Here is a 57,130-nt window from a genome sequence, read left to right on the forward strand (position 1 = left end):
AGTTAAATTAACTTTTATCAATTGATTCCCAAATGGTTGAATGCCATATAATTCTCCCCAGGTAATATCGCCAGCATCTAGATCATTGCGAATACCACCAGGATTCATGAGGGCAATTTGAGTATTCATGGTCGAGCGCTGAACATCAGCAATTAAATTTCCAAGAGTAGATTCACCCGCGGCATTTTGTTTACGATCCATTGGAGCGGTAGATTTTCCAACAACCTGATTTACAAGAGGAGCAATTTTTTCTTTATACTGATCCATTTTCTTTTTCACTTGTTGGTCAGGTTTTATTCCTTCATGGTAGGTTGTAACAACTTCTGCTTTTTTCTCAATGATATCTTTTGTTTTACGATCAATTTTTACATCGACATCAGCGAAAGCCATTCCATAAGAATTTGCTTGTACGACAAGTTTGTTATTAACGGTTCCATTTACATAAGTGTGACTATGACCGCCGAAAATGACATCGACTTCTGGATCAGTCTCATTTGCTAAGCGAACGATATCGCCATTTGTTACGCCGTTATCATCCGTTGTACCTCCATTATGTGCAAGAACAACGATCGATTTAACACCTAGTTTTTTCAGTTGTTTTACGGATGTGTTAATTGCTTCAACTTCATCTGTAATTTGTACATTTTTTAGCATAGTAGGCATAACAACGTTAGGAACATCCGTTGTTACAACCCCGATAAAGCCGACAGGAACTCCTTGTACCATTTTTACAGTAAATGGTGGTAGAAATAAGCGTCCAGTTGATTTATTGTAGAAATTTGCAGCAACATAAGGGAAGTTTGCTCCTTTAAAATTCCCTGTTTTTTCGTGATACCCACCGTAAATAAGGCGATTCATTTCGTTAATACCTTCGTCAAATTCATGATTTCCAATAGTTCCAACATCAAAACCTAGATCATTTAAAAATTCGATTGTAGGTTCATCTTGCAATAATGCAGAAACTGGAGGACTTGCTCCGACAATATCGCCAGCATGAACCATAAGTGTATTTGGGTTTTGTTTTTCACGATCACGTAAATAAGCAGCTAAGTACTCAGCTCCCCCTGCTTCTTTGTTGTTAATTTTCTTTACAGTGTCTAGTTGACCGTGAAGGTCGTTAATACCAAGCATTTGTACGTCTATGTAGCGATTTTGTTCTGCTGGTACTTGAGATGGAGGTGCAGCAAATACACTTGAAAAAGTAATTGTACTTAATACTAAAGCTGCAGGAATGACTTTTTTCCACATGAGTTTTCTCTCCCTTTTTTATAATCTGACATCATACGACATAATTTTAATAGATTAAGAGAGTTATTGCTATAAAAATTCTTTTTATTATAAAAATTAATGAAATTTTATTTTTCTCTTTACATCTTTACAAAATAAAAATAATAGGGAAATCGAAAGTGAATGGTCTTTTTTATTGTCGAGAGTAAGGTATTTCCCCTATAATGGAGAAAAAAGTAAAAGGTGAGCAGTATGAAGAAAAAGAAACAGAGACAAATGCAAAGACAAACGCAAATGAATCAGCCAGAGAAAGATTCCATTACAATTGGTGATCAATTGAATAAATCGTTAATGAATCAATTGAAAAGTAAGAAGAAAGAATTACAAGTAAGAGTGGAGCAAAAAGAAATAGAAGAACAAGAAAGAAAGCGTAAAGAGCAAAAGGAACGTGAAAAGAATAAATCGTTTGAAGAATTATTAAGTGAAAGTAATCTCACTTGGAAAGACTTTAAATAATGTAAAAAATCATCAGTACAATTGTCCTGATGATTTTTTAGCGATTTGATAAGAAAAGGGGAATTGGGATGAGAAAGATTGTAGTCGTTCCTTATGAAAACCATTGGGGTGAGAAATTTCAAATAGAATCACAGAGGTTAAAAGCAGCGATGCCAGAACATGTGAAAGTACATCACATTGGTAGCACATCAGTACCGGGACTCGCAGCAAAGCCAATTGTTGATATGATTATGGAAGTAGAGAACATTGAGAGCGTAGATCATTGGAATGAATGTTTTCAACAACTTGGCTACATTGTAAAAGGTGAGAATGGTATCCCGGGTCGCCGCTTTTTTATTCATGGAACAGAAGAAAAACGATCGTATCATTTACATGTTTTCGGAACAGGAAATCCGGAAATTACACGTCATTTAGCATTTCGCGATTATATGATGGCACACTGTGAAGAGGCAGAGGTATATGCGGCATTGAAAAAAGATTTAGCAGAAAAATTCACATATGATGGAGATCAATATACAGAAGGAAAGAATGACTTCGTGCGTAACATTGATGAGAAAGCACTTGAGTGGAGAAAAAATAACGGAAGCGAGTAAGCTTGCGTTATTTTTTGCAAGGGGAGAGAAGAGATGAGAAAGATTATGATTATTGGTTCTGGGGGAGCTGGAAAATCAACTTTTTCACGGCGATTAGGGGAGATACTACAACTTCCAGTATTTCATCTTGATGCACTCTATTGGAAAAAAGATTGGGTGCTAGCAAGTCGCGAAGAACAAATACAGGTACAAAAAGAATTAGTAACGCAGGAAGCTTGGATTATCGATGGAAACTATGGATTTACAATGAATATACGATTAGAGGCAGCGGATACCATTATCTTTATTGATTTGCCAAGAATACAATGTTTATATCGCGTAATAAAAAGAAGGATACAATATCATAATAAAACGCGTCCTGATATGGGAGAAGGGTGTGAAGAACAATTAGATTTTGAGTTCTTGAAGTGGGTATGGACGTATCCAAAAGTGAAACGACCTGCTATTTTTGGGAAAATACAAGCTGTATCTGCTGAGAAAAATATTGTTATTTTCAAATCTTCAGCTGAAATAGAGGAGTTTTTACAAAAGCTATAAGATGAAACAGTCTTATCTTATTTAATAAAATTATTATGTTAACTGTATATATTTTTTGACTTTTTTCAAGAATCTTGTTCAAATAAAGTGACGGTTATAAAATTTAGCGGCACCCTGTCTATAGAATTCGCAGGAGAGAAGAAGGAGGAACGGCCTATCATGTATATTCCAACAACTACACTTCATAATGGCGTGAAAATGCCGATGCTTGGTTTAGGTGTATATAAAGCAAAAGAGGGAGAAGAAGTAAAGCAAGCGGTAAAAACAGCTTTAGAAGTTGGATATCGCTCTATTGATACAGCGACTGTATATGAAAATGAAAGCGGTGTCGGAGAAGCAATTCGTGAATCAGGAATCGCACGTGAAGAATTGTTTATTACGACAAAAGTATGGAATGACGATCAAGGCTATGAAGCAACACTTCAAGCATTTGACAAAAGTTTGAAGGAATTACAAATGGATTATGTAGATTTATATTTGATTCACTGGCCAATAAGGGGGAAATACATAGATACATATCGTGCCCTTGAGAAATTATATGAAGAAGGAAAAGTACGTGCAATTGGTGTTTCAAATTTTCATCAGCACCATTTAGAACAGTTGTTGCCAAATTGTAATGTGAAGCCGATGGTGAACCAAGTAGAGCTTCATCCGATGCTTGCACAGTTTGAATTACGTGATTTTTGTCAAAATGAACAAATTCAAATGGAAGCATGGAGCCCGTTAATGAGAGGCGGCGAAGTATTTCAGCATCCGATTATTCAAGAAATTGCTAAAAAGTATGAAAAAACGCCTGCTCAAATTATTTTACGCTGGGATATTCAAAGTGGCATTGTAACAATCCCTAAATCTGTTACACCATCGCGTATTCAAGAGAACTTTACTATTTTTGATTTTTCATTAACAGAAGAAGAAATCAAACAAATTGATACGCTTGATCGCAATTTACATGTTGGAACAAATCCTGATAAATACGATACGATGTAAAAAAACGCTACCGATTACGGTAGCATTTTTTATCGGTGTAATGTGTATGTATCGCATTTAACAGCTGCTTGAATTTGTTTATATTCTTCAGTTGTTAATGGAGATTGATTGTTAGCTTGTACATTTTCTTGTAGTTGCTGGATGGAGCTAGCGCCAGGAATAACAGCTGCCACAATCGGGTCATGTAAACAATATTGAAGAGCTGTTTCAGTTAACGAACGTTCCTTTGTAATTTCTTTTACAGTAGTTAATGTTTTTATTAACTCATCATAAGAATAAGAAAGATAATCTTTTTCTTTCACTTTTTCTATCTTTCTTTCATTGTTATCAGTTAACAATCCTTTCGCAAGTGGTCCTCGTGCAATGATGCTAATTTGATGCTCCTGAAGTAGTGGAAACCATTCTTCAGGCTGGCGATTTAAAAGACTATATTCCATCAATACACTAACGATATTAGAACGTTTTGCATATTCACGAATGACGTTTGGACGGATAGAAGAAATTCCGTAATGACGAATCACACCTTCTTGTTTTAATTCTTCAAATGCTTCGATTGTTTCATCGATAGGATCTTCGATTGTACCGCCGTGAAGTTGATATAAATCAATATAATCCGTTTGCAGGCGGCGTAAACTTTCTTTTACCTCTGCTTTTATATAAGTTTTAGAAGGGTCCCAAGACCAGCCGTTTTTCTCCTCAATCCAGCGGTTTCCTACTTTCGTTGTAAGAACAATTTGATCGCGTTTTCCCTTAAGAGCTTTTCCGACAAATTCTTCATTTAATCCATAATTGTATAAGTCTGCTGTATCAAAAAAATTAATTCCTAAATCCATTGCTTCATGGATGATGTGGATCGCTTCATGTTCATTGGTGCCAAGGGACATACAACCGAGTCCCATTTCAGTAACATATAAATCTGAGTTTCCTAATTGACGTTTTTTCATAGGCCAACCTCCTTACTTGTATTGTACGAAAGCAGAAGAAGGTTGACAAATGTTTACTTTTCGTTTGCTGTAATCCATTCTTTTACAGTTTTATACTCTTTTCCGTATTGCTTTAGCTGATGCCGAATTTGCCAAGCCTTTCCGACCAACGTGATACGATTTGGTAAAATATATACTTTCATTTTTATCACGCTCCTTTCAGTGTGGTAAAATGTATGAAGAACAAGTAGGAAATAGAATAGGGAGATGAAATATTGTGAGTAATCTTGCAGAGAGAACGATTGCAACCGAACCGATTTTTGATGGGAAAGTTATTAAAGTTCGTGTTGATGATGTAGTATTGCCAAATGGAGAAGTGAGTAAACGTGAGATTGTCAATCATCCTGGTGCGGTTGCTATAATTGCTGTGACAGATGAAAAGAAAATCGTGCTTGTTGAGCAGTACCGTAAAGCATTAGAAAAAGAGATTGTAGAAATTCCTGCTGGAAAATTAGAGCCTGGAGAAAAGCCAGAGGTAACAGCGGCTCGTGAATTAGAAGAAGAGACAGGGTATGTATGTGACAAAATGGAATTTGTTACATCTTTCTATACATCACCTGGTTTTGCGGATGAAATTCTATATGTATACAAAGCAACTGGATTGAAGAAAAAGGAAAATAAAGCAGCTTTAGATGAAGATGAGTTTGTGGAATTAATGGAAGTTTCATTAGAAGAAGCAGTTGAACTTATGAAAAATCAACGTATCCATGATGCAAAGACTATGTTCGCTGTGCAATACTTGCAATTACAAAAATAAACACTCGCCCAAGGCGAGTGTTTTAATTAATTTTGGCGTATACGCGTGTGTCACGTAAGCTACCGTCTGGAGCAAGAAAGTCGTTTTCTAGTGTACCTTCTAAAATAAATTCAAGACGTTCTGCTAAGGCACATGCATTTACATTTGTAGCATCACAGCGAATTTCAAGTCGTCTCGCACCAAGTTTATCAAAAGCAAACTGGACAGCGCCTTTTACTGCTTCTGTCATATAACCTTGTTTTGTATAAGTGCTATGTAACCAGAAACGAAGTGAAAATTTTGGAATATCCCAGTTTTCTGGATGAAGGGTAAGAGCTCCAATAAACGTACCAGATACTTTATCATATAAGTGAAAAGCTAATGTTTCACGAAGTAAAAATTGTCCATGAGCTTCCCGAACTATTTCCTCAGCACTTTCTTCTGTTTCAGATGTAATGGACATCCAAGGTTGTAAGTCTTCTACAGAAGCTTGAATTGCTTCATACACCTCTGTTCCATCACCTGGAAATGGTTTGCGTACTTGTAGGCGCTCAGTTTGAAATAATGTAGGAAAATCTAATAATAATGGTTTCAAGCAAAATCCCTCCTATTCTCTACTTTTAAGTTTAGCAAAGTAGAGCGGAATTTCAATGTTAATTCGTCATACTTTTTTCTTTCTTTCATACATTTTAGTAAGAGTGTGAACGGAGGGAAGAAAAATGTTACGAAAAACTTGGCAAAATCGTGTAATTTCTCATATCCAAGAGAATTCTTCGCTTTACATATTTGTTTCCGTTTTATTATTGATGGGAGTAGTATTTGGGGCAATTCTTGTAAATAGTTTGCAGGTGAATCAAAAGCAAGATTTATCTTTTTATTTGAACCGATTTTTTGGACAAGTTTCCAAAGGTGAATTTGCAATTGCGAGTGAAATGTTTCGAGAAAGTTACTTTTCACAATTAAAATATATTGGATTTATTTGGCTGTTAGGTATTTCAATTATTGGATTACCACTGATCTTTATTTTATTATTTTTAAAAGGGGTAGTTGTTGGGTTTACAGTAGGTTTTTTAGTGAGTCAGCACGGTTGGAATGGATTGTTATTAGCATTTGTATCCGTGTTGCCACAAAATTTAATTATCATTCCAGCGTTTCTTGTAATGACGACAGTTGCTGCAAGTTTTTCTTTACGTATGATTAGGCATCAATTTATTCGAAAAATCAACGAGCCGCTATTGCCGATGTTAATACGTTACACTTGCTTTTTTCTAATCATTGGAGTGATATTAGCAATTGCCTCTAGTATTGAAGTGTATGCTTCACCAGTTTTAATGAAAGAAGTCGTGGAGTCTATTAATAAAAAATAAATACTACTTGAGAATAATTATCAAGTTATTTTGATTGTTTTTTCTTTTGACAGAAGCCCTTCTTCTGATATAATGGTGTAAGAGTGGCGAGGAGGGAGTAGTACCGAATGGAAGAGAGAATTGAACGAATTAAGAAGCAATTGCATGCAGCGAGCTATAAGTTAACACCACAACGTGAAGCAACGGTTCGTGTGCTGCTAGAAAATGAAGAAGATCATTTAAGCGCAGAAGATGTTTACCTCCTTGTAAAAGAAAAGTCGCCAGAGATCGGACTAGCAACCGTCTATCGAACTTTAGAGTTATTATCTGAGTTAAAAGTTGTTGATAAAATTAACTTCGGAGACGGTGTTTCACGCTATGACTTACGTCAAGAAGGTGCACAGCGTTTCCATCATCATTTAATTTGTACACAATGCGGTGCTGTACAAGAAATTCAAGAGGATTTACTTGGTGAAGTGGAGAAAAAAGTAGAACGAGACTGGAGCTTTAAGGTAAAAGACCATCGTTTAACTTTCCATGGGATTTGTAAAAATTGTCAAGAAAATGAAACGGATGAAAAATAACCTTTTCCTATTTAGCTAGGAAAAGGTTTTTTTATTTGAATTTAGGTATAAATCGCAGAAAGCTTGGCATATGTTGTAATAACATATATTTTGGAGGAGTTTACAATGCGCCGAGCTTTAAAATTAACTTTTGATGGGATGAAAGTATTTTTATTATTTACAGGTTGTACGATTTTGTTTTATTTCGCTATACTATGGATAAATGAAGAATATGAAAGTTATCATCGTTATGAAAAACCAAAAGAAGAGACAATAGAAAAAGTATCAGGGAATGAGGAACCAGCAAAAGATGTTTTCGTAAATAGAATGATTTTTTTCTATGAAAATGGGGAGTAGTGCAGATTGGAAGATCAATTAAAAGATTTTATTCATTATATGATTGTTGAAAAAGGGTTAGCTAAAAATACAGTTGTATCCTATGAGCGTGATTTGAAAAGTTATGTGAAGTATTTACAACATGTCGAGCAAATCAAAACATTTCACGAAGTGACAAGGATACACATTGTGAATTTTTTGCAGTATTTAAAAGAGAACGGAAAATCATCAAAAACGTTGGCACGCCACATTGCCTCTATTCGTTCGTTTCATCAGTTTTTACTTCGTGAACGAGTGGTAGAACATGATCCATCTGTACATATTGAAACACCTCAAGGTGAGCGGAAATTACCGAAAGTATTGTCAGTGAGTGAGGTAGAGGCATTGCTTCAAACGCCAAAAGAGACAAGTGCATTCGGTATTCGCGATAAGGCTATGCTAGAGTTATTGTATGCAACAGGACTACGTGTTTCCGAATTAATTGCACTAAATTTAGAGGATGTTCATTTGACAATGGGATTTGTTCGCTGCGTCGGAAAAGGGAATAAAGAAAGAATCATTCCGCTTGGAAGCTTAGCAACGGAAGCAATTCAGCGCTATATTGAAAAGGGAAGAAAAGAATTGATGGGCAAAAAAACAGTAGATGCACTTTTTTTGAACCATCATGGCAACCGCTTATCACGCCAAGGTTTTTGGAAAATTTTAAAACGACTAGCAAAAGAGGCGAATATAGAAAAAGAGCTTACGCCGCATACTTTGCGTCATTCGTTTGCGACACACTTATTGGAAAATGGAGCGGATTTGCGTGCTGTACAAGAAATGCTGGGACATGCAGATATTTCAACAACACAAATTTATACGCATGTTTCAAAAGCTAGATTAAAAGATGTATATAAACAGTTTCACCCGAGAGCATAATGATTATGCTCTTTTTTTATGGTAATGTAAGGCGGGAGTGTAAGAGTTAGGTAGTTTTGACGATTCGCATTCTAGTAATTATAGAATGCATTTTGAAAATGGAAAATAAGTAGAAAAAAGCACTTCACAAAAACTTCACAAACATTTCTTATATTGTTTTCAGCAGGAGGCTAGAATACGACTAGTCTTTTCCTCTATACTAAGTAGAGTATGAAGGAGGAAATGATAATGAAAAAACTGATAATTACGTTATTTATTGCGATGCTAGCATTAGCTGGTTGTAATACAAAGAAAGAAGAAGCGCCGAAAAAAGAGAAACTTGAAGAAGTTAAAGTAGCAGTTCAAACAAACCCGAAAGAAATTAAGCCAAATGAAAAAACAGAAGTACAGGCACTTGTTACGCAAGGAAAAGAAAAAGTAACGGATGCTGACGATGTGAAGTTTGAAATTTGGAAAGATGGCGAAGAAAAACATGAAATGTTAAACGGTAAGCATAAAGGGAAAGGTGTTTATGCGGTAGAGAAGACATTCCCATCTGACGGCGTGTATCATGTTATTGCACATACAAATGCACGTGAAATGCATGTTATGCCAGAAGAAAAAATTGCTGTAGGAAATGCAAAAGTTGAGGATACGAAGAAAGAAAATGGTGGTCATGAGGCAGGACATGGCAATCATAAGAGTGATACGATGATTCACCTTATGGCTGGCGATGTAAAAGCAAATGCTGAATCAACAATGAAAGTTCATTTGAAACAAAAGGAAGAAGCATTAACTGGAGCTGAAGTACAACTTGAAATTTGGAAAGACGGCGTGGAAAAACATGAGTTTATTCCAGCAAAAGAAGGTAATAAAGGCGAGTATGAAAGCAAACATACGTTTAAAGACGCAGGTGCTTATAAAGTGAAGGTTCATGTGAGAAAAGGTGAACTTCACGAACATAAGGAAGAAACAGTAGAGGTAAAATAAGGAGCGGCTCTTTAGAGCTGCTTTTTTCTTTAGGTTAATGAAATATATCATAATTTCATTAGCACTTCTGTGCAGAATGGATTACAATAGAAAGTGTGACAAAAATAAGAATTTCTACGAAAATGTATTAAAAAGAAAGCGTAAACATGTTATGATATCAGTATGAGATGTCTGACATCTGACTTAGAAAAAACAGGAAAGTTTTTTGCTTCGTTTGAAAATAGAGCGAAGCGGGTTGGAGAATGGCTTGAACAAGTGTTTTAGTTAGTGGGGAAACGAGAGAATTCTTACTGATAACAGTTTCACTTTACAACGTTTTGAACATACTACAAGAAGTAGAACTGAACATATAGGAGGTTGCAGTTATGAATAAATATAAACGTATTTTCCTAGTCGTAATGGACTCTGTAGGAATCGGAGAAGCTCCAGATGCTGAAAAGTTTGGTGATGTAGGTTCTGATACAATCGGTCATATTGCTGAACATATGAATGGATTACAAATGCCAAACATGGTGAAATTAGGCCTTGGTAATATTCGTGAAATGAAAGGGATTTCTAAAGTAGAGAAGCCACTTGGTTACTATACAAAAATGCAAGAAAAATCTACTGGTAAAGATACAATGACAGGCCACTGGGAAATCATGGGTCTTTACATCGATAAACCATTCCAAGTGTTCCCGGAAGGATTCCCAAAAGAGTTACTTGATGAGTTAGAAGCAAAAACAGGGCGCAAAATCATCGGTAATAAACCTGCTTCTGGAACAGAGATTCTTGATGAACTTGGTCAAGAGCAAATGGAGACAGGTTCTTTGATCGTGTATACTTCTGCTGATAGCGTATTACAAATCGCAGCTCATGAAGAAGTAGTACCACTTGAAGAGCTATATAACATTTGTAAAATTGCACGTGAGTTAACACTGGACGAAAAATATATGGTGGGCCGCGTTATTGCTCGTCCATTCGTTGGAGAACCAGGAAACTTCACACGTACACCAAACCGTCATGACTATGCATTAAAACCATTTGGTCGTACAGTAATGAACGAACTAAAAGATAGCAATTATGACGTAATTGCAATTGGTAAAATTTCTGATATTTACGATGGGGAAGGCGTAACTGAATCTCTTCGTACAAAATCTAATATGGATGGAATGGATAAGCTTGTAGATACATTGAATATGGACTTTACAGGTCTTAGCTTCTTGAATTTAGTTGATTTTGATGCGATGTTCGGTCATCGTCGTGATCCTCAAGGATACGGAGAAGCATTGCAAGAATATGATGCACGTCTTCCAGAAGTATTTGAAAAACTAAAAGAAGATGATTTATTAATCATTACAGCAGATCATGGTAATGATCCAATTCATCATGGTACTGACCATACACGTGAATACGTACCATTACTAGCATATAGCCCAAGCATGAAAGACGGCGGACAAGAATTAACACTTCGCCAAACATTTGCTGATATTGGTGCGACTGTAGCAGAAAACTTCGGTGTGAAAATGCCAGAATACGGAACAAGTTTCTTAAACAACTTAAAGAAATAAGGGGGACAACATAATGAATCGTGAACTTATTACAAAATCAGCTTCATACTTAAAAGAGAAATTCCAAGAAACACCACAAGTAGGACTTATCCTTGGATCTGGACTAGGTGTCTTAGCAGATGAAATCGAAAATGCTGTAACAGTACCATACAGCGAAATTCCTGAATTTCCAGTATCAACTGTAGAAGGTCATGCAGGGCAGCTTGTATTTGGTACACTTCAAGGTGTTACTGTAGTTGCGATGCAAGGACGTTTCCATTTCTACGAAGGATATGACATGCAAAAAGTAACATTCCCAGTTCGTGTTATGAAGGAACTAGGTGTAGAAACAGTTGTTGTAACAAACGCAGCTGGTGGTGTAAATACATCATTTGAACCAGGCGATCTTATGTTAATTTCAGACCATATTAACTTCATGGGTACGAATCCATTAATCGGACCAAATGATGCTGAAATGGGCGTACGTTTCCCTGATATGTCTACATCGTATACGGAAGAGCTTCGCGAAATGGCAAAACAAGTTGCGGCAGACTTAAATATTAAAGTGCAAGAAGGTGTATACGTTGGAATGACAGGTCCTGTATACGAAACACCTGCTGAAATTCGTATGCTTCGTACACTTGGCGGAGATGCAGTTGGTATGTCTACTGTACCGGAAGTTATTGTAGCGCGCCATGCTGGTATGAAAGTACTTGGAATTTCTTGTATTTCAAACATGGCAGCTGGTATTTTAGATCAGCCACTTCATCATGATGAAGTAATTGAAACGACAGAACGTGTGAAATCTAATTTCTTAGCATTAGTAAAAGCAATTGTAAAACAAATGAAGGGGTGAGTTTACAATGAGAATGGTGGACCTAATTGCCAAAAAACGTGATGGACATGCATTAACAACAGAAGAAGTGAAATTTATTGTAGAAGGCTATACAAATGGTGACATTCCAGATTATCAAATGAGCTCATTCGCAATGGCAATTTTCTTCCAAGATATGAATGATCAAGAGCGTGCTGATTTAACGATGGCAATGGTGAATAGCGGCGATACAATTGACTTATCAGCGATTGAAGGAGTAAAAGTAGATAAGCATTCAACGGGCGGTGTTGGTGATACAACTACGCTTGTATTAGGTCCATTAGTGGCTGCTTTAGATGTACCAGTTGCTAAAATGTCTGGTCGAGGATTAGGGCATACAGGCGGTACAATCGATAAATTAGAAGCAGTACCAGGATTCCATGTGGAAATTGAAAATGATGAATTTATTCGTCTTGTAAATGAAAATAAAATTGCAGTTATCGGACAAAGTGGAAACTTAACACCTGCTGATAAAAAGTTATATGCACTTCGTGATGTAACAGCGACAGTAAACTCGATCCCTCTTATTGCGAGCTCTATTATGAGTAAAAAAATTGCTGCTGGTGCAGATGCAATTGTACTTGATGTAAAAACAGGTGCAGGTGCATTTATGAAAACGGATGAAGATGCAAAACGTTTAGCAGAAGCAATGGTACGTATTGGTAATAATGTTGGTCGTAAAACGATGGCAGTTATTTCTGATATGAGCCAACCGCTTGGTGAGGCAATTGGTAATGCATTAGAAGTACAAGAGGCAATTGATACATTACAAGGTAAAGGACCAAAAGACTTAGAAGAGTTATGTTTAACACTTGGAAGTCAAATGGTATACCTTGCTGGAAAAGCTTCTTCTTTAGAAGATGCGCGTGAAAAACTAATCGAAGTAATGAACAATGGAAAAGCGTTAGAAGCGTTTAAAACGTTCCTGGCAGCGCAAGGCGGGGATGCTTCTGTTGTTGATGATCCTTCTAAACTGCCACAAGCACAATTTAAAATTGAAGTAGAGGCAAAAGAAGATGGATACGTATCTGAAATTGTTGCAGATGAAATTGGAACAGCAGCAATGCTTTTAGGGGCAGGCCGTGCAACGAAAGAATCTGAGATTGATTTAGCTGTTGGACTTATGCTTCGCAAAAAAGTGGGCGATAGCGTGAAAAAAGGTGACTCACTTGTTACGATTTACGCGAATCGCGAAAATGTAGAAGATGTAAAAGCGAAAATTTATGAGAACATGAAAATTGCGAAAGACCATGTTGATGCACCGAAACTCGTGCATGGCATTGTAACGAAATAAGCTAAAAAGCTAAGGAGCCTTCTCCTTGGCTTTTTTTACTGTTTTTTGTTTATAATAATAATGGGTGAAATTATGATTAAAATTTGTGCAGTAACGAAAGAAGATGAAGTATTATACGATGTTTCGTTAGAAGAAACAGGACGAGAAGATATCGCATGGTATTGGCTTGATTTATATAAGCCAACAAAAGAAGAGTATACATACATTTTACAAAAACATTTTAAGTTCCATCCCCTTGCGATTGAAGATTGTGTAGAATATGTACAGAGACCAAAAGTGGATTTCTATGATGGATATAACTTTTTAGTTCTCCATGCATTTGGAGAAGATGGATTAGAGCCACATGAGATCGATCTATTTGTTAGTGATCGTTATATTGTCTCTTTCCATTTTTCACATAATAATGCGATTGAAAGAGTGTGGACAACACTTGGCGAGAGGAAACGTATCAAGAAGAGTCCCCTCCATGTAGCACATACAATCATTGACCAAATTGTGGATGACTACTTTGCACCTGTTTATTATATTGAAGATCATTTAAATGCGATTGATGATAATTTAACAGGGGATACAGCAGGGCGTGTACTAGAAGAAGTATTCGATATTCGTACGGACTTATCTAAGCTTAGACGTACAATTATACCGATGCGTGACCTCTTGTATCGTATTTTAAATTCAACTCGGTTTTACGGTGTAAGTGATCATGAAATTTACTTTAAGGATATACATGATCATTTACTAAAGCTTTCTGAAATGATTGAAGCAAGCCGAGAATTAACAGCTGATATTAGAGATAGCTATTTTTCATTGAATTCGCATCATATGAACAATATTATGAAAACATTAACGGTTTTCTCGACCATCTTCATGCCATTAACATTTATTGCAGGGGTGTATGGGATGAACTTCGCGCATATGCCAGAGTTAGCAGGGAAATATAGCTATTTTATTTGTTTAGTTATTATGGCGTTAATTGGTGGAGGAATGATGGCCTGGTTCTATAAAAAAGGATGGTTTAAGTAAAAAAACGCCGAGGGGATTCCCCGGCGTTTTTTCTAGCCAATAGCATGTAACACAAACATGGCTAAGAATAGGCATGTAATGATATACATAGACGGTGCGACTTCTTTATGCTTTCCAAGAGCAATCTTCAAAATAGGATAAGCAATAAATCCGAACGCAATGCCATCAGCGATACTATATGTGAGCGGAATCATAACGATAATTAAGAACGCTGGAAATCCTTCTGAAAAGTCGTTTAGAGGGATTTCCTGAATGTTTGTAATCATTAGACCGCCAATAATAATTAAGATTGGTGCAATGGCACTATCAGGAATTAATTTTACAAACGGAAGAGCAAACAGTGATGCAAAGAATAACATCCCTGTAACGATAGACGTCAGACCTGTTTTACCGCCTGCTGTAATACCTGCGGCACTTTCTACTGTTGAAACGGTAGGACTTGTGCCAAATAGACCACATGTCATTGCTGAAATTGCATTTGCTTGATAAGCACGTGGAAATTTACGGTCATCTTCTAATAATCCGTGTAAAAGTCCCATGTTCTCAAAAATAAGCACCATGCTTAAGGAAAATGTTGCAATCCAAAACGGTAAGGAAGAAAGTTTCCCAAATGACATAGCACCAAACACATCCCCGTAGTTAGCGAATGAAAATGAGCTATTTCCTACTTGGCTTGTATCAACAAGACCAAATAGCCATGCAATACCGGTTCCAATTGCAATCGTCCATAAAAAGTTCCCACGTACGTTACGAATAAATAACACAAGTGCCACAATAAGAGTAAGCAGTGTTGCCAAAACAACAGGACTACTTAATTTTCCTAATGCAACAGCAGTGTTCGGATGCGAAACGACAAGACCGCCTTTTTGCAAACCAATGAAAGCTAAGAATAAACCGATGCCGACAGTAATCGCTTCTTTTAATGACTTTGGAATTGATAATGAAAGCGTACGAGCAATCGGTGTAAACGCGGCGATTGCAAAAATAATACCGGCGATAAAGACAGCTGCTAATGCTTCTTGCCAACTTAATCCAAGCGTATGCACAGCTGTGTACGTGAAGAATGCATTTACACCCATACCTGGTACAAGAATAGCAGGTGCATTTGCCCAAAATGCCATCATTAGACATCCGACAAATGAACTAAAAACAGTTGCCAAAATTCCTGCTTCAAGTGGAATGCCGGCATCTGATAAAATGGAAGCATTGACAATCATAATATAAACAATTGTGAAAAATGATGTTGCTCCAGCTAATATTTCTTGCTTTGGTGATGTATGGTGTAGGTCTAATTTAAATGTTCTTTCAAGTATTCCTTTCATGTTAAACCTTCTTTTTCATATCCCTCTCCCACCCGTGATATCTCTTTTGTAAAGAGCTCACCGTCCTTTATTATATCAGAACATAATCTTTTTACAATAAATAAAATGAGAACGTTTACTTAAAAGGTAACTGGTGCTATAAATATGTGAAAATGGCACGGACATTAGAGATGATTTCTAGTTCTCCAGATTGAATTGGAGGAGCAGCTTGTGCGTGTAAAGTAGCTTGAGACATAAATTCACGCGGTGTTTGTGCTGATTCTTCAACGAGTGAAAGTGGGACGGGATTAATATTTAAATTATACGAACTCGCAATTGTACGAGCTTTTTCTTGAGCGTGCTGGACTGCTTGTAATAGTGCTTGTTGATAGTAAGCGTTTGGATGGGAAATGCGGAAGCGTAATCCTCTTGCTACATTTGCTCCATTTGTAACGGCTATATCATATACTTCCCCAGCTTTTTGTACATTTAAAACGGTAATTTCATACAAATGCTCTACTCGGTACCCTTGTAACAATGCTTTGTCGTTTACGTATTCATATTGAGGAGTAATTGTATAGGAAATGGTTTCTATATCCTTATCAGCGATACCGATTTGTTTAAGTGCAGCAAGTAATTGTTTAGATTGGATTGCATTTTCCTCCTGTGCTTGTTTCACATCTTTATTATCTGTTCTAATACCAATTGTTAATACAACGACATTTGGTTTCGCTTTTATAACTCCTTCTCCTTGTACAGTAATAGTTGCTTGTTTTCCATTGCGGATATCGGGTGAATAGGGATTCATGCCAACTTGCATTTTTGCTCACCATCCTTTCTATATGTATATGAACAAAAGAGAGAGAAAATTGTATGTAAAAAGTTACATAATTGAGAATCAAAAGGAAAGAAAGCATATACAATGTAGGTATTTATAGATTATAATATGTGTAAATATGATAAAAAAGGGTCGAGGCTAGTGAGCGAAAAAAGAGAAGCACTGATTTTAGATTTATCTACATCATTTCGAAAGATGATACGTTTATTACAAAATGATATTAATACACGTTTTTCAGAGCATATGCCATATAATGAATTTTCTGTATTGCGTGCATTATTTTTGAAAAGCCCACAAATGGCTTCGCAAATAGCTAGTGAAGTGAACGTAACATCCAGTCATATTACAGCAGTAACAGATCGTTTAGTTAGAAAAGGTTTTGTAACAAGAAAACGTTCTGATTCAGACCGTCGTATTGTGTATTTGGAGATTACAGAACATGGAAAAGAAGTTACACAAGAACTTGAAGCTGTACGTAAAGAATACTATAAAGAAAAATTTAAAGGGTGGAGCGATCAAGAGATTGAGATGGTATTAGAACTATTTGGTCGCGTACTATAATTACAATAAATGAGGGTAGGGGGGCAAAGTGCTTTCCTATCCTTTTTCTTTTGAATAAAAATATTTTGAAACTCCAATACTTTAAGTAAAAAGTATCGGAGGGAAAATAATGAAATACATCGTTTCATTCGTAATTATTATTGGAAGTTTTATATGCTCTAGCACATTAATTTATGCAAAAACACCAATCCAAGTTGTTCAAAAAGAACTGCACTATATTGCGAGTGATCAGCCCGTTTTATATTCGAAATTATGGGTTCGTTCTATGCAGAATACTATTCTTTTTCACCATAGTAATAATATTCGTGAGCAAGATACACTGCGCAATGTCACAAATTCTTCTCTCGTAAAAGTAAAACAACTTTCACTTGAAAAGGCTTCGCATTACATCCCGAGGTTATCTCAATACGTCTCTAAATTTGAAAATAAAAATGTTCAAGTGTATTACGTTGCTGTTCGTTATGAAGTGAAAAAAGAAAATCCATATCAATTAAATGGAATGAATTATTTTCTTCAAGTGTTTGTGCAGGAACAAGGAGATTGGAAAGTTGCTGAAAGTATTATAGCACCGACAGATCAAATGATAGAGAATGGCGATGGATTTGGAATGAAAGAAGAGAAGGGATATGGGAAAAGAAGAGAGAATGTGAAATAACCTCCTCGGGTGAGGAGGTTATTTTGCATATAAAGAGAGCTTCTGTTTTAACAGTCGGTACAAGGTAACATATGTTAGTAGGCCAGAGCCTATAAAGTAGATATAGTAAAGAGGCAAAGAATTACTGCCATCAGTAAAAACAACGCCGCCAAGAAGTGCGAAGCAAATAGAAGTACAGATTAAGAAATACTTATGAAGTTTTGGGTATAACAATATTTTTCCGTTATGCTCATTAGGCGCACGCGTATATAAATAAGATCCTAACGGAAGACAAATTAGTATATAGATAGCGGGACTTAACAATGTCCAAACAGATGGGATGTGATGATAAGTTGGTCCCGTCTGTAGGTCTCCAAATTCATCTTTAAAAGGTCCATTTTGTGGGTCATAGTTATAATGAATATGAAAATAATTAAGAGGAGCTACAACACTTACATTTTCGGTATAATGGGCATATTTATTGTAATTATAATTGTACTCTTCTTGTGATAAATCTACATGTAATGCGAAAAAAGGGAACGTAAGCCTAAAGATGTATAAAGGTAAAATGATCATAATATAACTTAAAGCGCCTTGTGAGATTACGTTCCCTGTAATTGTTCCAATAAAGAGTGTGAACGTATAGACTGCAATAAGCGTAATGATTGTATATACAAAGTACAAATGAAAAGGTGAAAAGGATTGATACTGAGCATGTATCGTATTCCTATAGATGATATACATAAAAAGCCAACTGAGGCTCAGTGCGCCCACAATATGAACGATACCTAGTAACCATTTCGACAAAAATAGATGTGAACGTTTAAATGGCATAGACCATAAGAAGTCAATGCTTTGATTATTGCGTTCCCGTCCTATTAATAGAATAGCTAATCCCATTAATAGAAGAGCTGGGAATAGTATGCCAGCTCCTTGTAAAAAATACCCGTAATAAGTATCTGTTGTTTTGCGTAAATATTCAGCCATATGCTGAGCGTCCGTGTAATATTTATATGGTAAGACGTATAAAGTGCTTAGCCAAAAGAGCCAAATTACATATTTTCCTTGTTTATAATTCTGTATCCATAAAGCTTTATGAAACATATATTTACCTCAATTCATACTTATTTTCCTCCAAAAGAAAACTTCAATTTTAATAGACGTGTAAACACAAAGTAACTAATGATAGCAGCTAGGAAAAATCCAATATAATAAGAAAGGAGTGCATCTCGTCCTCCAAATATTCTACCGCCAAGCAGTCCGAAGCATAGAACAGTGCAAAGCATGAACCACTTTTGTAACTTAGGGAACAATAGTATTTTTCCGTTTTGTTCGTTAGGTGTACGTGTGTACAGAAAAGTTGCGATCGGTAACAAGGTAATAATGTAAGTAAATGGTGTTAATAGTGTCCAAGGAGAAGGGATAGAAGTATGTTCCATTGGATCGTCCTGTGGGACACTAGAAAGTTTATTTCCTTGGTCATCAAATGTTTCTATCGGGTGGTAATCAAAAGTAATTGAAAAAGATTCTAATGGTGAAATGATGCCTACATGTTGTAAGTACTCATGAGTATGTCGCTCTATTTCTCCCATTGCCTCTAAAGACCATTGTGTATGGGTATAAATGAATCCAGAAATTAATAATACGGAACCGTATGGTAAAAATAATAAAATTGCCGTTAAGCTACTTTGCGAGAAAATATGTCCAGTAATGGTTCCGATAAATAAGGTGAATGTATAAATAGCAATGAGTACAACCGTAGCATATAAAAAGTAACTATGGAACGGAGTAAAGATTTGATACTCATTGTGAAACGACATGTTTTTTATTCCGTACATGCTAATCCAGCAAACAATTTGCACTGTAATAATATTCAAAACGCCAAGCAACCATTTTGTTAAAAAAATATCTTTTCGTTTAAAAGGCATCGAGAATAGAAAATCGGTTGATTGATTGTTACGTTCCCACCCAATTAAAAGACAAGCAAGTGCAATAAGAGCAGCTCCTTGAAAGAGGACGGCACCATCAGATGTCTGAAAATAGTAGGAGTAGTAATACGTATAGTCATCAAGCTTCATTTTTGATTGGTTTATCTCCATTTGTGCTGCTTGATAATATTTATAAGGTAGCTGATACAAACTAATTAACCAAAACAATAAAACAATATATTTCCCCTGTTTCCATTGTCGTATCCATAAAGCTTTATGAAACATGCGAATCCTCCTCAAATGTTGTGACAAATATATCTTCGAGTGACATTTGTAATTCTTCTAGTAACAGAGGTTGCTCTTTATGGAATTTTTCTAACGTAATTGCTACATTGCTTTCAATTAAAATGGTATATACTTTTCCTGTTTGATTTAATATTTTTATATTATTTAAATTTTCTAGTTTTTGCGGCAATGAACGTTCGTAGGCAACTTGTATTTTTGCGTAGCGAGATTTTGTATCTTCTAACGCTGTAATCGAAGCAATCGTATGATTTTTTAAAATAATAACCGTGTCTGCAATTTTTTCCACTTCATCTAAATGATGAGTAGAAATGAGAATGGTAATCTCCCGTTCTGCCACTTCTTCAATTAAAAATTGCAAAAATTGTCTTTTTACAATTGGATCAAGTCCATTGGTTGGTTCATCTAAAATAATGTATTCTACACCTGTACAAAAAGCTAAAATAATAGCAAGAAGTGCTTTCATACCGCGTGAGTAGCTACGAATGCGTTTTTCAGGTAGATTGAAGCGCCCTAGCAGCTGATAAAAATATTCTTCATTAAAGTTTGTATAAACAGTCTTATAAAACTTCGCAATTTCTTTTACTGTATATCCACTTAATATATTAGTAGAATCCGGTACATAAGCTACCTTCTGCTTAATTTCTGGATGTTTATGAACATCCATATCATCATATGTAACAGTTCCGTCATCCGGATCTAAAATCCCAACAAGCGTCCGAAGTAAAGTGGTTTTCCCCGCACCGTTCCTTCCGAGTAATCCAACAATACTTCCTTTTTGTAATGTGAAAGAAATATTGTCTAAAATGACTTGGTTATCAATTGTTTTTTTGATGTTCGTCACTTTTAGCATCTGTATTCCCTCCCAGTTCTTTATAGTATGAGTCTATCCAGTCGTGAATTTTTTCTTTCGTAATTCCAAGATAAGAAGCTTCTAGTAATAGTTGGTGAAATTGTTTTTGGACCATAGCAATTTTCCTTTCATCCCATGTCGGTGTAATCGATTGAGAGACAAATGTACCTTTTCCTCGCAGTGTTTCAATAATTCCTTGTCGTTCTAATTCTTGGTACGCTTTGCTTACTGTATTCGGATTAATGACAAGAAGTGAAGCAAGTTCACGTACAGATGGTAGTTTATCGTTTGGTGCTAACATGCTTTTTAGTACGAGTTCTTTTATACTTTGAACAATTTGTTCCCATATCGGAGTGCTGCTTCTTGGATCAAGTTGAATGTGCAAGAGCAATGTCTCCTTCCTGATGAAATTTAAGTGTACTACTAGATGTAATACACTTAATACAATATATATGATAGATTTGTTTGTCAACACAAATTTATAGAAAAATATGGTATAAAAACATATTGTTTGGAAAAAATAGGTTTGATATAGAATGGAGGGTTAGTCATGAAGCGAGTTTTTGGAATACTTGTTTGTTTCATGTTGCTATTTTCTAGTGTTTCAGTTGGCTTTGCACAATCTGAGAAAGCGCAGTCTGAGAAAACAGAAGTAGAAAAGACACCGAAGTTAGCGGAGGAAGCATCGTCAGCAATTGTTATTGAGCAAGATACAGGTAAAGTCTTATTTGAGAAAAGTCCAAATGAAAAACTGCCGCCTGCTAGTATGACAAAGATTATGACAATGTTGCTTATCATGGAACAAGTTGAAAAGGGAAAACTAAAACTAGAGGATAAAGTCAGAGCAAGTGAACATGCAGCTTCAATGGGTGGTTCACAAATCTTTCTTGAGCCGGGTGAAGAGATGACAGTGAATGAAATGCTAAAAGGGATTGCAATTGCATCGGGAAATGATGCATCTGTTGCGGTTGCTGAGCATATCGCTGGTTCAGAAGAAGGCTTTGTAAACATGATGAATAAAAAAGCAAAGGATTTAGGATTGAAAAATACACATTTTCAAAATCCAACGGGTCTTCCAGCGAAAGACCATTATTCAACAGCATATGATATGTCAATTATGGCGAAAGAGTTGATGAAATATCCACTCATTCGAAAATATACAGGAAAGTATGAAGATTACTTACGTGAAAATACAGAGAAAAAGTTTTGGCTTGTGAATACGAATAAATTAGTTCGTTTTTATCCTGGGGTGGATGGGGTGAAAACAGGTTTTACAACAGAAGCAAAATATTGTTTAACAGCATCAGCTGAAAAAAATGGCATGCGTGTCATTTCTGTTGTCATGGGAGCGCCAACATCAAAAGAACGTAACAACCAGGTAACAAAGCTCCTTGATTATGCATTTGGACAATATACAACGAAAAAATTGTATAAACGTGGTGAAAAAATTCAAACAGTAAAAGTAGGAAAAGGGAAGAAAGAAAAGGTAGATTTAGTTTCATCGGATAACGTATCTCTTCTGATGAAAAAAGGCGAGAATATGGACAAGGTAAAACAGGAAGTTATCGCTGAAAAGAAAGTAAAAGCACCAATTAAAAAAGGTGATGCACTCGGTACACTTGTTATAAAAAAAGATAAAGATGTTTTACTAAAGCAAACGATTGTAGCGAAAGAAGATGTTGCTGCAGCGAGCTGGTGGGAACTATTTAAAAGAAGTTTAGGGATGTTTTCAACATCGAAATAGAAGCAAAGGTATTACTACTTTCTTACCCTCATGCATGAAAAAGGTAGAATAATTGCTGAAAGATTCACATTATGACGAAATAGTACTTCTTTTGTCAGTAGGAAGGATTCTTATTTTATGTTCACGAAAACCTTATGTAAATGAGTCAAGTTTAAGCATAAGGAGGAAATCGTGTGAGTCTTTCCATGTATTTAGAAGTAAAGCGTGATGTCTTATGTGTTCGGCTAGCGGGTGAATTAGATCATCATACTGCTGAAGAGTTGCGAGCAAAAGTAACGGATATGATTGAGACGCATCGCGTTCATCATATTGTACTAAGTTTAGAAAAACTAACATTTATGGACAGTTCTGGTCTTGGTGTTATATTAGGCAGATATAAGCATGTTAAAGGTTTAGGAGGGGAGATGGTCGTTTGTGCAATCTCACCTCCTGTAAAGCGTTTATTTGAAATGTCAGGTCTGTTTAAAATCATTCGCTTAGAAGAAAGTGAAGCGCATGCGCTCGCGACATTGGGGGTGGCATAAATGAGAAATGAAATGAACCTTCAATTTTCAGCATTAAGTCAAAATGAATCGTTCGCTCGCGTCACAGTTGCTGCTTTTATTGCACAATTGGATCCAACGATGGAGGAATTGACAGAGATAAAAACAGTTGTGTCTGAAGCAGTCACAAATGCAATTATTCATGGGTATGAAGGGAATGCAGAAGGTGTTGTTTACATTTCAGTGATTTTGGAAGAAGCAATGGTGAAACTCACGATTCGAGATGAAGGGGTTGGCATTTTTAATTTAGATGAGGCAAGGCAACCTCTTTTTACAACTAAACCTGAATTAGAGCGTTCCGGAATGGGATTTACTATCATGGAAAATTTTATGGATGAAGTAGAAGTTATTTCAAATGAATCTTTCGGGACAACAATCCATTTGACAAAATACTTATCAAATAGTAACGCTCTATGCAATTAAGGAGAATTGCCTATGGACATTGAGGTCAGAAATGAGAAGAAGAAACCTCAGTTAAAGGACCACGAGTTAAAAGCGTTAATTCAAAAAAGTCAAGATGGAGACCAACAAGCAAGAGATACAATAGTCCAAAGTAATATGCGTCTTGTATGGTCAGTTGTGCAACGTTTCCTCAATCGAGGATATGAACCAGATGATTTATTTCAAATTGGCTGTATTGGACTCTTGAAATCGGTAGACAAATTTGATTTGTCTTTCGACGTGAAATTCTCAACCTATGCAGTTCCAATGATTATTGGAGAAATACAGCGATTTTTGCGTGATGATGGATCCGTGAAAGTAAGTCGTTCTTTAAAGGAGACTGGAAATAAGATTCGAAAGATGAAAGATGAGCTTTCTAAAGAATATGGAAGAGCTCCAACGATTAATGAGGTAGCAGAAGCGCTTGAGTTGACACCAGAAGAAGTTGTTCTTGCGCAAGAAGCGAGTCGCACACCATCATCCATACATGAAACAGTTTATGAAAATGATGGAGATCCTATTACGATACTAGATCAAATCGCGGATCAAACAGAAACGAAATGGTTTGATAAAATCGCTTTAAAAGAGGCAATTAGAGAACTGGATGAGCGTGAACGCTTAATTGTATATTTGCGCTATTATAAAGATCAAACTCAATCAGAAGTAGCAGAGCGAATTGGAATTTCACAAGTCCAAGTATCAAGGCTTGAAAAGAAAATATTAAAACAGATGAAAGATCGAATAGATGAATAGCCATCTATTCGATTTTTTTGCTTTGAACTAGAAACCAGTGATAGTTTAAATAAGATTGAGAAGAAGAAAAAATCGCATCTTATGTTACTGTTGTTATCCTTTCCAAAATCAAAAAATTTCATTCACCCAGAAGTATTTATGTAATTTATTGATAATTATGTAAATTGGGGATGTAATTCAAGTATAAATTTGTCATAGAGGGGAAAGGAAACCTTAATAAACCTCACTTGAAAGTTCAAAATATGAAAATAACGCTTCTAAAAAAATACAGTTACTTTATTCACCGAGTGATTATTCATTAAAAATCCAACGTGCAAAGTTCCATTTTATAAAAAAAGTTGTATTAGAAAATTTTCCAGAAACCATACTACAACTACGAGGAATAGTAAAGAGGTGAACGGAGTGGAGCGAACAATCTATCTCAAAATGCGAAATCGTCTGCAAGTATCCCCTTCATATGAGGTGAAGATTGAAGATATTGCACAAGTAGTTGGAGATTCTGGCTTAGTAGAAAAAATAAAAAAGCAACATGTCTATAAAATCACAAAACGTGATAAAACACATGTTGTAATTGATGCGATGAAAATCATTCAAGTGATTCAACAAACTACGCAGCATATACAAATTAATTTATTTGGTCCTGGACAAACACTTGTAGAAATCGTCTATGAAAAAAAGAAAGTACACCCCATTTTCTTTGGATTGGTTTGGATGTTACTTTTTGTCGGTGCGGCTCTTGCGATTATTTATTTTCATGAAGATGTAAGTATGCAGCAAGTACACTGGCGCTTATATTACATGATTACGGGAGAAATCAATTATAAACCGCTCCTGTTTCAAATTCCGTATTCTTTAGGACTGGGATTAGGGATGGTCTTATTTTTTAATCATGTGTTTCAAAAACGAATTAATGAAGAACCAAGTCCGTTAGAAGTGGAAATGTTCCAGTATCAACAGTCACTCGATCAATATGTCATGATCAATGAAAATAAAGAGAGTGCAAAACAAATCGCAGATGATTGAGTATGGAGTAGTGATAGTAATTGGGCTTGCTGGTGGGATCGCAGTTGGAGGGGGATATGTGGCATTTTTAGCTGTGCTTGGTGTAATCCCACGTTTAGCCCAGTTAACAAGGAGTGGCCATCGGGTTCAATTTTTTGAGTGGGCCGTAATTGGTGGTTCTTTGGCCGGAGCATGGTGCAGTTTAAGAGATATAACCTTTCAAACATCTCAGTATTGGCTCGTTTTACTTGGCTTATTTTGTGGAACATTTATTGGTATGCTTGCTGCGGCTTTGACAGAGGTATTGAATGTTTTACCTATATTAGCAAAACGGGTAGGCGTAGATGGGAAAATTGTCATTCTACTCGTTGCACTTGTACTTGGAAAGGTAATGGGCTCTTTATTTCATTGGATTTATTTTGCAAGATAGGAGGTATCAAGATGGCCCAAAATAAATTAAAAGATGATTACATAAATAAAGTGAAAAATTATCATCCAAAGCCAAATTATGTGATGAATTGTGTAAAAGCTTTTGTTGTAGGTGGACTGATTTGTACAGTAGGTGAATGCTTGATGAAATTTTATATGTATTATTTTCACTTTAATGAGCAAAATGCGGGAAATCCTACGATAGCAACACTTGTATTATTATCAGCCATATTAACTGGATTTGGTGTATATGATAAAATCGGTCAATTCGGAGGGGCTGGTTCAGCAGTTCCTGTTACTGGATTTGCAAATTCAATGGCAAGTGCGGCAATGGAGCACCGTAGTGAGGGAATTGTACTCGGAGTTGCTACAAATATGTTTAAGCTTGCTGGAAGTGTAATTGTATTTGGAGTTGTTGGAGCATACATTGTTGGTCTAATTCGATATACGTTTAAACTTTGGTTGTCTTAAAGGAGACTAGATATGAGATTGACAGGGAAGCAAACATGGGTATTTCAAAATAATATATTTGTGAATGCAACAGGTACTGCTGTCGGTCCAAAAGAAGCGGAAGGTCCTCTTGGAAAGTGTTTTGATATTTCATATGATGATTTGCATTGTGAGGAAGAAAATTGGGAGCTTGCTGAAAGAAGATTGATGAATGATTCAATTCAGCAGGTCATACAAAAGGGGGATATAAAGCCTTCGCAAATTGATTTTTTTTTAGCGGGAGATTTATTAAACCAAACCGTTACAGCAAATTATGTGGCGAGGGAGCTTGGGATTCCTTTTTTAGGAATGTTCAGCGCTTGTGCAACATCAATGGAGACACTAGCGATTGGATCGGCCTTTATTGATGGAGGCTTTGCTAATCGTGTGATAGCTACGGTTAGTAGTCATAATGCAACTGCAGAACGGCAGTTTCGTTATCCGACAGAATACGGGGGGCAAAGACCTGGTTCAGCAACTTCAACTGTTACAGGGGCAGGGACGGCTTTAATTAGTAAAGAACAGAGCAATATTAAAATAACGGCTGCAACCATTGGAAAAGTGCAAGATTTAGGAATTACAGATCCTTTTGATATGGGATCAGCAATGGCACCTGCTGCTGCCCATACGATTCAACAGCACTTTGAAGATTTAGGGAGAAGTGCAGCTGATTATGATCTTATCGTTACAGGGGATTTATCAGGTGTTGGGGCACCAATTACGAAGCAACTTTTACTTGAGGAAGGGTATGACTTAGGAAATGTATATAATGACTGCGGATTAATGATTTATAACAAAGATCAAGAAGAGGTTTTTGCAGGTGGAAGCGGTTGTGCCTGTTCGGCAGTTGTAACATACGGTCATTTACTACAAGAAATGAAAAAAGGAAACTTACAGCGTATTTTTGTAGTTGCAACAGGAGCATTGTTAAGCCCGATTATGATACAACAAAAAGAAACGATTCCGACAATTGCACACGGCGTTGTATTTGAAAGGATAAAAGGGGTGTGAATTGTGGATTTTGTATACGCGTTCATCGTTGGGGGAGCTATCTGTGTAGTAGGACAGCTTTTATTGGATTTTGCTAAATTAACTCCTGCACATTTGATGGCAACTTTTGTAGTAATTGGAGCGGTTTTAGATAGCTTTGGACTATATGATAAGCTCATAAAATTTGCAGGTGCTGGAGCAACTGTTCCGATAACGAGCTTTGGACATTCCCTTTTGCATGGAGCACTAGAGGCGGCTGAAAAACATGGTTACTTAGGAATTGGAATGGGTATGTTTAGTTTGACTTCTTCAGGTATTTCAGCATCGATATTATTTGCATTTTTTGTAGCACTTATATGTAAACCGAAAGGATAAATCAAATGAGACGAAGGGTTATTTTGGTGACAGATGGAGATGAATATGCAAAGCGAGCAATTGAGCTGTTAACAAAGGAGTTTGGCGGAAGGTGTATTTCAGCATCGCAAAGTAATCCGACGAAATTGACAGGGAAAAAGATTGTGGAGCTAATTATGCAAACGCCATATGACCCTGTATTTGTCATGTTTGATGATAGTGGATTTATAGGAGAAGGTTCAGGTGAAAAAGCGTTAAAATATGTGGCAATGCATAAACAAATTGATGTTCTTGGCATTTTAGCTGTTGCATCTAATACACATCATTGGGAGTGGGCGCGTGTAGATGTCAGCGTAGATCGAGAAGGCAGATTAACAGAATACGGTGTTGATAAATTTGGACTTCCTGATGGTGAAATTGGGAGAATTAATGGGGATACGATTTATTGTTTAGATGCATTAAATGTGCCTGTAATTGTTGGAATTGGTGATATAGGGAAAATGTGTGGAAATGATGAGTGGGAGCGAGGATCACCAATTACCAAAAAAGCAATTCAATTAATTTTAGAAAGAAGTGGGTTTTATGACGAAACAGAAGAAAGTTAATATTCCGATTTCTTGCTTCTTGAGTGATAATGAAAATTATTTAAAACAAACAGTTGGGCTTGGCGTCACATTTGATGTCGGGATTCGTAAGTTTCAAATTCTTGATAAAGAAATCGGTGTATTATTTGTAAATGGATTGTGTGATACAAATTACCTCATTCACATTTTGGAAGAAGCAGTAGATACAAATGAAATAAGAGATGTTGAAGAAGATACAGTTAAGCTTTTAGAAAATCGCCTTATCCATCAACAAGTAAGTAAAGTAAAAACGATGGATGAGGTAATGCTACAAGTATTATCGGGACTTGTTATTATCTTTGTGGAAGGTGAAACAGAGGCCTTTGCAATCGATGTTCGTAGTTATCCAGGACGAACACCAACAGAACCAGATACAGAAAAAGTAGTGCGCGGGGCAAGAGATGGTTTTGTAGAAAATATCATTGTAAATACAGGGCTAATAAGAAGGCGTATTCGCGATCCGCGCCTTCGAAACGAAATTATCCGGGTTGGGGATCGGTCACAAACGGATATTTGTATTACCTATGTTCAGGACGTTGCGAATCCAGATTTGGTAAAAATCATTAAGCAAGAACTAGAAAGTATTGAAGTAGATGGAATTACAATGGCTGACAAAACGATTGAAGAATTTTTAGTGAAGCAGGGTTATAATCCTTTCCCGCTTATTCGTTATACAGAAAGACCAGATGTAGCGGCAAATCATTTATTAGAAGGGCATGTATTAGTTATTGTTGATACATCTCCAAGTGTAATGATTACACCAACAACTTATTTTCATCATGTGCAGCACGCAGAAGAGTTTAGACAAAACCCGGCAGTTGGTACATTTTTACGATGGGTTCGTTTTGTAGGTATTATATTTTCTGTGTTTTTATTGCCGTTTTGGCTCGTTTTTGTGTTCGATCCAACGTTGTTACCAGAGAAGCTTGCTTTCATTGGACCAAATAAAATGACCCATCTCCCTATTATATTACAAATAATTATGGCCGATATTGGACTTGAGTTTTTGCGAATGGCATCGATTCATACACCAACTCCTTTATCATCAGCTACCGGCTTAATTTCAGCGATTTTAATTGGGCAAATTGCAATTGACGTTGGGTTATTTGTTCCAGAAGTTATTTTATATACAGCGGTTTCAATGATTGGAATATATGCAACACCAAGTTATGAATTAGGACTTGGAAACAAACTTGGAAAATTATTTGTCATTATTTTAACTGGTTTGTTCCATGAGATAGGATTTATAATTGGCATGACGATGTTAATTTTATTTTTAACGTCTATCAAAAGTTTACAAACACCATATTTATGGCCGTTTTTGCCATTTGACTGGGGGGCATTAAAAACAATATTATTACGCCCAGCCATGTCTAGTTTAAAAGTACGCCCAAGCATTGTACATCCACAAAATATACGTAGACAAAAATAAGCAGGAATCAATCTTCCTGCTTATTTTTTATTAGAAATTTATCGTATTTTAACAAAATCACAACATTTTTTTCGTACACTTAGAGTAGACATTGTGTATGAAAGGGGAAGAGGGCATGATTAAATTATTTGTAAGTGATTTAGATGATACACTTTTTTATAATGTAAGCAATATTCATAAGGAAGATGAAAAAGCACTTTGTTGGTTAGCGGAAAAAGGGACAAATATTTGCTTTGCTTCTGGTCGTTTTACGCATCGAATTCATGATGCAGTTAGGCAATTCTCATTTCCATATTACACGACAGGATTAAATGGTGCTACGATGCTATTACCAAACGGACAAATATTCCATGAATCGAAATTCAATGATGGAGTTGCCCAGGAAATATATCGATATATACATGAAAAAAGGCTAGCTGATATTGTGTGTGCAAAAGAGCAGAGATATACGAAAAAGAAAAATGAACATCATTATGTTTTTGAAGAATATATGGGTGTGCATATTGCTGAAATAGAAACATTAGAGGAGGAATTTGGTAAAACAATCCATCCTGCAAAGTTGTTTGTGTATGGAGAAGCAGAAAAGATTGTGACATTGGATCAAGAGCTAAGAGACACTTTTCATGAGCACGCTGAAATTTTTATTTCTGGAAAAGGATATGTAGATATTATGCCAATGGGGGTTAGTAAAGGAAGTGCTTTAAAACGTTTGATGGAGCATTTGAAAATTGAAGCGCATGAAGTAGCATGTATTGGTGATTCTTTTAATGACATTTCTATGTTTGAAGTAACACCGCATTCTTTTACTCTTCATCATGCACATCCATATGTGAAGGAAAAGGCATGTCATGTTGTTCGTTCTGTAGAGGAAGCGATTATGAAATTACCGTTGCTTATATAATAGATAAATCCATTTTGATTTTTCACATATAAGTTGCTATGAAAAACAAAAGGTGACCTGCACTCGTTTTCTCTCTTTGTTTTCACTTGGTATGGGGCAGGAAGAGGATCTGACCGCTTCTATGCACGGCCAGATGCTCTCTTCCACCTAAAAAGAAAGATTTTATGTCGGTTTTTTAATTTGGATTTATATAATAAAAAGCTCGTCAATGACGAGCTTTTTATTACTTAAATAATGATTTAATAAAATCAATGATACTAGAGAAGAAATCTTTTACTTTATCTAGGAAGCCTTGTCCTTCTTCAGATCCTAAAAATGCTGAAACATGTTCTTTCGCTTTATTTAATTGGCTACCAACTTGGTTCCAGTCAATATTTAAATTTTTCATTTTATCAAATAATGAAACTAAGCTATCTAATTGCTCATCTGTTAGTGTAATACCAAGTTGATCAGCAATTTTTTTAATTAGCGCACGTAAATCTTCTGTTGTTTTTGGCTGTTCTTTAGCAATTTCTTCTTTTACTTTCGCAACAAGTTGAACAGCTTTTTCGTCACCAATTTTGTCACCAAGTTTCGCTGTTTGTACCATTTCTTCGTTGGCTACTTTTTTTACTTCTTCAGGAATTTCTTTTTTCGATGTTGTTTCGTAAGCCTTCATTAATCCTGTTAAAGCAGCTGTTCCTGATACTTTAAATGGTGCTGTGATTTGGATCTCTGCATCTTTAACACCTGCTGTGATGAGTGCGTTTGTATACATTGCATCTGTTACCCAATTAATGTTTTTCGCTCGCACAATAAGACCTGATCCTGGTTTTGTATACGTAATTATAGAAGAGGAAATAGCTCTCGTACCAATTTGTGCTTTTGGAACAATACCCTCTAAAAATTTATGTTCTTCCGCATTAGATACAGTAATAATTTGCGCATCTTTTGGCGCTTTCATTTCTTTTAAAAGATCTTGTTTTTGTTGTTCAGATAAATTTTCTCCTAATGTAACGATTGATTCTCCCTCAATCACGTCTGCAAATGAAGCTGTTGGGATCATAAACACCGTAACAGCTAGTAGCAAAGCTAATAGTTTCGTTTTCACGAAAAATCGCTCCCTTTCTCTTTCTGAAATTTGCGGGCAACACAGTAATTATAGTATATTTTTAAAATTTGTCATCCGTCTTCTTGCTGATTTTAAAAAAGAAGTATACAGATTGTCGGATTCTTTTTGTTTCTGAGCACGAATATGGTAATATAGTGCTGAGATAGTTGAAAGGAGACATATACGTATGAAAACTTTAGGATACATATTAATGGAGAATGGTGAAAAAATTGAATTAGAATTTTTCCCAGAAGAAGCACCGAAAACAGTTGAAAATTTCAAAAAATTAGCAGATCAAGGGTTCTATAATGGTGTTACATTCCACCGCGTTATTCCTGGTTTCGTAAGCCAAGGTGGAGACCCAACAGGAACAGGTGCAGGCGGTCCTGGTTACTCTATTCCATGTGAAACTGAAGGGAATCCGCATAGACATGTAGTTGGATCACTTTCTATGGCACATGCTGGCCGTAATACAGGTGGTAGCCAATTCTTCATCGTTCATGAGCCACAACCACATTTAGATGGTGTACATACTGTATTTGGTAAAGCGACAAGCGGTATTGAAACAGTATTAAACATGCGTCAAGGCGATGTAATGAAAGAAGTTAAAGTTTGGGAAGAATAAATTGAAGAGAGCAAAGTGCTCTCTTTTTATTTTTTTACTGTTAAATAATCATCATTCAAAAGCTTTATATGATATTAAGAGAAGATTGAAAACATGTAAGTATAAAATTTTGCTTTGTTCCATATTTGTAGTGGCAATCGGAGAAAAAATTTAAATTAAGAAAAGTTGTAGTCTATAAACAGGAATTTGTGGGCAATATGCAGTAAATGATAAGAGAGAGTAAATGATAAAGTTATTATAGCTAACTAAATTGTTAGCGATAGAACTATTTTTGTAAAAATACATAGGATACAGTAAAGTTTTATTTCGTTATTCGTGGTTTATAAGTTTTGTAGTTCAATGCGTTATGCGAGAAGCTAAAAAGTTAGATGGAGTTTATTCATTAGCTTGAGAAAAGTAAATTCTCAATGAGAGAATTTCTTTTATTACTATACATTTGACTTTCCTACATTCTCTTTGTATGATTATCAAGTTGTTTTGGCAGCCCTTCTCACTATAGTGAAAATATTGTAAAATGGAGATGATATAGCAATAGTGGTAGAGGGGATACATGGTTTGTAACTTTTGTAAGAAGGGATAAGGTTTATGTTAATTCGTTTTAAAAAAAGTTATGAAAAGATTGCAATGGGGCTTCTTTCGTTTATGCCGACTGAAAAAGATGTTAAAATTTTACAATTGACAATGAAAGAATATGATAAAAATGATAGTTGGCAACTATATTTGTGGAAACAAAATGATGATTTTGTTGGGATAGTTGGAGTTATCAACGAAGAAAATGTATTACAGATTCAACATCTTAGTGTGAATCCATCTCATCGTCACATGGGGATTGGTACAAAGATGGTACAAGAATTAAAAAATAAGTTTCAAGGTATTACAATTTGTGGAAACGAACAAACAGCTAGTTTTTTTGAAAAGTGTAAGGGAATTGAACAAAATATACATTCATAAAAGCAGAGATGGAATTTGTGTCATCTCTGCTTTCTTTTTTTTAGTTGCTCGTTTCGTTCGGCAATTACATCATTTCTGTCACGCAATTTGTGTTTATGGATAATGTATTCAGTAGGTAGTGAATGAGCATCTTTCCAAGGAATCATTTTTTCTGTACATAATTGTAAGCATGTGTTTTCTAAAGAGGAATCTGAAAAAGGAAAAAATATAGGTGCAAAAGGTTCTTTTGATTGAATGGACTGTAATTGTTTTTGTAATATAGTTAAAAGTTTTGGGTAATCAAGACCTAATCTGTGTACTTGTATACTTTCCTTTTTTAAAATAGCAATGGCGCTTTTCATCATTCGCATTGAACCATTCCAATTTGAGCGTCTGTGATGGTATAAAGCAACTGCTATTTGAATAAAACCAACCCAGTAGTTTTCTCGCTCTCCTCGTGGTTTCAATTTCCAATATTCTTCTAGTACTTCGTGACATTCAAAGTAATCATAATCTCCATGAAAATGAATTAAAAATTGTATGTATGCTGTAGGATACATCCTTTTCGCTCCTGTCTAAACGGTCTTACGTACAGTTTATCATAAAGTGAAACTATGATGTGATCAATGGAGTTTTCTTTATCTACACTGATTATCAGCCCTCACCAATCGGGCTTTTACGGGCAACCCGCCCCATACCTTACTTCTTTACTTTTGCTGAATTTTAAGGTGAGATCTTACTGCACGCGAATAGCGGGATAAATAATAAACGACTAGAGAATCTCTAGCCGTTTATTATATTCTGCATTAGCAGAAGCAAGCCGCGCCTACAATGATTAATAAGATAAAGAGCACAACAAGTAAAGCGAAACCGCCGTTAAAACCACAATCAATATGGCCCATAGTTTTTTACCTCCTACATTGAACTTACTACACTTTTATCATATGAAGAGGTGGGCATTGTTGCATGGGCAGGTGTCTATTTTCAACTAAATTTCTGAAAAAGGTTGGATAGAACATAAGTATGCTCTATACTTATGTTGTTATAGAAAAAATGTGGTGGGATGCTTTGTGCAATATAATTTTAAAGTAGAGGCTTTTGAAGGGCCTTTAGATCTATTGTTACATTTAATTCATCGCTATGAAATTGATATATATAATATTCCTGTAGCGGAAATTACAGAGCAGTATTTATCTTATATTCATACGATGAAAGACTTGCAACTGGATGTTGCAAGTGAGTATTTGGTGATGGCTGCAACGCTATTGCAAATTAAAAGTAAAATGCTGTTACCGAAACAAGAGGAAGATGTACCTGATAATGGTGAAGACTTTATAGATGATCCCCGTCAAGAGTTGATGGAGCGGTTAATTGAATATAAAAAATATAAGCAAGTTGCTGCTGAATTAAAAGAGAGAGAACAAGAAAGAGCACAACTTTATACACGTTCACCAATCGATTTTACATCATTTCAGCAAGAAGAGGAGACAAGTTTACCTCTCGATATAACACTGTATGATATGTTAGCAGCATTTCAAAAACTTATGCGTCGTAAAAAATCAAAACGTCCAGTAACAACGCGAATTGCTCGTCAAGAAATACCGATTGAACAACGTATGAGTGATATTTTACAGCAATTAGAAACAGCGGAAGGACGCCAAAGTTTTTATGATTTATTCGTTGATGAAGAGCGCGAAGTAATGGTTGTAACGTTTTTAGCCATACTCGAACTTATGAAAAACCAACAAATTATTATTGAGCAAGAACACAATTTTGATGAAATCTTTTTGACTCGCTCTAAAGTTTAGTAAAACTCCCATTTCAAAATTGTGAGGAAAACTAGCAGTAAGTATTTGATTAGTCAAAACGAATGATCAGTGGAAATAATCCCCGCTGATCATGGTTTCGCATAATTTTGTTTGGAACGATAAAAGGAATGTTGGACCGGTCGCAATATACTGTGATTCGGTTTTTATTGTGGATATTTTTGTATGGAAAGATATGAGAAAGGAGATTGTATGTTGGATAGAAAAGAACAGATGGCAATTGTTGAGGGGCTTTTATTTGTTGCGGGTGATGAAGGAGTCTATCCGGAACAAATTGCAAAAGTACTTGAAATTGAAGTGAAAGATGTAATTCAGATTATCGAGGAAATGCAAAGGGAATGTGAAGGTGTACAGCGAGGGTTGCAAATTGTACAATTTGCAAAAGTATATCGCTTTGCCACAAAAAAAGAACATGCGCCTTATTATCAAAAATTAATGGATACACCAACAGCAGCGTCTCTTTCCCAGGCTGCTCTTGAAACATTGGCGATTGTTGCTTATCGCCAGCCAATTACAAGAACGGAAATGGAAGAAATTCGTGGTGTGAAAACAGATCGAGCACTGCAAACATTGGTATCGCACTTACTTATAAAAGAAACGGGCCGGGCAGAAGGACCAGGGCGCCCTATTTTATATGGTACTACGAAAGAGTTCTTAGATACGTTTGGACTTCAAACATTAGATGATTTACCAACCCTTTCTGAAGAAAATGAACAAATGAATGAAGCTGACTTATTCTTTGGATCCTTGCAGGAATTGTCAAAATCGTAGCTTAGCGCATTGCTAAGCTTTTTTGTATATGAAATACGACTCGTGCCATACTAAATGAAAAAAGGAGACGAATTATGAAAGTTGTACGGATTATTCTATTGCTAGTTTCTGTTTTAATATGTTTTTCATTAAACAGCACATCTGTCAAAAGATATATGACGTCTGTTCATACTGTGTCCTCTTTTTCCAAGCAACGTCCACATTTAGGAAGAATGAAAGTGAGTTTTTTTAAGGTAGGACAAGGTGATGCCACACTTATTATTTTACCTAATGGTCAAACAATGTTAATCGATGGAGGACCTTATGAGGCTGGAGAGGTAATTATTCAGAAATTAATTGAAAAAGGAATTAACCATTTAGATGTTGTGGTAGGGACGCATCCAGATATGGATCATATAGGAGGGCTTATACCGATTATAGAACAAATGCCAGTTTCACTTGTATTAGATAGCGGCAAAACCTATAGTTCTTTTACATATCATACGTATAGGAACGATATTAAAAAGAGGGGAATTCCATTTGTTCGTGTAAAACAAGGACAGCATATACCGTTAGATCCCCAAGTTTCAATTCAAGTATTAAATAATGGGAAGTCAAAGGATGAAAATAATGAATCATCAATTGTTTTAAAAGTTCGATATGGTAAAGCTGATTTTTTGCTAATGGGAGATGCGGATATACAAACTGAAAAGAAAATAATAAAGCAATATGATGTACATGCTGATGTTTTAAAGGTAGGTCACCACGGTTCATATACGTCAACTAGTGAACAATTTTTAGAGGAGGCAAACCCTCAATTTGCTATTCTTTCTTATGATAAAAAAAATCCATATGGGCATCCACATCAAAGTGTAGTAAACAGGTTAAAGAGATATGGTGTCATGACATATACAACGGATAAACGAACGGTAGAAATTGAAACGGATGGAGACCATATTGCTATATGGTCAAATACGCCGCTTCCATTGTTAAAGTAAAGAAGTAGTTAAAACTGTATAATAGAATGCTAAGTAGGAAAATGGAAACAAGGAATTGGTATTTGTTTTCATAAAAGATGCATTGTCTCCTTTTGGAAAAAAAGAATAATATATATTATAATTAAAGAAGATAAATTTCCTTTTTTACTAAGAGAAGAGGAAATTTCATTTGAATGTATAGACAACTACTCGTGTATATATTAAGATGGGGTTAGGCAAATAGGTAATAATAACAAGTAGGTATTTCATGGGAAAGGATCGATGAAAATGAAAACGCAAGTTGTCATCAATGCCAAAATTTATACAGGTCACGAAGTAATGGGAAGTGGATTTATTCGTTACGCAGAAAAAATTGAAGAAATTGGTTTGATGGCTCAATATGTATCACAAGAAAATGAAACGGTTTTTGACGCAGAAGGAAAAATTGTGATTCCAGGTATGATCGATGTTCATATTCATGGTGGATACGATATTGATGCGATGGATGCGAATAGCGATGGGTTAGTAACTCTTGGTAAAGAAATGTTAAAAGAAGGGGTTACAACTTATTTCCCAACAACAATGACGCAAGCTCCAGAAGCAATTGAAGCGGCTTTAAGTGCTGCAAAAGAAGCGAAAGAAAAAGGAGCGCATTTTGAATATATTCATTTAGAAGGACCATATGTTTCAAAAAAACGTGCAGGGGCGCAACCTCTTGAACATATCGTTCCGGCGAATATTGAACAATTTAAACAATGGCAAGAAGCAAGTGGCAATCTAATTAAATTAGTAACGTATGCACCAGAAGAAGAAGGCGCAGTAGAATTTGAAAATTATCTTGCTGAAACGAGTGTTGTTGGTACAATGGGCCATACAGATGCAGTTGATGCACAATTGAAAAGTAGAAACATTACACATGCTACACACTTATACAATCAAATGCGCGGTTTACATCACCGTGAACCAGGTGTTGTCGGTCACGTGTTATTGAACCCAAATGTAATGGTTGAAGTGATTACAGATGGTATTCACATTCACCCAGATATGGTGAAATTAGCATATAAATTAAAAGGTCCTAAAAAAGTAAGTGTCATTACTGATGCGATGCGTGCAAAAGGTTTAGAAGATGGATTGTATGAGCTTGGTGGACAGCCTGTACATGTGAAAAATGGCAGCGCTCGTTTAGAAGACGGAACGTTAGCGGGTAGTATCTTGAAAATGGACCAAGCATTCCGAAATGTAATTGAATTTACAGGATGCTCGATTGAGGACGCTGTACTTATGACATCAGTTAACCAAGCAGAAGAGTTTGGATTAACGAATAAAGGGGCATTAACAGTAGGAAAAGATGCGGACTTTGTTGTCATGACGGAAGATCTACATGTATATGATACGGTTCGATTAGGAATTCATATGAAGGAAGGGAAGTAAATAGATGAATATTCTTGTTGTAAAAACGCCAGAAGAATTAGCAGAAGCAGGTTGTAAATTAATTGAAGAAGTTGTAAAATCAAAGGAAAATCCAACGTTAGGAATGGCTACAGGAAGCTCTCCACTTGGTATTTATGCAGAAATGCGAAAAAATAAACTTGATACAAGCCGTGTAACCACTGTAAACTTAGATGAGTACGTAAATTTACCACACGAAGATAAAAACAGCTATCATTATTTTATGCAAGAACAGTTGTTTAATCATCTTCCCTTTAAAGAAACTTATGTACCAAACGGGATGGCAAGTGATTTAGAAGAAGAGTGCAAGCGTTATGAAGGCATTCTAGCAGCTAACCCAGTTGATCTACAGATTCTTGGAATCGGTGAAAATGGTCACATCGGATTTAACGAACCAGGAACATCTTTTGATTCTCCAACTAACATTGTTGAATTAACAGAGTCTACACGCCAAGCAAACCTTCGTTTCTTTGAAAAAGAAGAAGATGTACCAACTCATGCAATTACAATGGGGATTGGAAGCATCATGAAAGCGAAACAAATTCTACTTGTTGCTATGGGACCGAAAAAAGCAGAAGCAATCAGAGAATTATTGCAAGGTGAGTATAGCGAAGCGTGTCCTGCTACAGTGCTGCAACGTCATCCGAATGTAACCGTAATCGCAGATCCAGAAGCTCTATCTTTATGCAGTGAGGCGATTGCTGATGAACATCGACAAGTATTCACCATTTCCGATCTATTATCAGATTCAAGAGTGGGTGAAACAGCTAATTGAGGACGGTGAATGGACGCCGGGAGATAAAATTCCATCTGAGAATGAACTTTGTGATAAGTTCGAAGTAAGTCGCATGACGATCAGACAGGCAATTAATAATTTAGTGGAACAAGGGTATTTATATCGAAAGCGTGGAATTGGAACGTTTGTTCAGCTTCCAAAAGTGGAGCAAAAACTGCAAGGGATGACGGGATTTACAGAGGATATGCTTTCCCGTGGTATGAAACCGAGCAGTCAGTTATTAAGCTTCCGCCTAGTTTCAGCTACTGCTAAAATAGCAGACCGGCTTAGAATTCAAGAGGGGGAATCGGTGTATGAAGTGAGGCGTATCCGCTTAGCCGATGACGAACCGATTGCTTTTGAGACGACATATTTGTCGCCAACTCTTGTAAAAGATATTAACGAAGAAATTTTGCAACAATCCTTATACGAACATTTAGAGAAAAAGTTAGGCTTTAAACTTGTTCGTGCTACCCAAGCAATTGAAGCTTCAATTGCAACGGATGATGAAGCGGAACATCTGCATATACCTAAAAAAGCACCTGTGCTTGTAATGAGACAATGGTCATATGCAGAAGGTGAATTACCGTTAGAATATGTGAAATGTATTTATCGTGGTGATCGTTATAAGTTCATTACGAGTATTTCACGAAACAAGTAGTGTATTTTATTTTGTGAAATACATTAAACTTTCAATTCATTGGGTATGTAGAGAAACAAAAATACGACTCATCCTTACAGGGAATGAGTCGTATTTTCGTTTTGTTTTGAGTTGTAAGTTACCACGTGTTCTACAGCGTCTTTTACAGAGTCTACGACATAATGTGCATGTTCTTTCACTGCATCGTCAGCTTGTGACATGGCAAAGCTATGAGATGTTAAATTGAACATAGGAATATCATTGTAAGAATCACCGATACAAGCAATTTCTTCAGGTTCTATTTGGAACTCTTGTAATAAAATAGAGATTGCTGATCCTTTGCTAATATTTGGTGGCATGACATCTAAGCATTGTTCAGCGGAGATAAAGGTACTGACTTTGCCGCTAAATTTCTCATTGATTTTTTTCTGAAGTACTTGTAAGTCTTTTTTTGTGCCTCCAACAGAAATTTTATTAGGAAAAATTGTATCATCAATTTTTTGTAATAAGTTTGGTTCTTCAACAGAAGTCATTGTAACTTGTTTCTCAAGTTCATGAATAAATGGTGTTTTTTCCTCAATGTAATAATTATATTCATCACTTACATAACGAAAATACGGTTCTTCTTTCGTCATCGCTAACAAATCTGGCAAAATGCTCGAATCAAATGTTGCAGACAATAATTGTTTATTCTCATGGGTATATACGAATACACCATTTACGCTAATGCGATGGAAGTTGGTACCAACCTCTTTCATTAAACCAGCGATTTCATTATCAAGCCTACCGGAGGCGAAACAAAGAATCACATTTTGTTCTGCAAGATTGCGAAGAGCTGTAACATCTTGCTCATCAATCATGCCGCCATGTTGCATCATTGTGCCGTCAATATCGCTTACAAACATTTTAATCATGTTGCATTCTCCTTTCTATGTACATTTGCTCTTACATTATACGCATCTCGTGCAATCATGTCTAAAAAATGAATTTTTCTAAAATGGTAGATGTTTTGCATTGACGAAAAAGAAGGATGTTCTGTAACATAAAAGTAGGCTATTTAAGTACGAGGGTGGTGTTATATGAATAGTTATCTAGAAATTAAAAAAGTTTTAAATAATAATGTAATCATTGCGAGTCATCAGGAACACGAGGAAGTAGTAGTGATTGGCAAGGGAATTGGATTTGGAAAGAAAACGAAAGATGTATTAAAGGCGGAGCAAATTGAAAAAATGTTTGTTTTAAAAAATGAACGTGACCGTGAACAATATAAGCTTTTAGTGCCACATGTGAGCGAAAGGTTAATTGAACTGATGAACGATATTATGATGTATATTCAAGAAAAGGCGCAGTCACCATTAAACGAGCATATTCATATTGCCTTAACCGATCATATTTCTTTTGCAATTAAAAGACTGAAACAGGGCTTTAAAATAGATAATCCTTTTTTAGTTGAAACAAAAATGCTGTATCCAGAAGAGTACAAAATTGCTGAAGGAGTTGTACAACTTTTAAATTCCCGTTTGCAAATTACATTGCCAGAAGGGGAAATTGGCTTTATTGCACTTCATATTTATAGTTCACTCACAAATTCTGATGTATCTGCTGTTAATCAAAACTCCCGTCTTATTGCAAAGCTTGTTTCATTAATTGAAACAAATCTACACCTTACATTAGATCCAGAAAGTATTCATTATTTACGCCTTATTCGTCATTTACAATATGCAATTGAACGAGTGAAAAAGGGAGAGAAGGTAGAAGAAGCACAAGGGTTTGCTGAGTTATTAAAAGCAGAGTATCCAGTTTGTTATAATCTAGCTTGGAAGCTTGTGAAGGTGATGCAGAAAGAATTACAGCTCCCTGTATATGAAGCGGAGAGTATTTATTTAACGATGCATTTGCAAAGATTAGTAAAAGCAGAACATGTGTAAAAGACATATATTTTTGTCTAAAATGAAAACGTTAAAAAAAATGATTGAATCGCTTACAATTGTTTTGTATAATAAGTCATGCAAAGTTATACAAAATTCGACAAACAAGTTAAGGCAAACAACGAAAACGTTTGCTCTAAAGTAGTGAACTTATACGTAAACCTATTTTTGACACGTGTTACTGATTCGATCAGGCATGAGTGGAGAAAAGTCAGGAATGTAAGCTAGAGAAAGGGACATACTACCCTTTGTATAGCTATCGTTCTATCTTTTTTTCCTCATGCCTTTTTGGCGTTTGTCGAAAAGCACAATATAGATAAGAGAGGAAGGGTTTTCATGTTTAAGAATATCTTTGGTGTTCTTCAAAAAGTCGGAAAAGCGCTTATGCTTCCAGTAGCAATTTTACCGGCTGCAGGTATTTTACTTGGATTTGGTAATGCATTTCAAAATCCACAGTTAACAAATCTAGTTCCTGCTTTAAAGGCAGATTGGTTTGTTCTAGTTGCAAAAATTATGGAACAATCTGGTGATATTATTTTCGCAAACCTTGCATTATTATTCGCAGTAGGGGTTGCCATCGGATTAGCAGGTGGAGACGGAGTAGCTGGGTTAGCAGCCTTCGTTGGATACTTAATTATGAACAAAACGATGAGCGTATTCTTAGGAGTAGAAAAATTTGTTACAATTGTAAGTGACAAAGTTCCAGTTAAAACTGGTTTTACAGATCAAGCGTATGCAAATGTATTAGGTATTCCGACACTTCAAACGGGAGTGTTTGGGGGTATTCTTGTCGGGATATTAGCAGCATATTGCTATAATAAATACTTCAATATTGAATTACCATCATACTTAGGATTCTTTGCAGGTAAGCGTTTCGTACCGATCGCAACAGCAACATTTTCTTTACTTTTAGGGATTGTAATGTGCTTTATTTGGCCGACAATTCAAGGTGGTTTGAATGCATTCTCACATCAAATGATCGATGCGAATAAAACGTTAGCGGCATTTGTGTTTGGTTTAATTGAGCGTTCTTTAATTCCATTTGGATTACATCATATTTTCTATGCACCATTCTGGTTTGAGTTTGGTCAATATACAAGTGCGGCGGGTGACATTATCCACGGTGACCAAAAGATCTTTATGGCACAATTAAAAGATGGTGTTGAGTTAACAGCTGGTACATTTACAACAGGTAAATATCCGTTCATGATGTTCGGTCTTCCAGCAGCAGCTTTAGCAATGTATCATGAAGCACGTCCAGAAAATAAAAAATTAGCAGCTGGTATTTTAGGATCTGCTGCGTTAACATCTTTCCTAACAGGTATTACAGAACCACTTGAATTTTCATTCTTATTCGTAGCACCAGTATTGTTCGGAATACATGCTATATTTGCTGGTTTATCGTTTATGACAATGCACATTTTAGGTGTTAAAATTGGGATGACATTCTCTGGTGGTTTAATTGACTTTATGCTATTTGGTGTCTTACCAGGCCGTACAGCATGGTGGTGGGTAATTGTTGTTGGTCTTGCACTTGCAGTAATTTACTACTTCGGATTCCGCTTTGCAATCCGCAAATGGGATCTAAAAACACCTGGTCGTGAAGTAACAACAGATACTGATGGCGCAGGGAAAACAGAAGCAGGTGAACTTCCACGTGAAGTATTAGTAGCGCTTGGTGGTAAAGAGAATATTGCTTCTTTAGATGCTTGTATTACACGTTTACGTGTTCAAGTTAACGAACAAAAAAATGTAAACAAAGATCGTTTGAAAGAACTTGGGGCAGCGGGAGTGCTTGAAGTAGGAAATAACATTCAAGCTATTTTTGGACCAAAATCTGACACATTAAAATCACAAATTCATGATATTATGTCGGGTCGTACACCTCATGTTGAAAAAGAAAAACCTGTAAAAGTAGAAGAAACTGTACAAAAAGCGGATACAAATGAAACAATTGTATCTCCGATTGAAGGTAAAATTCTACCGATTACAGAAGTTCCTGATCAAGTATTTTCAGGGAAAATGATGGGGGATGGATTCGCAATTGAGCCAGCAGAAGGAACAGTCGTTTCTCCAGTTGACGGTGAGATTGTCAATGTCTTCCCAACAAAACATGCAATTGGTATTCAATCTGAAGGTGGAAAAGAAATTTTAATTCACTTCGGTATTGATACTGTAAAATTAAATGGTGAAGGTTTTGAAGCACTTGTCACGCAAGGTGATAAAGTGAAACAAGGACAACCATTATTGAAAGTAGATATCGCATTTGTAAAAGAAAATGCACCATCTATTATTACACCAATTATTTTTACGAATTTAGGGCAAGGACAACAAGTTGAATTGAAAAAAGAAGGCAATGTCAAGAAAGGCGAAGCCGATATTATTGACATTCAGTAAGAAATTGACGCAAAATGTCTATAATTATAATGGGCGATGTGGTTGACCGAACATCGCCTATTATATACAATAGATGATGTAGTACTCACGTCTATACAACCGAAAAAATACTGTATTTAAAGGAGATAGATTATTATGGAAAAAATCTTTAAAGTAACTAGCGACTCAGGGATTCATGCTCGTCCAGCAACTCTACTTGTAAACACTGCAAGCAAATTCGGTGCTGATATTAACTTAGAGTATAACGGTAAAAACGTTAACTTAAAATCAATCATGGGTGTTATGTCTTTAGGTATTCAACAAGGCGCAGAAATTAAAATCACTGCAAATGGTGATGATGCAGCTCAAGCACTAGCAGCTATCGAAGAAACTATGAAAAACGAAGGATTAGGAGAATAATGACTCTTAACATTCAAGGGATCGCTGCATCAAGTGGGATTGCTATTGCGAAGGCTTTCAGACTTGAGAATCCTGAATTTAACATTGAAAAGAAAACGATTATGAACGAAGCTGCAGAAATTGTACGCTTAGACGCTGCGCTTGAGAAAGCAAAATCTGAACTAGAAGCAATTAAAGACCATGCTTTTGCTGAGCTTGGTGCTGATAAAGCTGCTATCTTTGAAGCACATTTACTAGTATTGAATGATCCAGAACTAGTAAATCCAGTAAAAGATAAAGTAAATAATGAAAAAGTAAATGCTGAATTTGCAATGGACGAAGTTGCAACAATGTTCATTACTATGTTTGAAAACATGGATAATGAATATATGAAAGAGCGTGCAGCGGATATTCGCGACGTAACAAAACGCGTTCTTGCACATTTACTAGGAATTAACTTCTCAAATCCAAGTACGATTTCTGAAGAAGTAATTATTATTGCTGAAGATTTAACACCATCTGATACAGCACAATTAAACCGTAACTATGCAAAAGGTTTCACGACTGATATTGGTGGACGTACATCTCACTCTGCAATTATGGCTCGTTCTATGGAAATTCCAGCTGTTGTTGGTACGAAAGTTGTTATGGAGAAAATCCAAAACGGCGATATCGTAATTATCGACGGTCTAGATGGAGAAGTAATTGTAAACCCATCTGAAGAAACGCTTCGTACTTTCGAAGAAAAGAAAGCAAAATTCGAAGAACAAAAAGTTGAATGGGCGAAATTAAAAGATCAAGCAACTGTAACAAGTGATGGGCATCATGTTGAGCTTGTTGCAAACATCGGAACACCAAATGATGTACAAGGTATCATCGACAATGGTGGAGAAGGCGTTGGTTTATACCGTACAGAATTCTTATATATGGGTCGTGACAATCTTCCAACAGAAGAAGAGCAGTTCGAAGCATATAAAGCAGTTCTTGAAGGTGTAAAAGCAGATCAACCAGTTGTTGTTCGTACACTTGACATCGGCGGAGATAAAGAGCTTCCATACTTACATTTACCAAAAGAAATGAACCCATTCTTAGGTTACCGTGCGATTCGCTTATGCCTTGAAGAACAAGATGTGTTCCGTACACAACTTCGTGCATTACTTCGTGCAAGCGTATATGGTAATTTAAAAATTATGTTCCCAATGATTGCAACTCTTGATGAATTCCGTCAAGCAAAAGCAATTTTATTAGAAGAGAAAGAAAGACTTGTTCAAGCTGGTACAACTGTTTCTGATGCTATTGAAGTAGGTATGATGGTAGAAATCCCCGCTTCTGCAGTATTAGCAGATCAGTTTGCAAAAGAAGTTGATTTCTTCTCTATCGGAACAAACGACCTAATCCAATACACAATGGCTGCAGACCGTATGAATGAACGTGTATCTTACTTATACCAACCGTATAATCCATCTATTTTACGCCTTGTAAAAATGGTTATCGATGCTGCTCATAAAGAAGGAAAATGGGCTGGTATGTGTGGTGAGATGGCAGGAGATTCACTTGCAATCCCGTTACTACTTGGATTAGGATTAGATGAATTCAGTATGAGTGCAACATCTATCCTTCCTGCAAGAACACAACTAAGCAAGTTGTCAAAAGCACAAATGGAAGAGTTAGCACAAAAAGCATTAACAATGTCAACTGCTGAAGAAGTTGTTGAATTAGTTAAAAGCATCTAATAATAAAAGAAAACCTGAGCCGATTGAAATCGGTCTCAGGTTTTTTTATATACTAAATTTAGATTTGATTTTTATGATTTTGAGGATACGAAGCAGAATTAGATAGCGATTGCTATGATATCCTCTGGGCAAACACGTAAAAGACCTGTAAATTTAGTTGCGTTCATGTTATTTTGATTATCTTTATTATCTTTATTATCTCCCATATTTAAAGCGGAGAAAAGAGCAACGCCGTTAGAAAACCCTTCAAAAATAACATTTCTGAAAGTAACGTTACCTTTAATAGTTAAAAGAGAAATTTCTGTTCCGATTGCAATGTGTCTAAGGACATTACATACATGGTGTCTTTCTTTTTCTTTTTCTCTTTCTCTTTCTCTTTCTCTTTCTCTTTCTCTTTCTCTTTCACGATCACGATCACAGCAATGACCACGATGACATTCTCTAAAATCTTCACGACATCCAAAAGATCCAAACATAATTCTCATCACCCCCTTCACACTTATAATGTATGTAAGTTGTATATGTGGTGATTGGACCGAACGTGGAATTTTTACTGGGATATTTTCTTATTTTAAATAACTAGATGGTATTTGTTACTTAATGGTATTTGGATAAGGATAAATGACAGGGGGAGGGAGGTCGAAACTTTTATTATTGTTTTTTTTCTTTATTCAAGGATCTGAAATTCACGGGTAGTTTTTCCTTATTTATCCCGCTATTTGAGGGCAGTAAGACCCCCACTGGTTATGATCATCTTTGAATCAATAAAAATCTTTAGGTGAGTCTTACTATCCACGCATAACTGGATACATAGAAAAGGATACCTTTATTTATAACGAGGTATCCTTTACACTTTTTTACTTTTATATAAAACGATTGCATATACGGGAAGAGCCAACAGTAATGGTACGATAGACTGTGAGATATGTAATCCTTCTTCTAGCTGGAGTGCTTTTTCTTTTGGGAATTGTAGCATTGTAATATTTGTGGCATCTCCAATAAAGTATAGAAGCAGTACAGTTACGGCATAGCTTAAAAATGCAATAAAGCTTCCATATGAATTCAATGAAAATCCCTCTCTTGTTATCTATTTGTTACTATTGTATCATAATTGTAACAAAAATACATCCTTTATATTTCATTGTATAACAAAATTCGACAAAATACTGTGATTTTAAAGGGGATAGAGAAATAAACTACTGTTCATATATGTTGGAATATTACAAAGAAATAACATAAAAAAACGAAGGGAGATACCCTTCGCTTTTTTATGTTATTGTGGGGCTGTTTACTTTGCCCATTCCGTTACTTGTTCGACATTCATACGTGGTGCTGGATGTCCTTTTAATGTAGATTCACCAATTGTAATTAGCATGATAGGTACATAACGAGAAGAAACATTAAATTCTTCCATTAGTGCTTCTGGGTTAAATCCACCGATTGCACAAGTGTCCCAGCCAGTTGCCTTAGCTGCAAGCATAAGTTGCATTGCGGCTAAGGATGCATTAGAGAAGGCTGCATCTCGTGGATATTGTTCACGCTTATATGCAGATTCAATATTTTGTGCCAAACGTTCTTTAGCTTCTTCTTTCATAAATCCTTGCTCTACGATAGGTCCATATACAGAATCGATGTTTTTATTTGCTTCTAGATCACCTAAAATAGCGACTACTGCAGAAGCATCAAGAATTTGTTGTTGATTATAAGCGATTGGATGTAAACGGCTTTGTACATCTTTACCTTGGAAAACAAGAAACTTCCAATGTTGTAAGTTCCAAGCTGATGGTGCTTGACCAGCTGCTTTCAAAATTTCTTGTAATTCCTCTTTTGAAATTTCTTTTTCAGAATTGAATGCACGATTAGATGTTCGTTCATATAGAACAGTAAAGAAATCTTGCTGTGTCATAATATGCCTCCTAAGTTTCATGTGGATTTATAAAAAAATACCATATGTAACAATTTTGTACTTACATTTTGTAAGTTATCACTGTAAAAGAATATAATATCTTTATTTTAATTGTCAAGTTGTTGAGAATAGAAGAAAAAGGGGACATTCGTACAATCGCTGTCATTCATGTAGTCATACAATAAAAAGATGATTCGCAGATCAAGAAGAAATATGTAAAGTGAAGCTCCTGTCAGTGGGAGAGTTCTTTGTTCCTGCTGATGCTCAGCCCTCACCAATCGAGTTCTTTTGATAACGGCCCCTTATAGAAAAGGAAAGTGAAGAATTCAGTAGAACAGGATATATGAAGTGAGTGAAGACCAGTGGTGAACATACTACATTTTTTATTAGAGAATACGGTTTTTCAAAATGTATTACAGGATCTCCATGTAAATGTACTTTATATAGAAGAAGGATGTAATCACCAGTATACGATTGATGACATACATCCAAAATGTATGTTTATAGCAAATAGTTTTGAAGAAGGGGAAATGTTATTTGAAAAAGTGCGACCACAAATTGTGATCATTTATGTGTCGAATGGTGCACAAGTAGAGTGTATAAAACACATATATAATTCGATGAGTTCTTTTATTGTTATCTGGGATCAGCCGGTGACTTCAAAATTTGTAGAGTTGCTTACAATAGGAGTACGAAATATTGTTATAGCTCCTGTTACACCACAGGTTGTGCTGGAAGAGGTAAACAAAAGTCTCTATCAATTATCACTATTGCAACAAGTGACTATTCAACAAGAGCTTCTTCAAATGATGTTTGATTTTCAAAATGATTTATTATTCATTGTAGAAGATGATGAGATCGTCGACTGTAATACGAACTTTTTGAGTTTTTTTGGATATGAAAATTTATTTTCATATCATGAGAATCATATGGTATTTGCGGAACATTTTATTCAAGAACATGGATATTACGCAACAAATCACGATATAACTTGGCTTGATGATTCTTTAGCGCAAGCGAGAAAAATAAAAATGTATAGTCATGAAGGCGAAGCGTTTGTTTTTTTATTACGTGCTACACCTGTACCGGAAGATTTGTCTAGGTTTATTGTTAAGTGTACAGATATTACGGAATTAGATGAATTATATCAAGAGCAAGAACAGCTTGCTGCAATTGATTCTTTAACAGAAATATACAACCGTTTGAAGTTTCAACAATTATTAGAAGAAAAATGGAAAAGTGAGAAACGAGTAAATCAAACGATGGCGCTTATTCTTTTTGATATAGACGATTTTAAAAAAGTGAACGACACATATGGACATGATTTTGGTGATTTAGCATTAATTCAGTTAGCCGAACTGATGAAATCTAAAATAGCATCCCAACATATTTTCGCGCGGTGGGGTGGAGAGAAATTTATTATATTAGTAATAAATACAACGGAAAAAGAGGCTTTCCAAGTTGCTGAATCGCTACGTTTTTTTATTGAAACGAAACAATTCTCTAGCATTTCAAAATTAACCGCAAGTTTTGGAGTTGCTTTATATGAGCAAGGAATGACAAAAGAAGAATTGATACAGCGAGCAGATATTGCTTTATATGAAGCGAAAAAAAATGGCAAAAACCAAGTACGTTTATATAGAAAAGAAAAAATGTGATTTTTTCGCAACAAAGTGTTGCGATTTTTTTCTGTTACCCGATAATAGAAAGAGGGGCCATTTATAAGAAAGTAACTGCGGAGGTTTTTGAATGATAAAAAAATTGATTATTATGGTCTTGATTTGCTTTATAGTATGTGGAAGTGTATATTACTTTTTTTATATACCCAAGAAGCAAGAAGCATTAACTTGGAAGGCAACTCCTTCTGTCGAGTCTGAGTTACAGGATAATTTAGAAGAAAAAAAGGAACCGCCAATTGATTATGCTAGTGTGGCACAAAGGTTAGATCAATATTTAAAAGATAAAGATTTTAATGGAACGGTTCTTGTCACAGATAAAGATCGTGTTGTGCTGAATAAAGGGTATGGATATGCAGATGTTCAAAGTGAAATTGAAAATACACCACAAACAAAATATCGCATTGGTTCCATTACTAAGACAGTTGTGGCAACATCGATTTTACAGTTGCAAGAGCAGGGAAAGTTAAATATTCAGGACAATGTAAATAAATATATACCTTTATTTCCAGCAGATAAAAATATCACATTATACCATCTTCTAACACATACTTCTGGTTTACCAGAGAAGGGAAAGGGAAAAGTGAATGCTGCATCACGTTTGAATTTGGTTACTTGGATTGGAAAGCAGCAAGTAGCTTTTCCGCCAGGAACTGGTTGGAAATACAGTGACTATAATTATATGGTGCTTGCTTATATTATAGAAAATATATCTAAAAAGCCTTTAGGAGAATATGTAAAGGAAAATATATTTGCACGAGCGAACATGCATGAATCAGGTATGGGAAATATGGTGCCAGGAGAGCAACATTTCACGCAAGGGTACAAAAAGAAAGACAATGTACTTGTACCAGCACCAAAATTAGCAATGAACTGGCTATATGGTTGTGGTGAGATGTATACTACAGTTGGGGATATGAAGAAGTTAGATGAAGCAATTATAAATGGAAAACTTCTTTCAGAGAAAAGTATACAAGTGATGTTTACACCATCATCCGAAAAGAAATATGCATTTAGTTTCTATATATATCCCGATTATTTTCATAACCATGGTGTAGTTGCTGGGTGGAATACATTTAATAACTTTAATAAAGATAAGGGAACGTTTGTTGTTTTATTTTCAAATGTGCAAAATGGCATAAATGATGATTTTAATAAGGAATTTCGGAAGATGGTCAGCGACTTATTAGAACAAAGGGGATGAGTAGATGAAACAAGTAATTTCATCAATTGGTTTTATCGGTACAGGTGTTATGGGGAAAAGTATGGTACATCATTTATTACAAGGTGGTTATACAGTATATGTGTATAACCGTACGAAAGAAAAAGCAACTTCCTTATTAAAAGAAGGGGCACATTGGTGTGATTCACCAAAAGAATTGGTGGAGAATGTAGATGTTGTTATGACGATGGTAGGATATCCGCATGATGTAGAAGAAATCTATTTTGGAACAGAGGGAATTCTGGAACATGCAAATGAAGGGACAATTGCAATTGATTTTACAACCTCTACACCGACGTTAGCAAAACGTATATATGAAGCTGGAAAGAAAAAGAGTGTACATACGCTAGATGCTCCGGTATCAGGAGGGGATATTGGAGCAAAAGAAGGCAGACTTGCTATTATGATTGGTGGAGAGCAAGAAGTATATGAAGTATGTCTCCCTTTGTTTGAAAAACTAGGAGAGAACGTTCAGTTACAAGGGCCAGCGGGAAGTGGACAGCATACAAAGATGTGTAATCAAATTGCAATTGCATCGAATATGATAGGTGTTTGTGAAGCGGTAGCGTATGCAAAGAAAGCAGGGTTAGATCCAGAGAAAGTACTACAAAGTATTTCAACTGGAGCAGCTGGTAGTTGGTCATTAAGTAATTTAGCTCCACGTATGTTAAAAGAGGACTTTGCACCAGGATTTTATGTGAAACATTTTATGAAGGATATAAAAATTGCGTTAGATGAAGCTGAAAAGTTAAAGTTACCTGTACCTGGATTAGCTCTAGCAAAAGAGCTATATGATGAATTAATAGAAGAGGGAGAAGAGGATAGTGGCACACAGGTTTTGTATAAGAAATATATAAGGGGGTAATGTGATGAATTTAGAAAAGTTTGACGGGATGATTGATGCTGTACAGCGTGCGACTTGTATGCCAATCAATGATAAGCAACAAGCAGCATTTAAACAAAAGTATGATTTTGAGCCAACATTTGAATATGGACGTGACGAAAGCGGCCATTACGTGATTCGAACATCAAAGAAGATGTTAGAAGAAATGGAATTTTATTTAGCTTTAAAGTATGATCGGGAAGGTATTGACCTTTATATGCATGCTGAAATTGATGGAGTATGTTATGTATCTGTTAGCTACGGAGAAGATGCTCTTCACTTACAAGAACTATTTCAGTTTTTGGAAGATAATAAATAAAAAGTCCTCGTTTGAGGACTTTTTATTTTGTTTAATATATTTTTTAGGAAAATTGGAAGCTAATTTTGATAAAGGCAGGTTGTATTAAGGTAGATGTATTGTGAGGATATAAAAATGTGAGATACAATGTAATGGGATTATAAGCTAGAAGCACGACGAGAGCGTTCGATTGGAAATGGAATGATTTTGGCCATATGATTGCGACTAAATTGCTTTGTACGAGCGTGACGTAATATATATAATGCAAAGAGAATAGCGATAGGTATAGCACCGTACAAACCAAAAAGTAAAGCGCTTACAGAGGATGCGACAAAACCTAACATACCGATTTCTAATTCCTCCATAATTGCCCCGAGAATAGCAGGAATAGCTCCACAAGTAACCCCAAGTATAAGTGCTATAATTAAATTCATGTTCTTCCTCCTTTTTTTGCGGTTTTCTGTTCAATTCATTTTCTATTATTTGTATTATATCATAATTTAAACAGAATTTTCAGAAAAAGTTCAAAAAATGTTCAAATTTTATTGAGAAACATACTTGATAAAATGAAAAATATCATGAGGAACCATTCCCCTTGATGATGAATCCTCATCCATCAGGAGATATTGCAAGGCGAGAGAAAATAAAAAAGCAGGCTTATTTCATATTCGTGAAATAAGCCTGTTCCATAGGAGGATGTATATATGTAGAGTAAATAAAAGGAAGGAAAAGGGGATCCAATCCCTTTTATTCAACTAACTACCTTAATAAATAGGAACCCAGCCTTCTGTTGTAACGAAAATACGAATAGCTACAACTTGGCAATCATCTTGTAATGTGAAATAATGTCTTGCATTTTCAGGTACAGAAATTAGATCACCAGGCTCAAGTTCAACATCGAAGAAGCGACCATCCTTGCCTTGGATAGCAAAGATACCATGCCCACTGACGATAAAGCGAACTTCATCATCAGTATGATGATGCTCTTGTTTAAAGTTAATTAATAACTCATCGAGGTTAGGTATTGCATTTGAAAGGGAAATAACATCATGTGCTTTATAACCTCGACGTTCTGAAACATCGGTGATTTCGTTGGAAAATACTGTTAAAATTTCTTTTTTGTTTTCATCAGTTAAGGAGTAGTTTTCTTTTAAATGAGTAGGGAGTTTTGAAATATCCCATTTTTCATATAAAACGCCTTCTCCATGTAAAAATTGCTTTACTTCCTGTTCATTTTCAATATGGGTTTTTATTTCATGAATACGAATTTGCGCCATGTGAAACGCCTCCTTGAATTGATAATAGTTTTATATGAAATTGGAATAAAAACTCATATGCTTCTAATCTTTTCTTTGCATCAAAGCTATCTTTTCCCCAAACGGTAATGCCATGGTTGCGAATCAATATAGCTCCAGCATCATCATGAATATGTTTTCGGAAATCTTCTCCTAACGTTGGAATATGAGCGTGATTTTCAATAATTGGAATTTTGATAGTGGCTCCTTCTTCCCATATATTAAGAGCTTTAATGATTTCTTGATTAGAAAATGAGATTTCTTTGTCGTATACGTTTGTAATTACATTGTTATCAATTGTATGGACATGTAAGACACATTCAGCTTCTGTATGATTATAAATATGAGTGTGTAGCAATGTTTCTGCTGAAGGGCGTAAATCGGTTTCTAAAACATCCTTTCCAGTTTGATCAACTAATAGAAAATCATCAGGTGTTGTTTTCGTTTTATCTCTTCCGCTTGCTGTAATAAGAAAGGTCATTGGAGTGTTACTCACTTTTATTGAAATGTTTCCACTTGTAGCAGGAAACCAGTTGCGATCCGTTAATTCTTTCTTTAATTTACTCAATTCTTCCCATTGACGAAAAAGTTGTCTCATTTTATCACCTCCAACAATTGCTGAACTTCTGTCTGTATGTCATAAAACGTTTCAAATGCTGTATAGGAAATTTGATGTTCTTGGCATTTTGTAATGAGAAAATCACGAGCGAATACTTTATCAGCCAGTTTTGCTGCTTGTAAATCTGTAATCGAATCTCCAATTACAATGTTAAAATCACCGTTTGAACTTAATTGCTGAATTAGCGTTGATTTGCAAAGACCGCAGTTGTTTTTACAATGTTCATCGCAAGGGTGAGGCCAGTTTACTTTAATTGTTTCCCCTGAAAAATCAGTCGTATTGCAATAAATATGGTCTGGGCTGATTAGTCCTTTGAGAAGAGGATAGACGAAAAAATCCATTCCTCCTGATATAATATGAAGTGAAATCTGATTTGTTTGGACAAACTGTGCAAACTCCTGGAATCCAGCCCGAATCACCGCTGTTTCTTTTATAAAAGTAATGATGTCATCTTGTAAACTTGTAGGTAAAAGAGAAAACAATTCCCCTACACCTTCTTGAATAGAAAGTTCTTGTGATAGAATTTTTTGTTTAATCGTTTTGGCTTCTGGTGGAGCGAATTTTTCCATAATCGCAACGATATTATCATTGTTCGTAATCGTACCATCGAAGTCACAAAAAATTTGAAGACTCATAGTTTCACCCCACGTGATGGATTCCCCCATAATTGCAGTGCAGCATGTAAATCAGTGTTATCTACTTCATGCAATGGTGTTCTTTGCAAAGTGGCATCAATTGCTGCTCGAAATGCTTTTCCACCGCCTTGCGCTCCAGCTGGGTGACCATGAATACCACCACCTGCGTTAATGACAACATCCTTGCCAAAATTACGAAGGATAAACGGAACAAAACCAGGGTGAATACCAGCCGATGGAACAGGAAAGCTTCGTTTTAAAGATTGATCTTTTTCAGTTAGTTTACTTGTAATAAGAAGAGCTTCTTTTTTTTCTAATGCAACACTGCCGTATGGTGATGGAAATAAAGAGAAATCTGCACCAGCATAACGAAGTAGCTTTCCAAGTAGCAATGGATAAGAAAGTCCATATAATTCCGATGAAGCGTATGCGCCGCTTACAGCAGGATGTGCCATAATTGGAATCGATATATCATCATCTTCCGCAAGTGATTGCAATACATCTAATCCATACGAGAATACATTGAACAGAAGAATATCTGCACCAGCTGTGGCGGCACGTTTTGCATTTTCTTTAAGATCATATGTACGTCCTGTTAAATTCACTGCATATAAAGTCTTATGACCATATGTTTCGTATACAGACTGTAACACTTCTTTTCCAGAATGAATTCGTTTTGTGAGCGGTGTTAATGGATTTTCAAACAAAATTTCATCATCTTTTACAATATCTACACCACCAATTGCTTGATCACGGAGCTGTGTTTTTAAATATCCTATATTGCGTCCAAGCATTCCTTTGAAAATGCTCATCAGAAGTGGACGGTCGTGAATTTGTAAGAGATTTCGAATGCCCTCAATGCCAAATTTAGGGCCAGGGAAATGTTCTTTTAAGTCATCTGAAAATGTTAAATCAATCAGTTTAACTTCGCCATCTAGTGATAATTTTCCAAATGTTGTTGTCAAAATAGCTGGTAAATCAGGGCTGAAATTTAGTGATGGATAATGAATTTTAATGAGTCCACGTGTCGCTTTTTTTCCGAGATACGTATTTACATGCTCTTGTTCTTCTAATTGTTCTACATGAATGACATTGCCTTTATGTTGTTTTAATTGTTCTTGTAATAAGTGTGGTAAATGAGTCCATGAACCAATTGTTAAACCGAGAGCAATTTGTTCTGCTTTTTGGTTTAAATTATGAGAACCATCATGGATTAAATAGGTTGCTGTTATTCCACTCATTTTTATAACCTCCTAGTTAAATAAAAAAACCTCTCAGCTAAGGAGAGGTTTTTTTACAACCAGCTCCTTATCTGTCAGCGTAATGCTGCGAGAATTAGCACCGTGCCTACAATTGTAGATCGGTTGCCGGGTTTCGTCGGGCTCGTCCCTCCACCTGCTCTTGATAAGAAGTATTTAGAAATGTTTGAATTTTTACGATATCTGAATTTTGGCAGAGTTTTTTTAGAATGTCAATGGTTTTTTGAAAATTTTTAATTTCTGGATTCGTTGAACAGCTTCTTGTAGTCGCTCTTCTGTATGTAGTAATCCAATACGGACGTAGCCTTCGCCATGTTTGCCGAACCCGACTCCAGGTGCAACTGCTACATGTGCTTGTTCTAGTAATACATCGGCAAACTGTTCAGATGAAAAACCATGGGGAACGGGAAGCCAAGCGAAAAAAGAGCCTTTTGGTGCGACTACATTCCAGCCGATTGATTGACAAGCTGAAATAAGGGCATTTCTTCTAGATTCATAGCGATCAACTAGTTCAGTTACACAAGATTGTGAACTTAATAGCGCCTCACGAGCAGCCTCTTGTACAGCGCCAAAAATGCTGACATACATATGATCTTGCAATAAATTGATTGTTTCAATTACACTTTCGTTACCGATAGCAAAGGCGATGCGCCAACCAGCCATATTAAATGTTTTTGATAATGTATAAATTTCAATGCCAACATCTTTCGCGCCATTTGCTTGTAAGAAGCTAGTTGGCTTGTTACCATCAAAACCAATTGCTCCATAAGCAAAGTCATGAACCACTAAAATATCATTTTCATTTGCAAATGTAATTGTTTCCTCAAAGAACTCTTTTGATGCGACAGCACCAGTTGGATTGTTAGGATAATTTAAAAACATCAATTTCGCTTGTTTGGCAATAGTATCATCGATTTTAGTGTAATCTGGTAAGAAATCATTTTCTGCTAATAACGGCATCGTTTCAAATTTTGCTTTTGCTAAAGCGACACCTGATAAATAGTCAGGATATCCTGGATCGGGTACAAGAATTGGATCGCCAGGATTTGTAAAACAAATCGGTAATTCAACCAGCCCTGCTTTTCCGCCAAATAAAACAGCAACTTCTGTTTTAGGGTTTACTTTGACTCCATATTCACGTTCATAGAACGTTGCAACGGCTGTTTTTAAGCTTTCATGTCCGCGAAATGGCGGATATTTATGATGAATTGCTTTTTCTGCTGCACGTTGTAAAGCTGTTACGATATGCGGCGGTGTTGGTTGATCTGGATTGCCTTGCCCTAGATTGAT

The 57,130-nt window shown here is 35.9% G+C and carries 67 protein-coding genes and 1 riboswitch (2 of these 68 running past the window's edge); of the genes, 44 read left to right on the forward strand and 23 right to left on the reverse strand.

The window, feature by feature from the left end:
- Positions 1-1,248: the 5' portion of a bifunctional metallophosphatase/5'-nucleotidase gene (locus C568_RS0103685; protein WP_018780825.1), read on the reverse strand. 342 nt of this gene lie to the left of the window's left edge; only the first 1,248 of its 1,590 coding nucleotides appear in the window; its start codon is at positions 1,246-1,248; its stop codon lies beyond the left edge, outside the window.
- A gap of 231 nt (positions 1,249-1,479) precedes the next feature.
- Here C568_RS0103685 and C568_RS0103690 point away from each other — a divergent pair, with 231 nt between their 5' ends.
- The 4 genes from C568_RS0103690 to C568_RS0103705 all read left to right on the forward strand — a co-directional run bounded on the left by C568_RS0103690 (position 1,480) and on the right by C568_RS0103705 (position 3,860).
- Positions 1,480-1,743, forward strand: coding sequence for a YqkE family protein (locus C568_RS0103690; RefSeq protein ID WP_003202682.1), 264 nt, complete (start codon positions 1,480-1,482; stop codon positions 1,741-1,743).
- A 68-nt stretch (positions 1,744-1,811) separates the two neighbouring features.
- A complete protein-coding gene (locus tag C568_RS0103695; protein WP_006095887.1) occupies positions 1,812-2,336 on the forward strand; it encodes a GrpB family protein in 525 nt (174 codons plus the stop codon).
- 33 nt (positions 2,337-2,369) lie between these two features.
- Entirely contained in the window at positions 2,370-2,873 is a 504-nt protein-coding gene (locus C568_RS0103700) for a DNA topology modulation protein (protein ID WP_018780826.1), read from the forward strand.
- A gap of 159 nt (positions 2,874-3,032) precedes the next feature.
- A complete protein-coding gene (locus C568_RS0103705) occupies positions 3,033-3,860 on the forward strand; it encodes an aldo/keto reductase (protein ID WP_003208340.1) in 828 nt (275 codons plus the stop codon).
- A 29-nt stretch (positions 3,861-3,889) separates the two neighbouring features.
- Here C568_RS0103705 and C568_RS0103710 read toward each other — a convergent pair whose 3' ends face one another.
- Both C568_RS0103710 and mciZ read right to left on the reverse strand, forming a co-directional pair.
- A complete protein-coding gene (locus C568_RS0103710) occupies positions 3,890-4,804 on the reverse strand; it encodes an aldo/keto reductase (RefSeq protein ID WP_018780827.1) in 915 nt (304 codons plus the stop codon).
- A 53-nt stretch (positions 4,805-4,857) separates the two neighbouring features.
- Positions 4,858-4,986: a Z-ring formation inhibitor MciZ gene (mciZ, locus tag C568_RS0103715; protein WP_018780828.1), complete on the reverse strand. Its 129-nt coding sequence runs from the start codon at positions 4,984-4,986 to the stop codon at positions 4,858-4,860.
- Between the two features lie 74 nt (positions 4,987-5,060).
- Between mciZ and C568_RS0103720 the strand changes: the two genes are divergently transcribed.
- Positions 5,061-5,600, forward strand: a complete 540-nt coding sequence (locus tag C568_RS0103720; protein WP_003208342.1) for an NUDIX hydrolase — start codon at positions 5,061-5,063, stop codon at positions 5,598-5,600.
- A gap of 22 nt (positions 5,601-5,622) precedes the next feature.
- On the opposite strand, the gene C568_RS0103725 is transcribed toward C568_RS0103720, so the two are convergent.
- Complete coding sequence (locus C568_RS0103725; RefSeq protein WP_006095883.1) at positions 5,623-6,174, reverse strand: GNAT family N-acetyltransferase; 552 nt, start codon at positions 6,172-6,174, stop codon at positions 5,623-5,625.
- Between the two features lie 124 nt (positions 6,175-6,298).
- On the opposite strand from C568_RS0103725, the gene spoIIM reads away from it, so the two are divergent.
- The 9 genes from spoIIM (at position 6,299) to corA (ending at position 14,431) form a co-directional block, all read left to right on the forward strand.
- Positions 6,299-6,946, forward strand: coding sequence for a stage II sporulation protein M (gene spoIIM / locus C568_RS0103730; RefSeq protein WP_018780829.1), 648 nt, complete (start codon positions 6,299-6,301; stop codon positions 6,944-6,946).
- A 107-nt stretch (positions 6,947-7,053) separates the two neighbouring features.
- Entirely contained in the window at positions 7,054-7,509 is a 456-nt protein-coding gene (gene fur / locus C568_RS0103735) for a ferric iron uptake transcriptional regulator (protein WP_000392653.1), read from the forward strand.
- A gap of 105 nt (positions 7,510-7,614) precedes the next feature.
- Complete coding sequence (locus C568_RS0103740) at positions 7,615-7,845, forward strand: YqzK family protein (RefSeq protein ID WP_018780830.1); 231 nt, start codon at positions 7,615-7,617, stop codon at positions 7,843-7,845.
- 6 nt (positions 7,846-7,851) lie between these two features.
- Positions 7,852-8,742, forward strand: coding sequence for a site-specific tyrosine recombinase XerD (gene xerD / locus C568_RS0103745; RefSeq protein ID WP_003208345.1), 891 nt, complete (start codon positions 7,852-7,854; stop codon positions 8,740-8,742).
- A gap of 228 nt (positions 8,743-8,970) precedes the next feature.
- Complete coding sequence (locus tag C568_RS0103750) at positions 8,971-9,711, forward strand: FixH family protein (RefSeq protein WP_018780831.1); 741 nt, start codon at positions 8,971-8,973, stop codon at positions 9,709-9,711.
- 365 nt (positions 9,712-10,076) lie between these two features.
- A complete protein-coding gene (gene deoB / locus C568_RS0103755) occupies positions 10,077-11,261 on the forward strand; it encodes a phosphopentomutase (protein WP_018766097.1) in 1,185 nt (394 codons plus the stop codon).
- Between the two features lie 13 nt (positions 11,262-11,274).
- Entirely contained in the window at positions 11,275-12,096 is an 822-nt protein-coding gene (locus tag C568_RS0103760; RefSeq protein ID WP_003208346.1) for a purine-nucleoside phosphorylase, read from the forward strand.
- Between the two features lie 7 nt (positions 12,097-12,103).
- Positions 12,104-13,408: a pyrimidine-nucleoside phosphorylase gene (locus tag C568_RS0103765; RefSeq protein ID WP_016116173.1), complete on the forward strand. Its 1,305-nt coding sequence runs from the start codon at positions 12,104-12,106 to the stop codon at positions 13,406-13,408.
- A 60-nt stretch (positions 13,409-13,468) separates the two neighbouring features.
- Positions 13,469-14,431: a magnesium/cobalt transporter CorA gene (gene corA, locus C568_RS0103770; protein WP_003208351.1), complete on the forward strand. Its 963-nt coding sequence runs from the start codon at positions 13,469-13,471 to the stop codon at positions 14,429-14,431.
- Positions 14,432-14,463: 32 nt separating this feature from the next.
- Here the strand turns inward: corA and C568_RS0103775 are convergent, their stop codons facing one another.
- Positions 14,464-15,753 (reverse strand): NCS2 family permease, encoded by a 1,290-nt coding sequence (locus tag C568_RS0103775; RefSeq protein ID WP_018780832.1) that lies wholly within the window; start codon positions 15,751-15,753, stop codon positions 14,464-14,466.
- A gap of 136 nt (positions 15,754-15,889) precedes the next feature.
- Entirely contained in the window at positions 15,890-16,552 is a 663-nt protein-coding gene (locus tag C568_RS0103780) for an SIMPL domain-containing protein (RefSeq protein WP_018780833.1), read from the reverse strand.
- A 159-nt stretch (positions 16,553-16,711) separates the two neighbouring features.
- Between C568_RS0103780 and C568_RS0103785 the strand changes: the two genes are divergently transcribed.
- Positions 16,712-17,131, forward strand: coding sequence for a MarR family winged helix-turn-helix transcriptional regulator (locus C568_RS0103785; RefSeq protein WP_006095879.1), 420 nt, complete (start codon positions 16,712-16,714; stop codon positions 17,129-17,131).
- Positions 17,132-17,240: 109 nt separating this feature from the next.
- On the forward strand, positions 17,241-17,786 hold the full coding sequence (locus C568_RS0103790) for a hypothetical protein (protein ID WP_018780834.1): 546 nt from the start codon (positions 17,241-17,243) through the stop codon (positions 17,784-17,786).
- Between the two features lie 18 nt (positions 17,787-17,804).
- Here C568_RS0103790 and C568_RS0103795 read toward each other — a convergent pair whose 3' ends face one another.
- From C568_RS0103795 to C568_RS0103810, 4 genes are read right to left on the reverse strand one after another with little or no spacing between them, the layout of a single operon-like run.
- Positions 17,805-18,869, reverse strand: coding sequence for an ABC transporter permease subunit (locus tag C568_RS0103795; RefSeq protein WP_006095877.1), 1,065 nt, complete (start codon positions 18,867-18,869; stop codon positions 17,805-17,807).
- A gap of 20 nt (positions 18,870-18,889) precedes the next feature.
- Complete coding sequence (locus C568_RS0103800; RefSeq protein ID WP_018780835.1) at positions 18,890-19,978, reverse strand: ABC transporter permease subunit; 1,089 nt, start codon at positions 19,976-19,978, stop codon at positions 18,890-18,892.
- Positions 19,968-20,849 (reverse strand): ABC transporter ATP-binding protein, encoded by an 882-nt coding sequence (locus tag C568_RS0103805; protein WP_018766092.1) that lies wholly within the window; start codon positions 20,847-20,849, stop codon positions 19,968-19,970. The genes C568_RS0103800 and C568_RS0103805 overlap by 11 nt, the downstream gene beginning before the upstream one ends.
- Positions 20,815-21,234 (reverse strand): GntR family transcriptional regulator, encoded by a 420-nt coding sequence (locus C568_RS0103810; RefSeq protein ID WP_018766091.1) that lies wholly within the window; start codon positions 21,232-21,234, stop codon positions 20,815-20,817. Before C568_RS0103810 ends, C568_RS0103805 begins: the two co-directional genes overlap by 35 nt.
- Before the next feature lie 165 nt (positions 21,235-21,399).
- On the opposite strand from C568_RS0103810, the gene C568_RS0103815 reads away from it, so the two are divergent.
- The 12 genes from C568_RS0103815 to C568_RS0103870 all read left to right on the forward strand — a co-directional run bounded on the left by C568_RS0103815 (position 21,400) and on the right by C568_RS0103870 (position 30,549).
- Positions 21,400-22,593 carry a D-alanyl-D-alanine carboxypeptidase family protein gene (locus tag C568_RS0103815; protein ID WP_018766090.1) on the forward strand — a complete coding sequence of 398 codons (1,194 nt, stop codon included), beginning with the start codon at positions 21,400-21,402 and terminating at the stop codon, positions 22,591-22,593.
- Positions 22,594-22,766: 173 nt separating this feature from the next.
- A complete protein-coding gene (gene spoIIAA, locus C568_RS0103820) occupies positions 22,767-23,117 on the forward strand; it encodes an anti-sigma F factor antagonist (RefSeq protein ID WP_018780836.1) in 351 nt (116 codons plus the stop codon).
- Positions 23,118-23,558 carry an anti-sigma F factor gene (spoIIAB, locus tag C568_RS0103825; RefSeq protein ID WP_003200026.1) on the forward strand — a complete coding sequence of 147 codons (441 nt, stop codon included), beginning with the start codon at positions 23,118-23,120 and terminating at the stop codon, positions 23,556-23,558.
- Between the two features lie 12 nt (positions 23,559-23,570).
- Complete coding sequence (sigF, locus tag C568_RS0103830) at positions 23,571-24,329, forward strand: RNA polymerase sporulation sigma factor SigF (RefSeq protein ID WP_003200028.1); 759 nt, start codon at positions 23,571-23,573, stop codon at positions 24,327-24,329.
- 402 nt (positions 24,330-24,731) lie between these two features.
- On the forward strand, positions 24,732-25,352 hold the full coding sequence (locus C568_RS0103835) for a stage V sporulation protein AA (RefSeq protein WP_018780837.1): 621 nt from the start codon (positions 24,732-24,734) through the stop codon (positions 25,350-25,352).
- Positions 25,345-25,761, forward strand: coding sequence for a stage V sporulation protein AB (locus tag C568_RS0103840; protein ID WP_003200010.1), 417 nt, complete (start codon positions 25,345-25,347; stop codon positions 25,759-25,761). The genes C568_RS0103835 and C568_RS0103840 overlap by 8 nt, the downstream gene beginning before the upstream one ends.
- An 11-nt stretch (positions 25,762-25,772) precedes the next feature.
- Entirely contained in the window at positions 25,773-26,231 is a 459-nt protein-coding gene (spoVAC, locus tag C568_RS0103845) for a stage V sporulation protein AC (protein WP_016116157.1), read from the forward strand.
- 12 nt (positions 26,232-26,243) lie between these two features.
- A complete protein-coding gene (spoVAD, locus tag C568_RS0103850) occupies positions 26,244-27,260 on the forward strand; it encodes a stage V sporulation protein AD (RefSeq protein ID WP_006095867.1) in 1,017 nt (338 codons plus the stop codon).
- Between the two features lie 3 nt (positions 27,261-27,263).
- Positions 27,264-27,614, forward strand: a complete 351-nt coding sequence (gene spoVAE, locus C568_RS0103855) for a stage V sporulation protein AE (protein ID WP_003200018.1) — start codon at positions 27,264-27,266, stop codon at positions 27,612-27,614.
- A gap of 5 nt (positions 27,615-27,619) precedes the next feature.
- Positions 27,620-28,198: a stage V sporulation protein AE gene (locus C568_RS0103860; RefSeq protein WP_026008598.1), complete on the forward strand. Its 579-nt coding sequence runs from the start codon at positions 27,620-27,622 to the stop codon at positions 28,196-28,198.
- Entirely contained in the window at positions 28,176-29,648 is a 1,473-nt protein-coding gene (locus C568_RS0103865; RefSeq protein WP_018780838.1) for a spore germination protein, read from the forward strand. Before C568_RS0103860 ends, C568_RS0103865 begins: the two co-directional genes overlap by 23 nt.
- 97 nt (positions 29,649-29,745) lie before the next feature.
- Complete coding sequence (locus C568_RS0103870) at positions 29,746-30,549, forward strand: Cof-type HAD-IIB family hydrolase (protein ID WP_016116154.1); 804 nt, start codon at positions 29,746-29,748, stop codon at positions 30,547-30,549.
- Between the two features lie 223 nt (positions 30,550-30,772).
- On the opposite strand, the gene C568_RS0103875 is transcribed toward C568_RS0103870, so the two are convergent.
- Positions 30,773-31,639, reverse strand: a complete 867-nt coding sequence (locus tag C568_RS0103875; RefSeq protein ID WP_006095863.1) for a DUF1002 domain-containing protein — start codon at positions 31,637-31,639, stop codon at positions 30,773-30,775.
- A gap of 187 nt (positions 31,640-31,826) precedes the next feature.
- On the opposite strand from C568_RS0103875, the gene C568_RS0103880 reads away from it, so the two are divergent.
- Both C568_RS0103880 and C568_RS0103885 read left to right on the forward strand, forming a co-directional pair.
- Entirely contained in the window at positions 31,827-32,264 is a 438-nt protein-coding gene (locus tag C568_RS0103880; RefSeq protein WP_003208377.1) for a peptidylprolyl isomerase, read from the forward strand.
- A 585-nt stretch (positions 32,265-32,849) separates the two neighbouring features.
- On the forward strand, positions 32,850-33,215 hold the full coding sequence (locus tag C568_RS0103885) for a GNAT family N-acetyltransferase (protein ID WP_006095861.1): 366 nt from the start codon (positions 32,850-32,852) through the stop codon (positions 33,213-33,215).
- Positions 33,216-33,235: 20 nt separating this feature from the next.
- Here C568_RS0103885 and C568_RS0103890 read toward each other — a convergent pair whose 3' ends face one another.
- On the reverse strand, positions 33,236-33,754 hold the full coding sequence (locus tag C568_RS0103890) for a DUF309 domain-containing protein (protein ID WP_003199975.1): 519 nt from the start codon (positions 33,752-33,754) through the stop codon (positions 33,236-33,238).
- A gap of 246 nt (positions 33,755-34,000) precedes the next feature.
- Positions 34,001-34,096, reverse strand: a complete 96-nt coding sequence (locus C568_RS32575) for a YjcZ family sporulation protein (protein ID WP_018766085.1) — start codon at positions 34,094-34,096, stop codon at positions 34,001-34,003.
- A gap of 168 nt (positions 34,097-34,264) precedes the next feature.
- Between C568_RS32575 and C568_RS0103900 the strand changes: the two genes are divergently transcribed.
- The 6 genes from C568_RS0103900 (at position 34,265) to phnF (ending at position 39,632) form a co-directional block, all read left to right on the forward strand.
- Positions 34,265-35,002, forward strand: coding sequence for a segregation/condensation protein A (locus tag C568_RS0103900; RefSeq protein ID WP_003199977.1), 738 nt, complete (start codon positions 34,265-34,267; stop codon positions 35,000-35,002).
- 213 nt (positions 35,003-35,215) lie between these two features.
- On the forward strand, positions 35,216-35,791 hold the full coding sequence (gene scpB, locus C568_RS0103905) for an SMC-Scp complex subunit ScpB (RefSeq protein WP_018766084.1): 576 nt from the start codon (positions 35,216-35,218) through the stop codon (positions 35,789-35,791).
- A gap of 74 nt (positions 35,792-35,865) precedes the next feature.
- Complete coding sequence (locus C568_RS0103910; protein WP_018766083.1) at positions 35,866-36,768, forward strand: ComEC/Rec2 family competence protein; 903 nt, start codon at positions 35,866-35,868, stop codon at positions 36,766-36,768.
- Positions 36,769-37,035: 267 nt separating this feature from the next.
- A complete protein-coding gene (gene nagA / locus C568_RS0103915) occupies positions 37,036-38,178 on the forward strand; it encodes an N-acetylglucosamine-6-phosphate deacetylase (protein WP_029426877.1) in 1,143 nt (380 codons plus the stop codon).
- 4 nt (positions 38,179-38,182) lie between these two features.
- The gene (gene nagB, locus C568_RS0103920) at positions 38,183-38,971 is read left to right on the forward strand and encodes a glucosamine-6-phosphate deaminase (RefSeq protein ID WP_006095860.1); all 789 of its coding nucleotides are present in this window, start codon (positions 38,183-38,185) and stop codon (positions 38,969-38,971) included.
- The gene (gene phnF, locus C568_RS0103925) at positions 38,901-39,632 is read left to right on the forward strand and encodes a phosphonate metabolism transcriptional regulator PhnF (RefSeq protein ID WP_077293862.1); all 732 of its coding nucleotides are present in this window, start codon (positions 38,901-38,903) and stop codon (positions 39,630-39,632) included. The genes nagB and phnF overlap by 71 nt, the downstream gene beginning before the upstream one ends.
- A 74-nt stretch (positions 39,633-39,706) precedes the next feature.
- Here phnF and C568_RS0103930 read toward each other — a convergent pair whose 3' ends face one another.
- Positions 39,707-40,525, reverse strand: coding sequence for a Cof-type HAD-IIB family hydrolase (locus C568_RS0103930; protein ID WP_018780841.1), 819 nt, complete (start codon positions 40,523-40,525; stop codon positions 39,707-39,709).
- Positions 40,526-40,690: 165 nt separating this feature from the next.
- Here C568_RS0103930 and glcT point away from each other — a divergent pair, with 165 nt between their 5' ends.
- The 4 genes from glcT to ptsP all read left to right on the forward strand — a co-directional run bounded on the left by glcT (position 40,691) and on the right by ptsP (position 46,047).
- Positions 40,691-41,539, forward strand: coding sequence for a glucose PTS transporter transcription antiterminator GlcT (gene glcT, locus C568_RS0103935; protein ID WP_018780842.1), 849 nt, complete (start codon positions 40,691-40,693; stop codon positions 41,537-41,539).
- Positions 41,540-41,875: 336 nt separating this feature from the next.
- Complete coding sequence (ptsG, locus tag C568_RS0103940; protein WP_006095858.1) at positions 41,876-43,936, forward strand: glucose-specific PTS transporter subunit IIBC; 2,061 nt, start codon at positions 41,876-41,878, stop codon at positions 43,934-43,936.
- A 135-nt stretch (positions 43,937-44,071) separates the two neighbouring features.
- Positions 44,072-44,335 (forward strand): phosphocarrier protein HPr, encoded by a 264-nt coding sequence (gene ptsH / locus C568_RS0103945; RefSeq protein ID WP_000411078.1) that lies wholly within the window; start codon positions 44,072-44,074, stop codon positions 44,333-44,335.
- On the forward strand, positions 44,335-46,047 hold the full coding sequence (ptsP, locus tag C568_RS0103950) for a phosphoenolpyruvate--protein phosphotransferase (RefSeq protein WP_018780843.1): 1,713 nt from the start codon (positions 44,335-44,337) through the stop codon (positions 46,045-46,047). The genes ptsH and ptsP overlap by 1 nt, the downstream gene beginning before the upstream one ends.
- Before the next feature lie 98 nt (positions 46,048-46,145).
- On the opposite strand, the gene C568_RS0103955 is transcribed toward ptsP, so the two are convergent.
- From C568_RS0103955 to C568_RS0103965, 3 genes are all read right to left on the reverse strand, one after another.
- Positions 46,146-46,523 carry a DUF3915 domain-containing protein gene (locus C568_RS0103955; protein ID WP_003200001.1) on the reverse strand — a complete coding sequence of 126 codons (378 nt, stop codon included), beginning with the start codon at positions 46,521-46,523 and terminating at the stop codon, positions 46,146-46,148.
- 371 nt (positions 46,524-46,894) lie between these two features.
- Complete coding sequence (locus C568_RS0103960) at positions 46,895-47,113, reverse strand: hypothetical protein (protein WP_003200003.1); 219 nt, start codon at positions 47,111-47,113, stop codon at positions 46,895-46,897.
- 222 nt (positions 47,114-47,335) lie between these two features.
- Positions 47,336-47,953 (reverse strand): nitroreductase family protein, encoded by a 618-nt coding sequence (locus C568_RS0103965; RefSeq protein ID WP_018780844.1) that lies wholly within the window; start codon positions 47,951-47,953, stop codon positions 47,336-47,338.
- A 365-nt stretch (positions 47,954-48,318) separates the two neighbouring features.
- On the opposite strand from C568_RS0103965, the gene C568_RS0103970 reads away from it, so the two are divergent.
- The 4 genes from C568_RS0103970 to C568_RS0103985 all read left to right on the forward strand — a co-directional run bounded on the left by C568_RS0103970 (position 48,319) and on the right by C568_RS0103985 (position 52,053).
- On the forward strand, positions 48,319-49,611 hold the full coding sequence (locus tag C568_RS0103970) for a GGDEF domain-containing protein (protein ID WP_029426879.1): 1,293 nt from the start codon (positions 48,319-48,321) through the stop codon (positions 49,609-49,611).
- A gap of 91 nt (positions 49,612-49,702) precedes the next feature.
- The gene (locus C568_RS0103975; protein ID WP_018780846.1) at positions 49,703-50,833 is read left to right on the forward strand and encodes a serine hydrolase domain-containing protein; all 1,131 of its coding nucleotides are present in this window, start codon (positions 49,703-49,705) and stop codon (positions 50,831-50,833) included.
- Positions 50,834-50,837: 4 nt separating this feature from the next.
- Positions 50,838-51,716: an NAD(P)-dependent oxidoreductase gene (locus C568_RS0103980; RefSeq protein WP_003199866.1), complete on the forward strand. Its 879-nt coding sequence runs from the start codon at positions 50,838-50,840 to the stop codon at positions 51,714-51,716.
- A 4-nt stretch (positions 51,717-51,720) separates the two neighbouring features.
- Complete coding sequence (locus C568_RS0103985) at positions 51,721-52,053, forward strand: DUF3909 family protein (protein ID WP_003199867.1); 333 nt, start codon at positions 51,721-51,723, stop codon at positions 52,051-52,053.
- Between the two features lie 137 nt (positions 52,054-52,190).
- Here C568_RS0103985 and C568_RS0103990 read toward each other — a convergent pair whose 3' ends face one another.
- The 6 genes from C568_RS0103990 to C568_RS0104015 all read right to left on the reverse strand — a co-directional run.
- Positions 52,191-52,466, reverse strand: a complete 276-nt coding sequence (locus C568_RS0103990) for a hypothetical protein (RefSeq protein ID WP_003199868.1) — start codon at positions 52,464-52,466, stop codon at positions 52,191-52,193.
- Positions 52,467-52,796: 330 nt separating this feature from the next.
- On the reverse strand, positions 52,797-53,309 hold the full coding sequence (locus C568_RS0103995) for a cupin domain-containing protein (RefSeq protein ID WP_018780847.1): 513 nt from the start codon (positions 53,307-53,309) through the stop codon (positions 52,797-52,799).
- Positions 53,287-53,925 (reverse strand): methylthioribulose 1-phosphate dehydratase, encoded by a 639-nt coding sequence (locus tag C568_RS0104000; RefSeq protein WP_018780848.1) that lies wholly within the window; start codon positions 53,923-53,925, stop codon positions 53,287-53,289. Before C568_RS0104000 ends, C568_RS0103995 begins: the two co-directional genes overlap by 23 nt.
- Positions 53,922-54,581, reverse strand: coding sequence for a 2-hydroxy-3-keto-5-methylthiopentenyl-1-phosphate phosphatase (locus C568_RS0104005; protein ID WP_018780849.1), 660 nt, complete (start codon positions 54,579-54,581; stop codon positions 53,922-53,924). The genes C568_RS0104000 and C568_RS0104005 overlap by 4 nt, the downstream gene beginning before the upstream one ends.
- Positions 54,578-55,822, reverse strand: coding sequence for a 2,3-diketo-5-methylthiopentyl-1-phosphate enolase (gene mtnW, locus C568_RS0104010; RefSeq protein ID WP_018780850.1), 1,245 nt, complete (start codon positions 55,820-55,822; stop codon positions 54,578-54,580). The genes C568_RS0104005 and mtnW overlap by 4 nt, the downstream gene beginning before the upstream one ends.
- Positions 55,823-55,886: 64 nt before the next feature.
- Positions 55,887-55,992, reverse strand: a riboswitch (SAM riboswitch).
- A 52-nt stretch (positions 55,993-56,044) separates the two neighbouring features.
- On the reverse strand, positions 56,045-57,130 hold the 3' portion of the coding sequence (locus C568_RS0104015; RefSeq protein WP_018780851.1) for a pyridoxal phosphate-dependent aminotransferase. 105 nt of this gene lie beyond the right edge of the window; only the last 1,086 of its 1,191 coding nucleotides appear in the window; the start codon falls outside the window, past its right edge; it ends in the stop codon at positions 56,045-56,047.

It is taken from the genome of Bacillus sp. 95MFCvi2.1 (genome assembly GCF_000374965.1).
GTDB lineage: Bacteria > Bacillota > Bacilli > Bacillales > Bacillaceae_G > Bacillus_A > Bacillus_A pseudomycoides.

What these genes read in the sequence shown, in the direction of transcription:
- C568_RS0103690 (WP_003202682.1), top strand. Translation starts at nt 1,480, where the DNA reads ATGAAGAAAAAGAAACAGAGACAAATGCAAAGACAAACGCAAATGAAT.
- C568_RS0103695 (WP_006095887.1), top strand. Translation starts at nt 1,812, where the DNA reads ATGAGAAAGATTGTAGTCGTTCCTTATGAAAACCATTGGGGTGAGAAA.
- C568_RS0103700 (WP_018780826.1), top strand. Translation starts at nt 2,370, where the DNA reads ATGAGAAAGATTATGATTATTGGTTCTGGGGGAGCTGGAAAATCAACT.
- C568_RS0103705 (WP_003208340.1), top strand. Translation starts at nt 3,033, where the DNA reads ATGTATATTCCAACAACTACACTTCATAATGGCGTGAAAATGCCGATG.
- C568_RS0103710 (WP_018780827.1), bottom strand. Translation starts at nt 4,804, where the DNA reads ATGAAAAAACGTCAATTAGGAAACTCAGATTTATATGTTACTGAAATG.
- mciZ (WP_018780828.1), bottom strand. Translation starts at nt 4,986, where the DNA reads ATGAAAGTATATATTTTACCAAATCGTATCACGTTGGTCGGAAAGGCT.
- spoIIM (WP_018780829.1), top strand. Translation starts at nt 6,299, where the DNA reads ATGTTACGAAAAACTTGGCAAAATCGTGTAATTTCTCATATCCAAGAG.
- fur (WP_000392653.1), top strand. Translation starts at nt 7,054, where the DNA reads ATGGAAGAGAGAATTGAACGAATTAAGAAGCAATTGCATGCAGCGAGC.
- C568_RS0103740 (WP_018780830.1), top strand. Translation starts at nt 7,615, where the DNA reads ATGCGCCGAGCTTTAAAATTAACTTTTGATGGGATGAAAGTATTTTTA.
- C568_RS0103750 (WP_018780831.1), top strand. Translation starts at nt 8,971, where the DNA reads ATGAAAAAACTGATAATTACGTTATTTATTGCGATGCTAGCATTAGCT.
- deoB (WP_018766097.1), top strand. Translation starts at nt 10,077, where the DNA reads ATGAATAAATATAAACGTATTTTCCTAGTCGTAATGGACTCTGTAGGA.
- C568_RS0103760 (WP_003208346.1), top strand. Translation starts at nt 11,275, where the DNA reads ATGAATCGTGAACTTATTACAAAATCAGCTTCATACTTAAAAGAGAAA.
- C568_RS0103765 (WP_016116173.1), top strand. Translation starts at nt 12,104, where the DNA reads ATGAGAATGGTGGACCTAATTGCCAAAAAACGTGATGGACATGCATTA.
- corA (WP_003208351.1), top strand. Translation starts at nt 13,469, where the DNA reads ATGGGTGAAATTATGATTAAAATTTGTGCAGTAACGAAAGAAGATGAA.
- C568_RS0103775 (WP_018780832.1), bottom strand. Translation starts at nt 15,753, where the DNA reads ATGAAAGGAATACTTGAAAGAACATTTAAATTAGACCTACACCATACA.
- C568_RS0103780 (WP_018780833.1), bottom strand. Translation starts at nt 16,552, where the DNA reads ATGCAAGTTGGCATGAATCCCTATTCACCCGATATCCGCAATGGAAAA.
- C568_RS0103790 (WP_018780834.1), top strand. Translation starts at nt 17,241, where the DNA reads ATGAAATACATCGTTTCATTCGTAATTATTATTGGAAGTTTTATATGC.
- C568_RS0103795 (WP_006095877.1), bottom strand. Translation starts at nt 18,869, where the DNA reads ATGTTTCATAAAGCTTTATGGATACAGAATTATAAACAAGGAAAATAT.
- C568_RS0103800 (WP_018780835.1), bottom strand. Translation starts at nt 19,978, where the DNA reads ATGTTTCATAAAGCTTTATGGATACGACAATGGAAACAGGGGAAATAT.
- C568_RS0103805 (WP_018766092.1), bottom strand. Translation starts at nt 20,849, where the DNA reads ATGCTAAAAGTGACGAACATCAAAAAAACAATTGATAACCAAGTCATT.
- C568_RS0103815 (WP_018766090.1), top strand. Translation starts at nt 21,400, where the DNA reads ATGAAGCGAGTTTTTGGAATACTTGTTTGTTTCATGTTGCTATTTTCT.
- spoIIAB (WP_003200026.1), top strand. Translation starts at nt 23,118, where the DNA reads ATGAGAAATGAAATGAACCTTCAATTTTCAGCATTAAGTCAAAATGAA.
- sigF (WP_003200028.1), top strand. Translation starts at nt 23,571, where the DNA reads ATGGACATTGAGGTCAGAAATGAGAAGAAGAAACCTCAGTTAAAGGAC.
- C568_RS0103840 (WP_003200010.1), top strand. Translation starts at nt 25,345, where the DNA reads ATGATTGAGTATGGAGTAGTGATAGTAATTGGGCTTGCTGGTGGGATC.
- spoVAC (WP_016116157.1), top strand. Translation starts at nt 25,773, where the DNA reads ATGGCCCAAAATAAATTAAAAGATGATTACATAAATAAAGTGAAAAAT.
- spoVAD (WP_006095867.1), top strand. Translation starts at nt 26,244, where the DNA reads ATGAGATTGACAGGGAAGCAAACATGGGTATTTCAAAATAATATATTT.
- C568_RS0103860 (WP_026008598.1), top strand. Translation starts at nt 27,620, where the DNA reads ATGAGACGAAGGGTTATTTTGGTGACAGATGGAGATGAATATGCAAAG.
- C568_RS0103865 (WP_018780838.1), top strand. Translation starts at nt 28,176, where the DNA reads ATGACGAAACAGAAGAAAGTTAATATTCCGATTTCTTGCTTCTTGAGT.
- C568_RS0103870 (WP_016116154.1), top strand. Translation starts at nt 29,746, where the DNA reads ATGAAAGGGGAAGAGGGCATGATTAAATTATTTGTAAGTGATTTAGAT.
- C568_RS0103880 (WP_003208377.1), top strand. Translation starts at nt 31,827, where the DNA reads ATGAAAACTTTAGGATACATATTAATGGAGAATGGTGAAAAAATTGAA.
- C568_RS0103885 (WP_006095861.1), top strand. Translation starts at nt 32,850, where the DNA reads ATGTTAATTCGTTTTAAAAAAAGTTATGAAAAGATTGCAATGGGGCTT.
- C568_RS0103890 (WP_003199975.1), bottom strand. Translation starts at nt 33,754, where the DNA reads ATGTATCCTACAGCATACATACAATTTTTAATTCATTTTCATGGAGAT.
- C568_RS32575 (WP_018766085.1), bottom strand. Translation starts at nt 34,096, where the DNA reads ATGGGCCATATTGATTGTGGTTTTAACGGCGGTTTCGCTTTACTTGTT.
- C568_RS0103910 (WP_018766083.1), top strand. Translation starts at nt 35,866, where the DNA reads ATGAAAGTTGTACGGATTATTCTATTGCTAGTTTCTGTTTTAATATGT.
- nagA (WP_029426877.1), top strand. Translation starts at nt 37,036, where the DNA reads ATGAAAACGCAAGTTGTCATCAATGCCAAAATTTATACAGGTCACGAA.
- nagB (WP_006095860.1), top strand. Translation starts at nt 38,183, where the DNA reads ATGAATATTCTTGTTGTAAAAACGCCAGAAGAATTAGCAGAAGCAGGT.
- phnF (WP_077293862.1), top strand. Translation starts at nt 38,901, where the DNA reads ATGAACATCGACAAGTATTCACCATTTCCGATCTATTATCAGATTCAA.
- C568_RS0103930 (WP_018780841.1), bottom strand. Translation starts at nt 40,525, where the DNA reads ATGATTAAAATGTTTGTAAGCGATATTGACGGCACAATGATGCAACAT.
- glcT (WP_018780842.1), top strand. Translation starts at nt 40,691, where the DNA reads ATGAATAGTTATCTAGAAATTAAAAAAGTTTTAAATAATAATGTAATC.
- ptsG (WP_006095858.1), top strand. Translation starts at nt 41,876, where the DNA reads ATGTTTAAGAATATCTTTGGTGTTCTTCAAAAAGTCGGAAAAGCGCTT.
- ptsH (WP_000411078.1), top strand. Translation starts at nt 44,072, where the DNA reads ATGGAAAAAATCTTTAAAGTAACTAGCGACTCAGGGATTCATGCTCGT.
- ptsP (WP_018780843.1), top strand. Translation starts at nt 44,335, where the DNA reads ATGACTCTTAACATTCAAGGGATCGCTGCATCAAGTGGGATTGCTATT.
- C568_RS0103955 (WP_003200001.1), bottom strand. Translation starts at nt 46,523, where the DNA reads ATGTTTGGATCTTTTGGATGTCGTGAAGATTTTAGAGAATGTCATCGT.
- C568_RS0103965 (WP_018780844.1), bottom strand. Translation starts at nt 47,953, where the DNA reads ATGACACAGCAAGATTTCTTTACTGTTCTATATGAACGAACATCTAAT.
- C568_RS0103975 (WP_018780846.1), top strand. Translation starts at nt 49,703, where the DNA reads ATGATAAAAAAATTGATTATTATGGTCTTGATTTGCTTTATAGTATGT.
- C568_RS0103980 (WP_003199866.1), top strand. Translation starts at nt 50,838, where the DNA reads ATGAAACAAGTAATTTCATCAATTGGTTTTATCGGTACAGGTGTTATG.
- C568_RS0103985 (WP_003199867.1), top strand. Translation starts at nt 51,721, where the DNA reads ATGAATTTAGAAAAGTTTGACGGGATGATTGATGCTGTACAGCGTGCG.
- C568_RS0103990 (WP_003199868.1), bottom strand. Translation starts at nt 52,466, where the DNA reads ATGAATTTAATTATAGCACTTATACTTGGGGTTACTTGTGGAGCTATT.
- C568_RS0103995 (WP_018780847.1), bottom strand. Translation starts at nt 53,309, where the DNA reads ATGGCGCAAATTCGTATTCATGAAATAAAAACCCATATTGAAAATGAA.
- C568_RS0104000 (WP_018780848.1), bottom strand. Translation starts at nt 53,925, where the DNA reads ATGAGACAACTTTTTCGTCAATGGGAAGAATTGAGTAAATTAAAGAAA.
- C568_RS0104005 (WP_018780849.1), bottom strand. Translation starts at nt 54,581, where the DNA reads ATGAGTCTTCAAATTTTTTGTGACTTCGATGGTACGATTACGAACAAT.
- mtnW (WP_018780850.1), bottom strand. Translation starts at nt 55,822, where the DNA reads ATGAGTGGAATAACAGCAACCTATTTAATCCATGATGGTTCTCATAAT.